The organism is Noviherbaspirillum sp., assembly GCF_035627455.1.
Taxonomy (GTDB): Bacteria; Pseudomonadota; Gammaproteobacteria; order Burkholderiales; family Burkholderiaceae_D; genus Noviherbaspirillum.
In genome coordinates, this window is sequence record NZ_DASPLS010000042.1 from 1 (window position 1) to 57,671 (window position 57,671).

48 protein-coding genes and 1 tRNA gene (1 of these 49 running past the window's edge) are annotated in these 57,671 nt (G+C 60.6%); 26 read left to right on the forward strand and 23 right to left on the reverse strand.

Translation table 11 applies throughout. From position 1 onward, the window contains the following. Nucleotides 1-263 precede the first annotated feature (263 nt). Together VEC01_RS07895 and VEC01_RS07900 are read left to right on the forward strand one after the other, a co-directional pair. The gene (locus tag VEC01_RS07895) at nt 264-1,994 is read left to right on the forward strand and encodes a histidine kinase (protein WP_324900263.1); all 1,731 of its coding nucleotides are present in this window, start codon (nt 264-266) and stop codon (nt 1,992-1,994) included. 2 nt (nt 1,995-1,996) lie between these two features. Further along, nucleotides 1,997-2,653: a response regulator transcription factor gene (locus tag VEC01_RS07900; RefSeq protein WP_324900264.1), complete on the forward strand. Its 657-nt coding sequence runs from the start codon at nt 1,997-1,999 to the stop codon at nt 2,651-2,653. A 12-nt stretch (nt 2,654-2,665) separates the two neighbouring features. Here VEC01_RS07900 and rng read toward each other — a convergent pair whose 3' ends face one another. The 8 genes from rng to VEC01_RS07940 all read right to left on the reverse strand — a co-directional run bounded on the left by rng (nt 2,666) and on the right by VEC01_RS07940 (nt 10,036). Beyond that, nucleotides 2,666-4,132 carry a ribonuclease G gene (gene rng, locus VEC01_RS07905; protein ID WP_324900265.1) on the reverse strand — a complete coding sequence of 489 codons (1,467 nt, stop codon included), beginning with the start codon at nt 4,130-4,132 and terminating at the stop codon, nt 2,666-2,668. Continuing rightward, the gene (locus VEC01_RS07910) at nt 4,129-4,749 is read right to left on the reverse strand and encodes a Maf family protein (RefSeq protein ID WP_324900266.1); all 621 of its coding nucleotides are present in this window, start codon (nt 4,747-4,749) and stop codon (nt 4,129-4,131) included. Before VEC01_RS07910 ends, rng begins: the two co-directional genes overlap by 4 nt. Before the next feature lie 7 nt (nt 4,750-4,756). Further along, nucleotides 4,757-5,227, reverse strand: coding sequence for a 23S rRNA (pseudouridine(1915)-N(3))-methyltransferase RlmH (gene rlmH, locus VEC01_RS07915; RefSeq protein WP_324900267.1), 471 nt, complete (start codon nt 5,225-5,227; stop codon nt 4,757-4,759). 18 nt (nt 5,228-5,245) lie between these two features. Further along, on the reverse strand, nt 5,246-5,911 hold the full coding sequence (gene rsfS, locus VEC01_RS07920) for a ribosome silencing factor (protein ID WP_324900268.1): 666 nt from the start codon (nt 5,909-5,911) through the stop codon (nt 5,246-5,248). Next, nucleotides 5,911-6,567, reverse strand: a complete 657-nt coding sequence (locus VEC01_RS07925; RefSeq protein ID WP_414691425.1) for a nicotinate-nucleotide adenylyltransferase — start codon at nt 6,565-6,567, stop codon at nt 5,911-5,913. Before VEC01_RS07925 ends, rsfS begins: the two co-directional genes overlap by 1 nt. Next, a complete protein-coding gene (gene hemF, locus VEC01_RS07930; RefSeq protein ID WP_324900269.1) occupies nt 6,564-7,484 on the reverse strand; it encodes an oxygen-dependent coproporphyrinogen oxidase in 921 nt (306 codons plus the stop codon). Before hemF ends, VEC01_RS07925 begins: the two co-directional genes overlap by 4 nt. A gap of 465 nt (nt 7,485-7,949) precedes the next feature. Next, nucleotides 7,950-9,224, reverse strand: a complete 1,275-nt coding sequence (purD, locus tag VEC01_RS07935) for a phosphoribosylamine--glycine ligase (RefSeq protein WP_324900270.1) — start codon at nt 9,222-9,224, stop codon at nt 7,950-7,952. An 86-nt stretch (nt 9,225-9,310) separates the two neighbouring features. Continuing rightward, nucleotides 9,311-10,036 carry a YebC/PmpR family DNA-binding transcriptional regulator gene (locus VEC01_RS07940; protein ID WP_324900271.1) on the reverse strand — a complete coding sequence of 242 codons (726 nt, stop codon included), beginning with the start codon at nt 10,034-10,036 and terminating at the stop codon, nt 9,311-9,313. Between the two features lie 152 nt (nt 10,037-10,188). Here VEC01_RS07940 and VEC01_RS07945 point away from each other — a divergent pair, with 152 nt between their 5' ends. The 6 genes from VEC01_RS07945 to VEC01_RS07970 all read left to right on the forward strand — a co-directional run bounded on the left by VEC01_RS07945 (nt 10,189) and on the right by VEC01_RS07970 (nt 15,136). Continuing rightward, on the forward strand, nt 10,189-11,724 hold the full coding sequence (locus VEC01_RS07945) for a DUF853 domain-containing protein (RefSeq protein WP_324900272.1): 1,536 nt from the start codon (nt 10,189-10,191) through the stop codon (nt 11,722-11,724). Between the two features lie 133 nt (nt 11,725-11,857). Next, nucleotides 11,858-12,769, forward strand: coding sequence for a DMT family transporter (locus tag VEC01_RS07950; protein ID WP_324900273.1), 912 nt, complete (start codon nt 11,858-11,860; stop codon nt 12,767-12,769). A gap of 8 nt (nt 12,770-12,777) precedes the next feature. Further along, nucleotides 12,778-13,557, forward strand: coding sequence for an SDR family oxidoreductase (locus tag VEC01_RS07955; RefSeq protein WP_324900274.1), 780 nt, complete (start codon nt 12,778-12,780; stop codon nt 13,555-13,557). A 27-nt stretch (nt 13,558-13,584) separates the two neighbouring features. Further along, complete coding sequence (locus tag VEC01_RS07960; RefSeq protein WP_324900275.1) at nt 13,585-13,980, forward strand: methylglyoxal synthase; 396 nt, start codon at nt 13,585-13,587, stop codon at nt 13,978-13,980. A gap of 15 nt (nt 13,981-13,995) precedes the next feature. Continuing rightward, nucleotides 13,996-14,970 (forward strand): quinone oxidoreductase, encoded by a 975-nt coding sequence (locus VEC01_RS07965; RefSeq protein WP_324900276.1) that lies wholly within the window; start codon nt 13,996-13,998, stop codon nt 14,968-14,970. 10 nt (nt 14,971-14,980) lie between these two features. Then, nucleotides 14,981-15,136, forward strand: coding sequence for a hypothetical protein (locus VEC01_RS07970; RefSeq protein WP_324900277.1), 156 nt, complete (start codon nt 14,981-14,983; stop codon nt 15,134-15,136). Between the two features lie 255 nt (nt 15,137-15,391). Here the strand turns inward: VEC01_RS07970 and VEC01_RS07975 are convergent, their stop codons facing one another. Both VEC01_RS07975 and VEC01_RS07980 read right to left on the reverse strand, forming a co-directional pair. Further along, the gene (locus VEC01_RS07975) at nt 15,392-16,030 is read right to left on the reverse strand and encodes a DUF4136 domain-containing protein (protein WP_324900278.1); all 639 of its coding nucleotides are present in this window, start codon (nt 16,028-16,030) and stop codon (nt 15,392-15,394) included. 96 nt (nt 16,031-16,126) lie between these two features. Further along, the gene (locus tag VEC01_RS07980; RefSeq protein WP_324900279.1) at nt 16,127-16,468 is read right to left on the reverse strand and encodes a hypothetical protein; all 342 of its coding nucleotides are present in this window, start codon (nt 16,466-16,468) and stop codon (nt 16,127-16,129) included. A gap of 71 nt (nt 16,469-16,539) precedes the next feature. Between VEC01_RS07980 and pepN the strand changes: the two genes are divergently transcribed. The 6 genes from pepN to VEC01_RS08010 all read left to right on the forward strand — a co-directional run bounded on the left by pepN (nt 16,540) and on the right by VEC01_RS08010 (nt 27,324). Then, nucleotides 16,540-19,206, forward strand: a complete 2,667-nt coding sequence (gene pepN / locus VEC01_RS07985; RefSeq protein ID WP_324900280.1) for an aminopeptidase N — start codon at nt 16,540-16,542, stop codon at nt 19,204-19,206. Nucleotides 19,207-19,232: 26 nt separating this feature from the next. Continuing rightward, the gene (locus VEC01_RS07990) at nt 19,233-20,234 is read left to right on the forward strand and encodes a class 1 fructose-bisphosphatase (RefSeq protein ID WP_324900281.1); all 1,002 of its coding nucleotides are present in this window, start codon (nt 19,233-19,235) and stop codon (nt 20,232-20,234) included. A gap of 153 nt (nt 20,235-20,387) precedes the next feature. Continuing rightward, nucleotides 20,388-20,463 (forward strand) — tRNA-Thr (locus VEC01_RS07995). 362 nt (nt 20,464-20,825) lie between these two features. After that, the gene (locus tag VEC01_RS08000) at nt 20,826-22,571 is read left to right on the forward strand and encodes an ATP-dependent endonuclease (protein WP_324900282.1); all 1,746 of its coding nucleotides are present in this window, start codon (nt 20,826-20,828) and stop codon (nt 22,569-22,571) included. Then, on the forward strand, nt 22,571-24,358 hold the full coding sequence (locus tag VEC01_RS08005; RefSeq protein WP_324900283.1) for an ATP-dependent helicase: 1,788 nt from the start codon (nt 22,571-22,573) through the stop codon (nt 24,356-24,358). Before VEC01_RS08000 ends, VEC01_RS08005 begins: the two co-directional genes overlap by 1 nt. A gap of 707 nt (nt 24,359-25,065) precedes the next feature. Then, entirely contained in the window at nt 25,066-27,324 is a 2,259-nt protein-coding gene (locus VEC01_RS08010) for an FG-GAP-like repeat-containing protein (RefSeq protein WP_324900284.1), read from the forward strand. A 992-nt stretch (nt 27,325-28,316) separates the two neighbouring features. Here the strand turns inward: VEC01_RS08010 and VEC01_RS08015 are convergent. From VEC01_RS08015 to VEC01_RS08045, 7 genes are all read right to left on the reverse strand, one after another. Further along, a complete protein-coding gene (locus VEC01_RS08015) occupies nt 28,317-29,237 on the reverse strand; it encodes a hypothetical protein (protein WP_324900285.1) in 921 nt (306 codons plus the stop codon). 448 nt (nt 29,238-29,685) lie between these two features. After that, nucleotides 29,686-30,735 (reverse strand): hypothetical protein, encoded by a 1,050-nt coding sequence (locus VEC01_RS08020; protein ID WP_324900286.1) that lies wholly within the window; start codon nt 30,733-30,735, stop codon nt 29,686-29,688. Between the two features lie 81 nt (nt 30,736-30,816). Next, nucleotides 30,817-31,005, reverse strand: coding sequence for a hypothetical protein (locus tag VEC01_RS08025; protein WP_324900287.1), 189 nt, complete (start codon nt 31,003-31,005; stop codon nt 30,817-30,819). 7 nt (nt 31,006-31,012) lie between these two features. Continuing rightward, nucleotides 31,013-31,405 (reverse strand): helix-turn-helix domain-containing protein, encoded by a 393-nt coding sequence (locus tag VEC01_RS08030; protein ID WP_324900288.1) that lies wholly within the window; start codon nt 31,403-31,405, stop codon nt 31,013-31,015. A 119-nt stretch (nt 31,406-31,524) separates the two neighbouring features. Next, entirely contained in the window at nt 31,525-32,073 is a 549-nt protein-coding gene (locus VEC01_RS08035; RefSeq protein WP_324900289.1) for a hypothetical protein, read from the reverse strand. 56 nt (nt 32,074-32,129) lie between these two features. Continuing rightward, a complete protein-coding gene (locus tag VEC01_RS08040) occupies nt 32,130-33,422 on the reverse strand; it encodes a tyrosine-type recombinase/integrase (protein ID WP_324900290.1) in 1,293 nt (430 codons plus the stop codon). A gap of 468 nt (nt 33,423-33,890) precedes the next feature. Then, nucleotides 33,891-34,385, reverse strand: a complete 495-nt coding sequence (locus tag VEC01_RS08045; RefSeq protein ID WP_324900291.1) for a VOC family protein — start codon at nt 34,383-34,385, stop codon at nt 33,891-33,893. 288 nt (nt 34,386-34,673) lie between these two features. Between VEC01_RS08045 and VEC01_RS08050 the strand changes: the two genes are divergently transcribed. From VEC01_RS08050 to VEC01_RS08065, 4 genes are read left to right on the forward strand one after another with little or no spacing between them, the layout of a single operon-like run. Further along, on the forward strand, nt 34,674-35,966 hold the full coding sequence (locus VEC01_RS08050) for an extracellular solute-binding protein (RefSeq protein ID WP_324900292.1): 1,293 nt from the start codon (nt 34,674-34,676) through the stop codon (nt 35,964-35,966). Nucleotides 35,967-35,986: 20 nt separating this feature from the next. Further along, nucleotides 35,987-36,898, forward strand: coding sequence for a sugar ABC transporter permease (locus tag VEC01_RS08055; protein WP_324900293.1), 912 nt, complete (start codon nt 35,987-35,989; stop codon nt 36,896-36,898). A 35-nt stretch (nt 36,899-36,933) separates the two neighbouring features. Beyond that, a complete protein-coding gene (locus VEC01_RS08060; protein ID WP_324900294.1) occupies nt 36,934-37,728 on the forward strand; it encodes a carbohydrate ABC transporter permease in 795 nt (264 codons plus the stop codon). Nucleotides 37,729-37,746: 18 nt separating this feature from the next. Next, nucleotides 37,747-38,856 (forward strand): ABC transporter ATP-binding protein, encoded by a 1,110-nt coding sequence (locus VEC01_RS08065; protein ID WP_324900295.1) that lies wholly within the window; start codon nt 37,747-37,749, stop codon nt 38,854-38,856. A 227-nt stretch (nt 38,857-39,083) separates the two neighbouring features. On the opposite strand, the gene VEC01_RS08070 is transcribed toward VEC01_RS08065, so the two are convergent. Next, nucleotides 39,084-40,010: a LysR family transcriptional regulator gene (locus VEC01_RS08070; protein WP_324900296.1), complete on the reverse strand. Its 927-nt coding sequence runs from the start codon at nt 40,008-40,010 to the stop codon at nt 39,084-39,086. A gap of 84 nt (nt 40,011-40,094) precedes the next feature. On the opposite strand from VEC01_RS08070, the gene VEC01_RS08075 reads away from it, so the two are divergent. Further along, a complete protein-coding gene (locus tag VEC01_RS08075; RefSeq protein WP_324900297.1) occupies nt 40,095-40,712 on the forward strand; it encodes a LysE family translocator in 618 nt (205 codons plus the stop codon). A gap of 425 nt (nt 40,713-41,137) precedes the next feature. On the opposite strand, the gene VEC01_RS08080 is transcribed toward VEC01_RS08075, so the two are convergent. Next, nucleotides 41,138-42,169, reverse strand: coding sequence for a GlxA family transcriptional regulator (locus tag VEC01_RS08080; RefSeq protein ID WP_324900298.1), 1,032 nt, complete (start codon nt 42,167-42,169; stop codon nt 41,138-41,140). 147 nt (nt 42,170-42,316) lie between these two features. Here VEC01_RS08080 and VEC01_RS08085 point away from each other — a divergent pair, with 147 nt between their 5' ends. From VEC01_RS08085 to VEC01_RS08095, 3 genes are all read left to right on the forward strand, one after another. Beyond that, nucleotides 42,317-43,384: a class I SAM-dependent methyltransferase gene (locus tag VEC01_RS08085; protein WP_324900299.1), complete on the forward strand. Its 1,068-nt coding sequence runs from the start codon at nt 42,317-42,319 to the stop codon at nt 43,382-43,384. A gap of 162 nt (nt 43,385-43,546) precedes the next feature. Beyond that, nucleotides 43,547-43,837 carry a DUF4148 domain-containing protein gene (locus VEC01_RS08090; protein ID WP_324900300.1) on the forward strand — a complete coding sequence of 97 codons (291 nt, stop codon included), beginning with the start codon at nt 43,547-43,549 and terminating at the stop codon, nt 43,835-43,837. Nucleotides 43,838-44,312: 475 nt separating this feature from the next. Next, nucleotides 44,313-45,404 (forward strand): dienelactone hydrolase, encoded by a 1,092-nt coding sequence (locus tag VEC01_RS08095; protein ID WP_324900301.1) that lies wholly within the window; start codon nt 44,313-44,315, stop codon nt 45,402-45,404. A 411-nt stretch (nt 45,405-45,815) separates the two neighbouring features. Here VEC01_RS08095 and blaOXA read toward each other — a convergent pair whose 3' ends face one another. Then, a complete protein-coding gene (gene blaOXA, locus VEC01_RS08100) occupies nt 45,816-46,613 on the reverse strand; it encodes a class D beta-lactamase (RefSeq protein WP_324900302.1) in 798 nt (265 codons plus the stop codon). Nucleotides 46,614-46,929: 316 nt separating this feature from the next. On the opposite strand from blaOXA, the gene VEC01_RS08105 reads away from it, so the two are divergent. The 4 genes from VEC01_RS08105 to VEC01_RS08120 all read left to right on the forward strand — a co-directional run bounded on the left by VEC01_RS08105 (nt 46,930) and on the right by VEC01_RS08120 (nt 51,420). Next, complete coding sequence (locus tag VEC01_RS08105; protein WP_324900303.1) at nt 46,930-47,175, forward strand: hypothetical protein; 246 nt, start codon at nt 46,930-46,932, stop codon at nt 47,173-47,175. 182 nt (nt 47,176-47,357) lie between these two features. Continuing rightward, the gene (locus tag VEC01_RS08110) at nt 47,358-48,122 is read left to right on the forward strand and encodes an alpha/beta hydrolase (RefSeq protein WP_324900304.1); all 765 of its coding nucleotides are present in this window, start codon (nt 47,358-47,360) and stop codon (nt 48,120-48,122) included. Between the two features lie 253 nt (nt 48,123-48,375). Then, nucleotides 48,376-50,979 (forward strand): sensor domain-containing protein, encoded by a 2,604-nt coding sequence (locus tag VEC01_RS08115; protein WP_324900305.1) that lies wholly within the window; start codon nt 48,376-48,378, stop codon nt 50,977-50,979. A gap of 147 nt (nt 50,980-51,126) precedes the next feature. Next, nucleotides 51,127-51,420, forward strand: a complete 294-nt coding sequence (locus VEC01_RS08120; protein WP_324900306.1) for a hypothetical protein — start codon at nt 51,127-51,129, stop codon at nt 51,418-51,420. Nucleotides 51,421-51,535: 115 nt separating this feature from the next. Here the strand turns inward: VEC01_RS08120 and VEC01_RS08125 are convergent, their stop codons facing one another. The 3 genes from VEC01_RS08125 to VEC01_RS08135 form a co-directional block, all read right to left on the reverse strand. Then, on the reverse strand, nt 51,536-52,174 hold the full coding sequence (locus VEC01_RS08125) for an SOS response-associated peptidase (protein WP_324900307.1): 639 nt from the start codon (nt 52,172-52,174) through the stop codon (nt 51,536-51,538). 87 nt (nt 52,175-52,261) lie between these two features. Then, a complete protein-coding gene (locus tag VEC01_RS08130; protein WP_324900308.1) occupies nt 52,262-54,970 on the reverse strand; it encodes a bifunctional diguanylate cyclase/phosphodiesterase in 2,709 nt (902 codons plus the stop codon). Nucleotides 54,971-55,202: 232 nt separating this feature from the next. Next, a protein-coding gene (locus VEC01_RS08135) for a sensor domain-containing phosphodiesterase (RefSeq protein ID WP_324900309.1) crosses the window boundary here: on the reverse strand, nt 55,203-57,671 show its 3' portion. 93 nt of this gene lie beyond the right edge of the window; only the last 2,469 of its 2,562 coding nucleotides appear in the window; the start codon falls outside the window, past its right edge — the gene reads right to left on this strand; the stop codon is at nt 55,203-55,205.

Genomic DNA, 57,671 nt, shown 5'->3' on the forward strand with positions numbered 1-57,671 from the left:
ACATCGCCGCACCATCGGCGATTTCAAAGGCAAGTTGCGTGACACGATCAGACATCAACATCTCCTAGTGACCAATTGTTTTCTTGTCTATTAATTGTGATTATTGCAATATGAAGATTCCTAGTCCGCGGGTGGAGCATACCGCCGACGAAGGGGCGCGCATATCGTGTGTAAATTGCGACGGGCATCGTTCAAAGCACGATAGCAAGTGGCTGGTTCCCGCAGGATTCCGGTGACATCAACTTTGACGATAGAGGCTGCCGATGCGTCGGCTGTTCAAACATTCGCACTGGTTCATTCTCATCGCAGGCATTGCGGTGACCTTTTGGGCTGCCCGCTACGTCGACCAGCAGATCGAAAGAAAAGCACGCGACAGCTTCGTGCTGAGAGTGCAGGACGTGGAAGCGGCGGTTTTCAGGCGCCTGCGCAGCTACGAAGATCTATTGTTCGGGGTGGCGGGGCTCTACCGCGCATCGCGGGAAGTTCCACCGGAAGCCTTTCATGTGTACGGCGATAGCCTGAACATCGGCGAACGCTTTCCTGCGCTTCAAACCATCAATTTCGCGCAGTACGTCCCGCGCAGTGAACTGGACAGGTTTCTGCGGGACGGTGCGGGCGACATGCAAAAGCAGCAGGATGGCGATAGCCCGTCCTTGCCGAACGATCGCGACGAGTACATGGTGATCACGCGCGCATTTCCACCTGAAATGGCTTCAACGCTTGGTGTCGACGTCTTCCAGAACCTGGCTCGCCGCCTTCCAAACGCACGCGACGGCAAGAGCATTCTGCGTCGCGACGACTACCTCCGGAACAGGGTGCTGAGTTCCGGCATTCCGTTGACCATCCCAGGCGCGAGCTTTTCAGCACTCGCGGCGAGACTGGGCGTGTTCAAGCCTGACAAAGACAACCGTATCATGTTTCTGGGAACCGCCGGGATCGGCTTCTACCTGCACAATTTTTTCAGGGAGGCCATTCCGGACAAACTCGCTAACACGCTCCATTACAGGATGACAAACATCGGGCGAGAAAACGGCACGAGGTACGAGCGGCCAATCCCGATTTTCGACAGCCGCTCGATTCACACCGGTATCGATCCGGATCATATGGCGCCTGAAGAACTGCTTACGCGTCATTTCGACATCCCATTCGGCGGTGCGCTGTTCCGGTTCGACGTCACCGAGCGTCGCGACGTCTCGATGGAAGGCTATGAAAAGCTTTTGCCGGGGACAATTCTGCTTGGAGGGTTATTGTTCTTCGGAGGCATTGCCCTGACCACGCGTCGCATATCGACCCATAATGCGTTACTCGATGAGGCGGTGAACAAGCGCACGATCGAATTGCAATGTGAAATCAACCGCACGAAGAGCCTGGAACAGGAGCTTGCCGCTGTCACAAAGTCCGAACGTGTCCGCATCGGAAGAGAGCTTCACGATGACCTGGGGCAGCGTCTCACCGGGATCAGTGTTTCCGCCGAGATTCTCGCGACGGAACTTCGTTCGATCGACCAGAAGCTGGCGGCACAGGCCGACGCCCTCGGGCGCGCCACGAGCGAGGCGATGGTGCAAGTGAGGTCATTGGCGCACGGCCTGATGCCAGTGGCAGCGGTGCCGGAAGGATTGCGCGACGCGCTGGGTCATCTGGCAGCGACGATTTCGAGGCTCTCCGGCATCCGCTGCGCCTTCGACTTCGACGACCCTGTCGACGTCACGGATGAAAATGTCTCCGCCCATCTTTACCGCATCACTCAGGAGGCGGTCAATAACGCTCTCCGTCATGCAAATGCGCGAACCATCGATATCCGCCTCGATGAGCGGAACGGAAAAGTCTCGCTGAGCATTCGTGATGACGGCTGCGGTTTCGACAATAAGCACCCGGCGTTTCGTAGCGGGCTGGGGTTGAACACGATTACTTACCGCGCATCGATCATCAACTACGACCTGGAAATCCTCTCATTGCCAGAAAGAGGAACGGAGATCAGGGTGACCGAGTCATGAGAATGAACGGATATGATCATCAGGAACTGCATGTGTTGCTGGTTGACGACCATCCGGTAGTGCGGGTCGGGTTCGCCGCGCTCCTCGGCCAACTCGGGCCGCCATTACGAATCCACGAGGCGGATAACGCGGGCCAGGCTGTTTCAATTTGTCTTGAACGGTCGCCCCGATTTGCGCTGATTGATTTGTCGCTGAACGGCGAACTGTGCCTTGACTTGATAAAACGCATCCGGTTTGTCAGTCCGGCCACCGCAATTCTCGTCGTATCCATGCACGACGAAAGGATCTATGCGGAACGCGCGCTGCATGCAGGCGCGTCCGGCTACGTGATGAAGCACAACGCGGCGAAGTCAATCGTGCAGGCGGTGCGGATGATACTCGAAGGCCAGGTCTGGCTTTCGGAAGAGATGCGGAACATGGTCGTGAAGCGATTTGCCGAACGCGTCAGCCCGTGCAGCAGCAAGCTTGAATCCTTGTCCAACCGGGAGCTTGAGGTGTTCCAGATGATCGGGAAAGGACTGAAGAAATCCGACATTGCCCAGGAACTCCGCATTTCTTCGAGCACCATCGAAACGTACCGCGCCAATATCAAACGCAAGCTGGGAATCGATTCAGGCGCCGAGCTATACCGGAGGGCTTTCCTCCACTTCCAAGGCTAGGGGGGCGACACGTTACATCAGGATAATGTCGTACTGCTCCTGGTGATACAAGGTCTCCACCTGCAGCGAAATCGGCTTGCCGATGAAATCCCCCAGCATCGCCAGATGCTGGGATTCCTCTTCCAGGAACATGTCGACCACCACCTGCGCGGCGAGGATGCGGAATTCGCGCGGGTTGAACTGCTTTGCCTCGCGCAGCAGTTCGCGCAGGATTTCATAGCAGACGGTGCGCGCGGTCTTGACCTGGCCCTTGCCGGCGCAGGCCGGGCAGACTTCGCACAGGATGTGCGCCAGCGATTCCCTGGTGCGCTTGCGCGTCATCTCGACCAGGCCGAGCTGCGAGAAGCCCGACACCGATACCTTGGTGCGGTCGCGCGACAACGCCTTGTTCAGTTCCGCCAGCACCGCGCCGCGGTGCTCGGCATTTTCCATGTCGATGAAATCGAGGATGATGATGCCGCCCAGGTTGCGCAGCCGCAGCTGGCGCGCGATCGCATGCGCCGCTTCGAGATTGGTCTTGAAAATCGTGTCGTCGAAGTTGCGGCCGGTGACGTAGCTGCCGGTGTTGACGTCGATCGTGGTCATCGCCTCTGTCTGGTCGATGATCAGGTAGCCGCCCGATTTCAGGTCGACGCGGCGCCCGAGCGCGCGCTGGATTTCCTCTTCCACGCCGTACAGGTCGAACAGCGGGCGCTCGCCGGTGTAGTGCACCAGCTTGGACAGCACCGACGGCGTATATGCATTGCCGAACTGCTGCAGCTTCTGGAAGTTTTCGCGCGAGTCGACCTGGATGGTCGAGGTTTCGTCATTGACGAAGTCGCGCAGCACCCGCTGCGCCAGGTTCAGGTCCTGGTAGAGCAGGGTCGGCGCCGGCTTCGACTTCGCCGCCTGCGTGATGCTCGCCCAGGTCTTGCGCAGGTAGGCGATATCGCCGTCGAGATCGGCGTCGGATGCATCTTCCGCCATGGTGCGGATGATGAAGCCGCCTTTTTCTTCCGGCGGCAGGAGTTTCTGCACCTTGGCCTTCAACGCCTCGCGGTCGACTTCGTTCTCGATCCGCTGAGAAATGCCGATGTGCGAGTCCTGCGGCAGGTAGACCAGCATGCGGCCGGCGATCGAGATCTGCGTCGACAGGCGCGCTCCCTTGGTGCCGATCGGGTCCTTGATCACCTGCACCATCACCGACTGGCCGTCGTAGAGCAGTTTCTCGATCGGCATCGGCATCGCGTTCTGCGTGTTGTCGTGCGGCCGCGCTTCCCAGATGTCGGCCACATGCAGGAAGGCCGCTCGTTCCAGGCCGATGTCGATGAACGCGGACTGCATGCCGGGCAGCACGCGCACCACCTTGCCGAGGTAGACGTTGCCCGCGAGTCCGCGCGACAGCGTGCGTTCGATGTGGAGTTCCTGTACTGCTCCCTGGAGGATCAATGCAACCCGCGTCTCCTGCGGAGTGATATTGATGAGGATGTCTTCGCTCATAAAGTCGGGATGCCGGCTTGATTTAGTATTTGTGCGGTCTCGTGCAGCGGCAGGCCCATGATGCCGGTGTAGCTGCCGGCGATGTGCTTGACGAAGACGGCAGCCATGCCCTGGATGCCGTAGCCGCCGGCCTTGTCATAGGGCTCGGGCGACGCGCAATAGGCGCGCATCATGTCTTCGGTGAGTTCGGACAGGGTGACGTCGGAACTCTGGGTGAGCTGCCAGGTATCCTGGTCGCGGTGCAGCGCGACGCTGGTGATCACCTGGTGCGTGCGGCCGGACAGCGCGCGCAGCATGTCCATCGCTTCGGCCTGGTCGGCGGGCTTGCCGAGGATGCGGCCGTCGATGACCACGGTGGTGTCGGCGGCAAGCACCGGGCGCAGCGGCAGCCGGCGCGCGATCATGATCTCCCACGCCTTTTCGGCTTTTTCGCGGGTCACGCGCACCACGTAGTCCTGCGCCTTCTCCCCCGGCAGCACAGCCTCGCTCACGTCCGGGCCGCGCGGCATCTGGTCGCGCAGCAGCAGCAGTTCGAACTCGACGCCGATCTGGCGCAGCAGCTCGCGCCGGCGCGGGCTCTTGGAGGCGAGGTAGATCTTGTGGTCTGCCGGTTTCATGAATTCTTCAAATCCTGTGGTACGGGTGGTTCTGCGTGATCGACCAGGCCCGGTACAGCTGCTCGGCGAGCAGCACGCGCACCATCCCGTGCGGCAGGGTCAGGCTCGAGATCCTGACCAGCATGTCGGCCGATGCCTTGAAGCCGGCATCCAGGCCGTCCGCGCCGCCTATCACGAATGTAACATCCCGCCCGTCTTGTTGCCACTGCGTCAGCAGTTGCGACAATTGCATCGTCGTCAGGTCCTTGCCCCGTTCATCCAGCGCGACGATCCGCGAGCCCTTGGGGATCGCGGCTTCGATCTTGGCGCGCTCCAGCGCCATCACGGTGTCGGCGGTCTTGCTGCCGGAGCGTTCGACAGGCTTGATTTCCTTGAGGAGGATGCGGCATTCCGGCGGCATGCGCTTGGCATACTCGCCGAACCCGTCTTCGATCCAGGCAGGCATCTTGTGGCCTACCGCAGCGATGATGAGCTGCATGAGGGGGGCGTGCGGCGCTTACGCAGTCTTCTTCGCGGTCTTCTTGGCAGCGGCCTTTCTCGGCGCGGCGGTCTTGGCGGCGGTGACCTTCACGGTCTTGCCGGCGGGCGCCTTGGCAGCAGTCTTGCGCGCAGTCGTGGCCTTGGCGGCGGTCGACTTGACGGCAGTCGATTTCGCCGCCGGCGTCCTGGCCGCGGTCTTCTTCGCGGCGGTCTTGCGCGCCGGCTTCTTCGGCTCGTCGTCGTCGAGCGGTGCCTGCACCGCGGCGATGTGGGTCGAGCGCTTGCGCGGCGCCGGGGCTTCGCCGTCGGCGGCCGCCGCGGTCTTCTTCGCGGTGCGCTTGGCGGCGCCGAACTTCACTTCCTTTTCGCCCCAGATCTCTTCCAGGCGGTAGTAGTCGCGGATCGCGGGCTGCATGATGTGCACCACCATGTCGCCGAGGTCGACCAGCACCCATTCGCCGGTGTCTTCGCCCTCGATGCTGACGATGTTGCCGCCTTTTTCCTTGACCTTGTCGCGCACCGATGCGGCGAGCGCCTTGGTCTGGCGGTTGGAGGTGCCGGAAGCGATGGCCAGGCGGTCGAACATGCTGGTCAGATGGACAGTGTCGAAGACGCGGATGTCCTGTGCTTTGACGTCTTCCAGAGCGTCGACGACGGTGGCTTGCAGTTTTTTGATGTCCATTAGTTTCCGTAAAGATGATGTTGTTTTATATAGTCTAGCACCCCGGCCGGGATCAGCGCCCCCGCATCCGCGCCCCTTTCCAGGGCGGCGCGGATTTGTGTGGCCGAAATATCGACGGCAAGGTTGGTTGCAAGGTACGCCAGTCCGGCGGGCGTGCCGCGGATCTGGGCAGGCGTTGCCGCGCGGCGCGCGAATTCCTGCGCCACTTCCGGCGCCACATGCGCGGCATCCATCGAAAAGCCGGGCCGTGACGCGGCGCAGATATTGGCATAGTTGAACAAGGCCCGCCAGTCTTTCCAGGTTTGCAACTGTTGCAGCTGGTCCGCGCCGATCAGGAGTGTGATCGATGCCCGCGGGCCGAGTTCGTCGCGCAGCGCGCGCAGGGTGTCGATCGTGTAGGTCGCGCCTTCGCGCCGGATTTCCTGTTCGTCGATGACCACCGGCACCGCCATCTGGCCGAACGCGAGGCGCGCCATTTCCGCCCGGTGCGCGGGCGCGGTCTGCAGGCCCTGTTTCTGCCAGGGCTGGCCGGCGGGGATCACGCGCAGCTCGTCCGGCACCAGCAGCTTGCCGAAATAGCTGCCCAGCGCCAGGTGGCCGTTATGCACCGGGTCGAAGCTTCCGCCCAGCAGCGCGATGCAGCGCGCCTCGCTCACACCCAGTCCTTCGGCTGCAGGAAGTCGGTGTACAGCTTCGCCTCCGGCGTGCCCGGTTCCGGCTTCCAGTCGTAGCGCCATTTCACCACCGGCGGCATCGACATCATGATCGATTCGGTGCGGCCGCCGGACTGCAGGCCGAAGAGCGTGCCGCGGTCGAACACCAGATTGAATTCGACGTAGCGGCCGCGGCGGTAGGCCTGGAAGTCGCGTTCGCGCTCGCCGTAGGGCGTGTCCTTGCGTTTTTGCAGCAGCGGCAGGTAGGCATCGACGAAGCGGTCGCCGACGCTCTGGATCATCGCGAAGCTCTGCGCGAAGCCGAGTTCATGGAAGTCGTCGAAGAAAATCCCGCCCACGCCGCGCGGCTCCTTGCGGTGCTTCAGGTAAAAGTAGTCGTCGCACCATTTCTTGAAGCGCGGATGCAGCGTGTCGCCGAACGGCGCGAGCGCATCCTTGCAGACCTGGTGGAAATGCTTCGCGTCTTCCTCGAAGCCGTAGTAGGGCGTGAGATCCATGCCGCCGCCGAACCACCAGACCGGCTCTTCGCCTTCCCTGGTGGCGGTGAAGAAGCGCACGTTCATGTGCGAGGTCGGGGCGTAGGGGTTGCGCGGATGCAGCACGAGCGACACGCCCATGGCTTCCCAGCTGCGGCCGGCGATTTCCGGGCGGTTCGCCGCGGCCGTCGGCGGCAGGCTGCTGCCGCTCACGTGCGAAAAGCCGATGCCGCCGCGTTCCAGCACATTGCCTTCTTCCAGGATGCGCGAAATGCCGCCGCCGTTGATCGGGCCGGCGCCGTGCGGGCGCTCCCACTGGTCGGTCAGGAATTGCTTGCCGTCTACCTGCTCAAGGGCGGCGACGATGCGCTGTTGCAGGCCGAGCAGGTAGGTTTTGACGGAGTCTGCGGAGGTGGTGGTCACGGTGTGGTCTGGTGCGGTTGTGGGGATGGGGATAATGGTACGGCGAAATGGTGTTCTTGGTTTTTCCTTGTGCGCCGGCTGCAGCCTTGAGTTCCCTCCCCTTCAAGGGGAGGGGCAGGGTGGGGATGGGTTTGCCTTTCCCCCTTGTACGCAGCCGAAAAAATCTGGCGTCGGGCGGATTAAGAAGCGAAATTTGTCTGAGCACCGAGCGCAGCGAGGGCGAGTTATTTCGCTTCCCGCTCGGCGCCGGATTTTTTCGGGAACCCCCGAAGGGGGCTGCGGATTAGGGTCGCCTTTCTTTGCTTACTTTCTTTGGCGAAGCAAAGAAAGTAAGTGGCCCGCCGGGGCCAGTCCCGGCAAGTCTCTACGGAGACACTATCGGGTTGAATCACCGGAGAGAGTTCCAGATACTCCGTGCGGTGGGTATCGCTGCGCTCAACCCACCCTACAAATTGGGCCTCCGTATTACCCCGGCCGCTTCAGCGCCCGCCAGCCGATATCCCTCCGGAACTGCGCACCGTCGAAACGGATCTGGTCCACCGCGTCATACGCATGCTTCTGCGCGATGCGCACGCTGTCGCCCAAGCCGACCACGCACAGCACGCGCCCGCCGGAAGTGATCAGCTTGCCGCCGGCCATCGTGGTGCCGGCATGGAAGGTCACGCAGTCGGGCGTCTCTGCCGGGATGCCGGAAATCGCGTCGCCCTTGCGCGGTGCGTCCGGGTAGCCGGCGGCGGCCATCACCACGCCGAGCGCGGTGCGGCGGTCCCATTCGAGCTCGATTTCGTCCAGCGTGCCGTCGACCGCATGCTCCATCACGCTGACGAAGTCGGTCTTCAGGCGCGCCATGATCGGCTGCGTCTCCGGATCGCCCATGCGGCAGTTGAATTCCAGCGTCTTCGGATTGCCCTTGGCGTCGACCATGATGCCGGCGTACAGGAAGCCGGTGTACGGGATGCCATCCTTCTGCATGCCGAGCACGGTCGGATTGATGATCTCGCGCATGATGCGCGCATGCAGCGAAGGCGTCACGATCGGGGCTGGCGAATACGCGCCCATGCCGCCGGTGTTCGGGCCTTCGTCGTTGTCCTTCAGGCGCTTGTGGTCCTGGCTGGTCGCCAGCGGCAGCACATGCTTGCCGTCGACCATCACGATGAAGCTGGCTTCCTCGCCGGCCAGGAATTCCTCGATCACCACGCGTGCGCCGGCATCGCCCAGCTTGTTGTCGGACAACATCATGTCCACCGCCGCATGCGCCTCGTCGACCGTCATCGCGACCACCACGCCCTTGCCGGCCGCCAGGCCGTCAGCCTTGATGACGATCGGCGCGCCTTTCTGGTTGATGTAGCGGTGCGCGGCGGCGACGTCGGAAAAGGTCTGGTAATCGGCGGTCGGGATGCGGTGGCGCTTCATGAAGGCCTTCGCGAAATCCTTGGAGCTTTCCAGCTGCGCCGCTTCCCTGGTCGGACCGAAGACCTTCAGGCCCTGGTCGCGGAAGATGTTGACGATGCCGGCCGCCAGCGGCGCTTCCGGGCCGACGACGGTGAAGGCGATGTTTTCCTTGATCGCGAATTGCGCCAGCCAGCCCGGATCGGAAATGTCGACATTCTGCAGGCGCGGGTCGAGGGCGGTGCCGCCGTTGCCCGGCGCCACATAGACCATTTGAATCCGCTCGGATTGCGCGAGCTTCCAAGCCAGGGCATGTTCGCGGCCGCCTGAACCGACTACCAGAATTTTCATGGGGGTATCGAAACGTTAGGGGGAGTGCGGGTTTCATCCCTGCACTCCCCAATTTACTTGTGAAACCGGTAAAGCGAAAGACAGACTTATTCTTCGATGACGGCGTTGGTATAGACCTCCTGCACATCGTCCAGATTCTCCAGCGCGTCGAGCAGTTTCTGCATCTTCACGGCGTCGTCGCCGGTAAACACCGTTTCGGTCGCGGGCTTCATCACGATCTCGGCCATTTCCGCCTTGAAGCCGGCCTTTTCCAGCGCATCCTTGACGGCGGAGAAGTCGTTCGGCGCGGTCAGCACTTCGATGCCGCCTTCTTCATCGGTCACCACATCCTCGGCGCCGGCTTCCAGCGCGGCTTCCATCAGCTTGTCCTCGTCGGTGCCGGGCACGAAGAACAGCTGGCCGCAGTGCTTGAACAGGAAGGCCACCGAACCTTCGGTGCCCATGTTGCCGCCGAACTTGGAAAACGCATGGCGGACTTCGGCCACGGTGCGCACCCGGTTGTCGGTCATGCAATCGACGATGATCGCGGCGCCGTTGATGCCGTAACCCTCGTAGCGGATTTCTTCGTAGTTCGCGCCTTCCAAGCCGCCGGTGCCGCGCTGGATCGCGCGCTGCACGTTGTCCTTCGGCATGTTGGCATCGGCCGCCTTTTCCACCGCCAGGCGCAGGCGCGGGTTGCTTTCGATGTCGCCGCCGCCCAGGCGGGCCGCGACCGTGATTTCCTTGATCAGACGCGTCCAGATCTTGCCGCGCTTCGCATCCGCGGCAGCTTTTTTGTGCTTAATATTGGCCCATTTACTGTGTCCAGCCATGGTGTTTCTTTCTTGGAAGTGAACGAGAGAGGGCTGTGGTGCCCGCTTTGGCGCAAAAACTGATCCAAAATAAGGCGGTACCAAGCCGAAAACCAATCTACAATTTTACCATATCGCCCCTTGTCAAAACTTGCCTGAAAGCTCATTCCAACATGCCGAAAAACCTGCTGATCGCGAAGAACCAGGAGCTGGAACTCGCTCTTCTTTCCAATCTTGCAAACCGGCACGGCTGCATCACCGGCGCCACCGGCACCGGCAAGACGGTGACCCTGCAGACCCTGGCCGAGTCCCTGTCCAATATCGGGGTGCCGGTGTTCATGGCCGACGTCAAGGGCGACCTGTCGGGTCTTGCCAAGCCCGGCAGCGCGACGCCGCGCATCCAGGAGCGGCTGGACCTGCTGAAACTGGAGGCGCCGGCATGGTCGGGCTGTCCGGTCACGTTCTGGGACGTGTTCGGCGAGAAAGGCCATCCGGTGCGCGCGACCGTGTCCGACCTCGGCCCGCTCCTGCTGTCGCGCATGCTCAATCTGAACGAGGTGCAGGAAGGCGTACTGCAGCTGGTGTTCAAGGTGGCCGACGACAACGGCCTGCTGCTGCTCGACCTGAAGGACTTGCGCGCGATGCTGCAGAACGTGGCGGAAAACGCGGGCGAGCTGCAGGCCGAGTACGGCAACATTTCCCCGGCCAGCGTCGGCGCGATCCAGCGCGGCCTGGTGGCGATCGAGGAGCAGGGCGGCGACCGCTTCTTCGGCGAGCCGATGCTCAACATCGACGATTTCATGCAGACCGACGCCAAGGGCCGCGGCGTGGTCAACATCCTCGCCGCCGACAAGCTGCTCAATGCGCCGCGCCTGTACGCGATCTTCCTGCTGTGGATGCTGTCGGAGCTGTTCGAGCACCTGCCGGAAGTGGGCGACCTCGACAAGCCGAAGCTGGTGTTCTTCTTCGACGAGGCGCACCTGCTGTTCGACGAGGCGCCCAAGGCGCTGCTGCAGAAGATCGAGCAAGTGGTGCGCCTGATCCGCTCCAAGGGGGTGGGCGTGTACTTCGTCACGCAGAACCCGCTCGACATTCCCGACACCGTGCTCGGCCAGCTCGGCAACCGCGTGCAGCATGCGCTGCGCGCGTACACGCCGCGCGACCAGAAGGCGGTGCAGGCGGCGGCGCAGACCTTCCGGCCGAATCCCAGGCTCGATACCGCGCAGGCAATCACCGAACTCGGCGTCGGCGAGGCGCTGGTGTCCTTCCTCGACGAGAAGGGGCGGCCGAACGTGGTGGAGCGCGCGCTCATCGTGCCTCCGGCCTCGCAGATCGGACCGCTTACCGATGCCGAACGCGGCGAGGTGATCGCCAGTTCCGTCGTTGCCGGCGTGTATGAAAAGACGGTCGACCGCGAATCCGCGTATGAAACGCTGAAGGGGCGGGTGGCCAAGGAAATGCCGAAGGCGGAAGAAGTGAAGCAGGCCAGGGGCGGCGCGCGGGCGCAGGCGCCCGACGACGCGCAGGATGCGTCGGGCGGCGGCGGCTTCAGGGATGCGCTGGGCGGCCTGTTCGGCGGCGGCAGCGGCGTCGGCCGGCGCAGGGACACGATGGTGGAGGCGATGGTGAAGTCGGCCGCGCGCAGCATCGGCTCCCAGGTCGGACGGGAAATCATCCGCGGGGTGCTGGGGTCGATCCTGAAGAAGTGATGCCTGGGGGCGCCCGGCCGGGCCACGCGCTTGATGCGCCGGTTTACAAGCGGACCGGCGGCGTGGCGTCCGGGCAAAGACCCCCTCCGCACAGTCGAATGTAAGAAAATCCTCCCCGGCGTACAATCGCCGCATGCCTTCCACCAGCGTTCCGCTCTCCGCCCGTCAAACCTTTCTCGCCGGCCTGGCGCTTGCCATCGCCGGCGCCGTGCTGTTTTCCGCGAAGGCGATCGTCGCCAAGCTGATTTACCGCTACGGCGTCGATGCGGTCACGCTGATCGCGTTCCGCATGCTGTTCGCGCTGCCGTTCTTCGCCGCCGTCGCGCTGTGGAAGGCGAAGGGCGCGGCGCCGCTGACCAACCGCGAGCGCGCGCAGATCGTGGTGCTCGGCCTGCTCGGCTACTACCTGTCGAGTTTCCTCGATTTTCTCGGGCTGCAGTACATCTCCGCCGGCCTGGAGCGCCTGATCCTGTTCCTGACGCCGTCCTTCGTGCTGCTGATCTCGGTGTTTTTCCTCAGGAAGAAAATCAGCGCCACCGAATGGATGGCGCTCGGCACCGCCTACCTCGGCACCGTGCTGGTCTTCCTGCACGACGTGCGCCTGGGCGGTGCCGGCGTGTGGCTGGGCGGCGCGTTCGTCCTCGGCAGCGCGGTGTCGTACGCGTCCTACCTGTTGCTGTCGGGAGAGCTGGTGCAGCGCGTCGGCTCGCTGCGGCTGGTGGCGTACGCAATGTGCGTGTCCAGCGTGGCATGCATCGTGCAGTTCTTCCTGCTTCGTCCGGCATCGATGCTGGTGCAGCCGGGCGCGGTATACGGGCTGTCGCTGTTCAATGCCGTGTTTTGCACGGTTTTCCCGGTATTTTTGACAATGGAGGCGGTGTCGCGCATCGGCGCGCCGACCGCATCGCAGGCGGGAATGATCGGGCCGGTGTCGACCCTGTTCCTGGGGGCGCTGATCCTCGGCGAACCCGTGACCGGCATTCAGCTGGCCGGCACCGCGCTGGTGCTGGCCGGGATTTATTTGTTGACCAGAAAAAGAGCCTAGGGGGGAGCATGGATCTTGGAATTGCCGGCAAACAGGCGCTGGTCTGCGGCGCCAGCAAGGGACTGGGCCGCGGCTGCGCGGAAGCACTGGCGGCGGAAGGCGTGCATGTGACGCTGGTCGCGCGCGGCGCGGACGCGCTGGAGGCGACCGCGGAGGAAATCCGCCGCCGTACCGGCGTGAGCGTCATCGCGGCGGCCTGCGACATCACCACCGCGCAGGGCCGGCAGCAGGCGCTCGCCGCCTGTCCGCAGCCCGACATCCTCGTCACCAATGCCGGCGGTCCGCCGACCGGGGATTTCCGCGACTGGACGCGCGAGGACTGGATCGCGGCGCTCGACGCCAACATGCTCACGCCGATCGAACTGATCAAGGCCACGGTGGACGGGATGATGGCGCGCCGCTTCGGCCGCATCATCAATATCACGTCCAGCGCGGTGAAGGCGCCGATTGACATCCTCGGCCTGTCCAACGGCGCGCGCTCCGGCCTGACCGGCTTCGTCGCCGGCATCGCCCGCAAGACGGTGGCCAGCAACGTAACAATCAACAACCTGTTGCCGGGGCAGTTCGATACCGACCGGCTGAAGAAAACCCTGGGCGCCGCCGCCGGAGCGGCCGGAAAGCCGCTCGAGGAAGTCGTCGAGGCGCGCCGCCGGCAGATCCCGGCGCAGCGTTTCGGCAACCCGGCGGAATTCGGCGCGGTTTGTGCATTCCTGTGCAGCGTGCATGCCGGCTACATGACCGGGCAAAATATCCTGCTGGACGGCGGCAACTATCCGGGCACGTTCTGAACCTGAAACAGTATTGACGGAGGCGATGTGAAGAAGCGAATTGCATTGATCGCGCACGACAAGAAAAAGGACGACATGGTGGAGCTGGCGTCCGAGTATGCGGACCTGCTGCGCCAGTGCATCCTGGTGGCGACCGGCACCACCGGCAAGCGGCTGCGCGACGAAGTCGGCCTGACGGTGGAGCGCAAGCTGTCCGGGCCCGTCGGCGGCGACCTGCAGATCGGCGCGGAACTGGTCGAAGGCAAGATCGACGCGGTGATCTTCCTGCGCGACCCGATGACGCCGCAGCCGCATGAGCCCGACATCAACGCGCTGGTGCGCGCCTGCGACGTGCACAACGTGCCGTGCGCGACCAACGTGACGTCGGCCAGGATGCTGCTGGCGCAGATCGTTCCCCATCATCACCATAACCACAATCATTAAGCGCAAGGAGAAAGCATGGCAAAGGCAATCCGCATCAATGCGGTCGGCGGCCCGGAAGTAATGGAATACGTTGACGTCGAGGTCGGCGAGCCGGGCCCCGGCGAGGCGCGCGTGCGCCAGATGGCGTGCGGCCTGAATTACATCGATGTGTATTTCCGCACCGGCGCCTATCCGCAGCCGCTGCCCGCCGGCCTCGGCATGGAAGGCGCGGGCGTGGTCGAGGCGGTCGGCGCTGGCGTCACCCACGTCAGGCCGGGCGACCGCGTCGCCTATGCCGGCCGCCCGCCCGGCGCCTATGCGGAACTGCGGGTGATGCCGGCGTCCGTGCTGGTCAAGCTGCCGGAGGCGATCGATTTCGACACCGGCGCCGCGATGATGCTGCAGGGGCTGACGGTGCAATACCTGTTCCGCCGCACCTTCCCGCTGAAAGGCGGCGAAACCATCCTGTTCCACGCGGCGGCCGGCGGCGTCGGCCTGATCGCGTGCCAGTGGGCGCGCGCGCTCGGCGTGACCATGATCGGCACCGTCGGCTCGGATGAAAAGGCGGCGCTGGCGAAGGCGCACGGCTGCACCCATACCATCAACTACAACACGGAAAACTTCGTCGAACGGGTGAAGGAGCTGACCGGCGGCAAGGGCGTGCCGGTGGTGTACGACTCCATCGGCAAGGATACCTTCACGGGTTCGCTCGATTGCCTGGCGCCGCTCGGCATGCTGGTCAGTTTCGGCAGCGCGTCCGGCGCGGTGCCGCCGTTCGGGCTGCAGGAGCTTGCGTCGCGCGGTTCGCTGTTCGTCACCCGGCCGACGCTGTTCACCTACACCGCCAAACGCGAGGACCTGGACAGCATGGCGGCGGAACTGTTCGAGATGGTAGAGAGCGGGAAGATCAGGATCGAGATCAACCAGCGCTATGCGCTCAAGGATGTCGCGCAGGCGCACCGCGACCTGGAAGCGCGCAAAACCACCGGCTCGACGATCCTGATTCCCTGAGGCATCTTAGATGGATAGGGATCAGGATAACCCGATGCAGCATCCGGAGGAACAGCCGACGGGCACGGACGATGCGCCGCGTTTCGGCCGGCTGCTGCTGGTGCTGGGCGCCGCAGTGCTGCTGGTGGTGGCGCTGACGTTCGTGTCGGAGGCGATGTATTCGTAGGACCTGCTGTGCTTTCCGCTGATGTGCGACTGCCGCTGTCTGCGTGCGGGCGGGACTCGCCCGCGCGCCTGGTTCTACCTCCCCGTCGTTCCCGCGCAGGCGGAAACCCATACGCATCCGCCAGGCGTGCTGACCATGGGTTCCCGCGGGGCGGCCTCCCGCCTTTGCGGGAACGACAAGGAAGGCGGTGCGTGGCGCAGAGACAGGAAAGACAGCAGGTTTTGGCTCCGGCGGGCGCCAGCCGCGTCGGCGTCCTTACTGCTCCATCCGCAACTCGACCACGCGCGGCACGCCGCTCGGGCCGGGGAACTCGGCGAACGCGCTGCGCACCATGTAAGGCATCACCGCCGCGAGCGAGCCATTGGTGCCGTCGCTGACCACCGTCGTCTCGAACAGCTTCTTGTTGTCCGCCATGCGCGCCAGCGACACCCGCAATTGCCGGGTGAACAACTGGTACTGCGACACCCGGTGCTGCACCACCGGCGGCCCGTACCAGAACGGGTCGTAGAACGGGCCATAGTAGCCGCGCCATGCCGGCCCGTGCCAGAAGGGATAGGGATACGGGAAGGGGGAGGCATTGACCACCACCGGATACACTTCGCGCACGTCGCGCGCGCCGCTGATCTGGTAGGCGAACGATGCTTTCAGGGTCGGTTTGGTGGCCGCCGGCGCCTCGACGAATCCCAGCCGGCTCAGCTCGTTGCGCACCAGGTTCTCGTAGCTGCGGTATTCGAGGCTGTCGTTCTGTTCCCTGGTGCGCTCGAACACGTAGGACCTGTCCGCCAACGCGTCCGGCCACTCGTGGAAGGTGGTCACATTGCTCTTGATGACGGTGCCGCAACCGCCCAGCAATGCACTGACCGCGACAATGCAGGCGCCCAGCCAGGATTTCATGATTCGCTCTCCAGCGTGGTCAAAAATGCCAGTATAGAAATTTGGTTTGGACGGCTGGAAAAAATTCCGTAAATATTTGTAACCACGGCGTCCGTCTCAGCGCGGGTTTTCGAAGAAGATGTAATTCGACGCATAATCGCTGATCTCGAAATACACCTTCTTCTCGCCGGCGTCGACGACCATGTTGAAATTCTCGTCGAGCACGCCGTAGCCGTAGCGGTAGGAGCGCGGCACGTTGTCGTCGGTGCCGAGCGCGGTTGAAATCTTGTCGATGCGGATGAAGCGCCGCATCAGTTTGTCGCCGGCGTAGAATTCCAGCACACCGTTGGTGCCGGTCCAGTTCTGTACGCTGCGGCTGATCTGGTTCTGCTGCTCCTGCGTACACGATGCCAGCAATGCAGAAATGGCAACTACGAAAAGCGCAAAGGATGGTTTCATTCCGGTAGGCTCCGACTGGCTGCGATTGGTAAAATATCACTTTGCGTCATTATCCCTCCGACAGCAGCATTATGCGCACCGATACTCACCATACGATTTACCGCAAGGATTACACGCCGCCGAATTTTTGGGTCGATACCGTGGAAATGGGCTTCGACCTCGATCCGCAAGCCACCCACGTCGCCACCCGCATGACGCTGCGCCGCAACCCGGACGCGCGCGGCAAGAACATCGTGCTCTACGGCGAGTCGCTGTCGCTGGTGCAGCTGCGCATGAACGGCCGCGCGCTGACCAAGCGCGGCTACACGCTCGGCAAGGGCACGCTGGAAATCCTGAATCCGCCGGATGAAGTCACCCTCGAGATCGAGACCGTGACCCGGCCGAACCTGAACACCTCGCTGATGGGCTTGTATGTGTCCAACGGCAATTTCTTCACGCAATGCGAAGCGGAAGGCTTCCGCAAGATCACCTACTTCCCGGACCGGCCCGACGTAATGGCGAAGTACACCGTGATGCTGCGCGCGGACAAGGAAAAATACCCGGTCCTTTTGTCCAACGGCAATCTGATCGAGCAGGGCGATCTCGGCGACGGCCGTCATTACGCGCTGTGGGAAGACCCGTTCAGGAAGCCGTCCTACCTGTTCGCGCTGGTCGCCGGCAAGCTGGTGTGCCAGGAAGAAAGATACGCGCTCGGCTCCGGGCGCGAAGTGCTGCTGCAGGTCTGGGTCGAGGAAGGCAATCTCGACAAGACCCAGCATGCGATGGATTCGCTGAAGAACAGCATCCGCTGGGATGAGGAGCGCTTCGGCCTGGAACTCGACCTCGACCGCTTCATGATCGTCGCCGTCGGCGACTTCAACATGGGCGCGATGGAAAACAAGGGCCTGAACATCTTCAACACCAAGTTCGTGCTCGCCAATCCGCGCATCGCAACCGACGCCGACTACGCCGGCATCGAATCCGTGGTCGGCCACGAATACTTCCACAACTGGACCGGCAACCGCGTCACCTGCCGCGACTGGTTCCAGCTGTCGCTGAAGGAAGGCCTGACGGTGTTCCGCGACCAGGAATTCTCGGCCGACCTGATCGGCACCGACAGCGGGCGCGCGGTCAAGCGCATCGAGGACGTGCGCGTGCTGCGCCAGGCGCAGTTCCCCGAAGACGCCGGCCCGATGGCGCATCCGGTGCGCCCCGATTCCTACGTCGAGATCAACAACTTCTACACCGTCACCATCTACGAAAAAGGCGCGGAAGTGGTGCGCATGTACCAGACCCTGCTCGGCCGCGACGGCTTCCGCAAGGGCATGGACCTGTACTTCCAGCGGCATGACGGGCAGGCGGTCGAGTGCGACGACTTCCGGCGCGCGATGGCCGATGCCAGCGGCCGCGACCTGACGCAGTTCGAACTCTGGTACAGCCAGGCCGGCACGCCGCGGGTGAAGGTGGAAACCGCGTATGACGAGGCGGCGCGCACCTACGACGTCACGCTCACCCAATCCTGCCCGCCGACGCCCGGCCAGGCGGTCAAGCAGCCTTTCCACATCCCGGTCGCGATCGGCCTGCTCGACGGCGCCGGCCGCGACATGCCGCTGCGCCTGGAAGGCGCGGGCGCCGGCGAGGCGCCGACCACGCTGGTGCTGGAGCTGACGCAGGCGAGCCAGACCTTCCGCTTTACCGACGTCGCCGAAAAGCCGGTGCCGTCCGTGCTGCGCGGCTTCTCGGCGCCGGTGATCCTGGAGATCGAGTACAGCGACGAGGAACTCGCGTTCCTGATGGCCAGCGACAGCGATGCGTTCAACCGCTGGGAAGCCGGCCAGCGCCTGGCATTGCGCCGCATGCTGGCGCTCACCGTGGCGGTGCAGAACAACCATGCGCTGTCCGACGCGGAACTGGATGAGGGCGTGCTCAGCCGCGCGTTCCGCGCGACGCTGAACGAGGACGGGCTCGATGCGGCATTCCGCGAAATGGCGCTGACGCTGCCTTCCGAAACCGTGGTGGCCGAGCAGATGCAGGTGGTCGACCCGCATGCGATCCATGCGGTGCGCCGCTTCCTGCGCCGTTCGCTGGCGTCGGCGCTGCGCGTGGACTGGATGGTCGCCTACCAGGACAACCGCACGCTCGGCGACTACAGCCCGGACCCGGCCTCGGCCGGCAAACGCGCGCTGAAGAACCTCGCGCTGTCCTACATCGTCGAGAACGACGATGCCGACGCCCACCACCTCGCGCAGACGCAGTACGACAATGCCAACAACATGACCGACCGCATCGCGGCGCTGAGCGCGCTGGCCAACAGCAGCGCGCCGGGGCGTGAAGAGGCGCTGGCGCGCTTCTATGACGAGTTCGAGCAGGAAGCGCTGGTGATCGACAAGTGGTTCGCGCTGCAGGCCACCGCCCGCAGCACCGACGTGGCGACGGTACGCGCGCTGATGAAGCATCCGGCGTTCACGGCGAAAAACCCGAATCGCGCACGCAGCCTGATCTTCAGCTTCTGCAACGGCAATCCCTCGCAATTCCATGCGGTGGACGGCAGCGGCTACGAGTTCTGGGCCGAGCAGGTGATCGCGCTCAATGCGATCAACCCGCAGGTTGCGGCCCGCCTCGCGCGCAGCCTCGACCGCTGGCGCAAGTATGCGCCCGCCTTGCAGGAAAAGATGCAAGCCGCGCTCAGGAAGGTCGCTGCCGCCAAGGACTTGTCGAAAGACGTGCTCGAAGTCGTCACCAAATCCCTATCCAACTAACCAAGCACTGATACCGGAACCCATACATGAAAAGAGTCAGTCTCACGCAATACCTTGTGGAAGAGCAGCGCCTCCACAACAGCATTCCCGCCGAACTGCGCCTGTTGATCGAAGTCGTCGCGCGTTCCTGCAAAGCGATCAGCCATGCGGTCGGCAAGGGCGCGCTCGGCGAAGTGCTCGGCAGCGCCGGCAGCGAGAACGTGCAGGGCGAAGTGCAGAAGAAGCTGGACGTGCTGTCCAATGAAATGCTGCTCGAAGCCAACGAGTGGGGCGGTCACCTGGCGGCGATGGCATCCGAGGAAATGGAAACCATCCACCCGATCCCGAACCGCTATCCGATGGGCGAATACCTGCTGCTGTTCGATCCGCTCGACGGCTCGTCCAACATCGACGTCAACGTGTCTATCGGCACCATCTTCTCGGTGCTGAAGGCGCCGGAAGGCATGGGCACGCCGACCGAAAAGGACTTCCTGCAGCAGGGCTGCAAGCAGGTCGCCGCCGGCTACGCGGTGTACGGCCCGCAGACGGTGCTGGTGCTCACCACCGGCAACGGCGTGAACTGCTTCACGCTGGACCGCGAGATGGGCGCGTGGAAGCTGACCCAGCGCAACATGAAGATTCCGTCCGAGACCAAGGAATTCGCGATCAACGCGTCCAATGCGCGCCACTGGTATCCCCCGGTCAAGCGCTATGTCGACGAGTTGCTGGCCGGCGAAACCGGCCCGCGCCAGAAGAACTTCAACATGCGCTGGATCGCCTCGATGGTGGCCGACGTGCACCGCATCCTGAACCGCGGCGGCATCTTCATGTACCCGGCCGACGCGCGCGAACCGGACAAGCCCGGCAAGCTGCGCCTGATGTACGAAGCCAACCCGATGGCCTTCATCGTCGAACAGGCGGGCGGCGCGGCGACCAACGGCCGCGAGCGCATCCTTGACCTGGAGCCGAAGAAGCTGCATGAGCGGGTAGCGGTGTTCCTCGGCTCCAAGAGCGAAGTGGAGCGGGTGACGAGTTACCACTACGAATAAGGGCGGACGCCGCCGCAACCGGGATATTGACGGGTTTTCTCGTGTTTTTACGCGAAATTGACCGTAAAAATGGTCGAAAAGCAAGTTTCCGGGGCCCGGGGTCAAGGTTGCACTAGCGGAGCAGTAACTTTATTTGGTAGAATGCGCGCTTTCGCTGATGTAGCTCAGTTGGTAGAGCAACTGATTCGTAATCAGTAGGTCGGAGGTTCGACTCCTCTCATCAGCACCAAGAAAATCAAAGGGTTAGCACCGCAAGGGGCTAGCCCTTTTTGTTTGGTGCTACCACGGTGCTACCGTGGCCGCAATTGGCACGCTGAAAAACGTCGCATTAAGTCCCAACGACACGGATGAACATGTCGATTTGAAATATTACGTTTTTGCAACAAAGGTAGTAAGATCGGCGAATAGTTCCCCTTAGCAAGTTCGCTGTGCAATCTACCTCACTCTCAACTATCCCCACACCACCCGCTGGAGCTGCCGGCAAGGACTGCTCATCGCTCAACCAGAGCCACCAGTATCACCTCCATCCTGCGCTAAGAGCCACCCGCGTTGCTCGGTATGTCGACCTTTCGAAAACAAAAGGGACCGGCAATGCACTTGGCTAAGTTGAGCATCGTAAATTTTCGTAAGCTTCGGGACGTCCAGCTACGCTTTGGAGCGGGACTTAACGTGCTTGTGGGTGCGAATAACGTTGGCAAGAGCGCCGTAGTCGACGCGTTGAGAGCGTTGCTGGCTGGTCAGGATGATCCGTATCCACGTTTTAGTGTGGATGATCGCCACCGACCACGTGAAGAGCCGCCCGAGGGTGATATTGCCTTCCACTATGTTTTTCGGGACCTCAGCCTAGATGACGAGGCCGATTTTCTCGCTGCGCTAAAACCAGGCGCTGACGGCAGCATGGAGGCTCATTTTCACGTTCATTACTCAGATCCAGACAAGGCGGGGCGATTCCGTGTCAAGCGCTGGTGCGGTGACCATGGAGACGTCCCACTTACGTCTGACATAATGGAGAACTTGCACGGCGTTTACTTGCAGCCGCTACGCGATGCCTCGCAAGGCTTGCGACCCGGTCGAAACAGCCAGCTCTCTCGCCTGATGCATTTGCTCGCAGACGATCGCGGACGCGAAGGGATCAACGCAGCACTGCGTCGCCTCGACGACGATCTTAAGGCGCAAGCCCCGATCCTAAATACACAGGCAGCTATTGCCACACGACACAACGCTATGTTGGGCCGCCAGCTAGCCCAAGTGCTGGAGGTTGGACTCAGTGCAAGCGACTTTCAGCGATTGAGCGCGCGCCTTTCGTTGTCAGTGAATGCCTTGGAAATCGAACAGAACGGCCTCGGTTTCAACAACTTAATCTTCATGGCAGTAGTGTTGAGCGAGCTGGCCCAGAATCCTGATGCCACTTATCGAGGACTCATTGTGGAGGAGCCGGAGGCCCACCTCCACCCCCAGTTGCAAGCCGTTCTGCTGCGGTATTTGGCCAGTATCCAGGCCGCCGAGGGGGAAAAGCCGGTTCAGCTCTTCGTCACTAGCCATTCGCCCAACTTCGCAAGTAATGCCAACCTTGACTGCTTGGTCTGCCTAATCGAGACAGAGGGGCGGGTTGAAACCTTCTTTCCGCGAGACGTCGAGTTTGAGCGTGGGAAGCGCGAAAAATTGGAGCGTTACCTAGATGTAACGCGGGCAGAGCTTTTTTTTGCGCGCCGGCTGATCCTTGTGGAAGGGGCAGCGGAAATGATGCTCGTGGACGTCCTCGCCGCCCGAGCGGGCTTCGACTTACGTAGCCACGGCGTCAGTCTGATCAGTGTTGAGGGGCTGAATTTTGACTCGTTTCTGCCCCTGTTTGGGGAAAATGCATTAAAGATTCCCGTCGCCGTCATCACCGACGCGGACCCGCAGTCCCAGCCTGCAGCAGGCGGGGAACCTGAACCGTTATATCCGGCACTCGGCAACGCCGTCGTCGTTTCTGCAAATACGGCGAAGATGAAGGAACGGGAGGATCGATACGTCAAGGTGTACCACGGGGTGAAAACCCTGGAATATGACCTAGCCCTGCATGCGGATAACCGCGAGGCGATGCTCTTGGCGCTGGCCGAGATGCATCCAAGGATAGCCGCAGACTTGCGGGCGGCCGTCGACCGCGCCGCCGACGGTGCGACGAAGGCCCATGTACTATTTTCAGGCATGTTCGAGCGGGGGCATAGCAATGTGCAGAAGGGACGCTTCGGCCAGGCATTGGCTCAGGTGTTATCGGACGGCCGAGTGCCTTGTGTTATCCCCCCGTACATTCAAATGGCGATGGAGCATGTCTGCCAGATGGATGCAACGTAATGGAGTTGTCACCTGAACAGCAGGCCGTCGTCGATGCTCCTCTGGTGCCTCTCGCCGTTATCGCATGCGCCGGAAGCGGCAAGACGGCCACAGCCATTCATCGTCTCATCGCAGTTCGCAAGCTGCTAGGGCCTGCCCGTAGTCGAGTGGCCTTACTGTCGTTCTCCAACGTCGCCGTAGACACTTTCCGGAATGGCTATCAGGCGCTCGCACATTTCCTGCCGCAAGGTATGGGGCGAACCCGCGTTGATATCGACACGTTGGACGGCTTTATTACCGCTCACATCTTGCGGCCGCATGCACACCGCACTATGGGGGCCGGGCAGTCCGCGTATCTGGTGACGGGCAATGAAGACTTTTTGGCCAATTACACGATCCGAACGGCAAATTACCCAATACCAGTAACCCAAATCCGGGCTGGTTTTACAGAGGGACATCTCTCTTTCTACTACGACTACTTCGGTCAGAGAGTGCGCCTGGATCAGAATCTCGCGGTGCAGGTCATCAACCGGCTTGGCCGAATCGGCGCCTACACGCATGACCTCGGGCGGTACTGGTGCTACCGGACACTGCATGACCAACCCTACATCCTCCAAGCATTGGCGAGGTGCTACTCGCAGGTAATCGTTGACGAGTCACAGGACATCGGGTCACTTCATCAAGCTATCTTGGAGATGCTAGCGGCGGCGGGCGTTCAGATTTCATTGATCGGTGACCCCTGTCAGAGTATCTACGAATTTGCCGGTGCTGATGGCGAATTCTTGCGCAATTACCGCGACCGCCCGAGCGTTCTCGCATTCTCCCTGACCCGCAACTTCCGATCGCTACCTTCTATTCTGGTACCAGCAAATCATATTTCCGACCGAAATGACGAAGCACATCGTGCCGCCGCAGCTGAACCAAATGGCGCCTATTTCATCGGCTACTCGGAGGCCGAGCTTCCGCAGCTGCTCGACGCATTCCACGCCGAGGTCGGCAATGTCGGTCTGACGGCGAACAAGTGCGCCATTCTATGTCGTGCCAATGCGCTAGCGGCTCGGCTGGCGGGTGTTCACGAACCTGGCGGGCGCGGGGTAGTCAAGATTTTCGCTGAAGCAGCTCTCCTTAGGGATAGGCAACGAGACTTCATGTCCGCCTACAAGAATGTGGTCCGTGCGATTGTTACGCTCTTGGATAGTCCTCCTCATGATTTGATGGCGAAGCTCAGCAATCGAGCGCTCCAACCGGAAATTCGCAAGATGAAGCACATTCTCTGGGGTTTTACCAGAAACCCGGAAGTCGGCCTTCCTCATTCGCATCTGCCGGCTGACGGGCAGTGGCATGAGCATCTGCTTGAGCGCGTGCGTGGGGTGCTCGAAAGGATAGAGCAGGACTTTGGTCTGGCGCCAGTAGAAAACTTGGGACGCAAGCTGGCCCGCAATGCCTTAGGGAGGGAGCCGCTCGACGCAGGCGCCGACCTGGCTGCCGATCGAGGCCCGCGAATTCGCGTGCAGACTGTTCACCAGGTCAAAGGCGAAAGTATTGACGCTGTCCTCTATGTTGCAACTCGACAGCATGTTGAGGCGTTGCTGCAGGGTGTGGATACGGAACTCGGTCGTATTGGCTACGTTGCCGTTACACGGGCGCGCAATCTTCTGTGGTTGGGCGTTCCTTCAGCAGCCTTAGGAGCACTGCGCCCAGCATTGTTAGCGGCAGGTTTCAGGGAGGCGGGCACCCGAGTGTTGGAGCAAGGTGACACTGAACCTGCAGAGAACCAACTTGCGCCAGCCGCCCACCTTGGCAATTAGCCCAAACAGTCGGTCTTGCTCCCAATCCTCTAGGACGGGGCAACAGGTGGGGCAAACGGGATTAATGCGAAGGCCTTATCTCACAAGTCTGGCAGCACGAATCGTGCGACGTGACGCGTGGCCATTCCTGACCTGACGGGCAACCCGTTTGATTTCTCCGTGGAGTTGGACGAGCTGCTTGTGTAGGGATTCCGGCTTGGCCGCGTTCCTGCTACTGATTGCTTTACCTGCTACAGTGCGCGGACCAGTAGACTTGGTCCACGGCTTCCATCTGTGAATTGACTCGGCCTGCCGCGCACGACGCTCGTCGGTCCAACCCCATTGTTGTCGTGTACCCTCGGACTTTTTCACGTGACGAACCAATACTTTGATTAGATGAAAATTACGCCAGTGCATGGCCTTGTTCGTCATGTTAGCCGTTTTTGCTTGCTTCACCCTTGTTCGATTTATTACGCGGAATGCCCGCTATCGGGGCCAGAAGCGGACGCCCATCTAACTCTTCTAATTTAACAGTCAGGGGCAATACCATATATATGGTATTGCTATATAGAAATTGGTTAGACTAGCGTACTCGGCTGCCGAGACGGAACGACCACCTCGATAAACTGCAACCCCACGGAACGTTCTCAGAAGGGACTGTTCAGCCGGCGAAAGCAAAATAGGGCCGGCAAACATTAACTATAAAAGATAGGCTAGGGAAGATAGAAATGCAAATCCAGGGTACAAGCGTCCATTCCACAATCAATGTAACCCTGCCGGCAAGACTAGGCGGCACTGGTAACTATGACCCGTTTACTACGGATCTTCGTTCGATAACCACAGTTGACCTCAACAGCGACGGCTATGCGGACATCTTTATCCACCCCGGTTATTTCAATGCTGCCCCGGCATTGCCTGCTGTAGCGTTGCTTAACGATGGCAAGGGCGGATTTTACGATGCTACGTCGAAGCTGTTTGCAACCGCCCCGGTTATTGAACAATCCAATGGCGTGTTTATCGGCAGGTTTACAGCAGATGGTCGTTTGGGAATGTTTGTTGCCGATCAAGGCCTCGAACTTGGCAACAATACGGAAGGCACCAACACAACGGGCTTCCAAGGCGGTAAAAACCACTTTTACCTGCAAGATGCAAATGGCGTGTTTCAAGACCTATCGGCGAATATCCCCAACAACAACGGTTTCAATCACGTGTCCACAATGGCCGACATCAATGGCGACGGCAATCTCGATATGGCAATGGTTGACCTCGGGGGCAAGAACCTGATAGGTAGTGGCGTGTTCCTCTACTTGGGCGACGGCAAGGGCGGTTTCCAATATTCGGTCGCCGGACTGCCAGATGAAATCAAATACATGGCCACAACAAGCCGTGACTGGGCGGGTCGTTCCGTTGACTATCAATTTGCTGGTGCAGTTGGCGCCGCAGATATCAACAACGATGGCCGAACGGATCTGATCACCGGCAGCTACACTTCCCCGGACCTGAAGAGCGGTAAGACCACAGTGCAGATGTTCACGCAAGATGCAACTGGTAAGTTCACGAACGTTTTCGACGTCTTGCGTCCTCAAGTGCTTGACGCTGGCAAGTATGGTGTCGCGGGTGTGACAACCGGTGACATCAACGGTGACAGCTTGGCTGACGTGGTTATTCAATGGGAAAAATGGGGTGGTACCGCAGTACAAATTCTGCAAAACCAAGGCAATCAGCAATTTGCGGATGTGACGGTTGCAAAGCTAGGCAGCTACTTGCTTCGTGAAGATAGCAATATCAAATCGAAGATGATCATGAAGATCGATTTGACTGACGTCGATCACAACGGAAGCCAAGATCTAGTGATGAAGCAATTCTTCTCTGAAGCACCACAAATCCAAAGTGGCGATGAATATGGCGCATTCCTGTACTTGAACGACGGTCAAGGCCACTTCAAGGCTGCAACGTTGGCATTGAATGACGCTACGATTCCGGCATCCCAACTTGCAACCCTGACCGGTAACCCCGAATGGTCGCTTGGTATCCCGTTGGTGTTCGATGCCAATAACGATGGCAAGAACGACGTTGTGTTCATCGGCAACAAGACAACCGCAACTGATGCAGCAACAACGACAATTGCGCTTGATATTGCAACGGTCTTCGGCAACGAGACGCACAATGTTTATCAGGCGGCGGCGACAGGTAGCGCAATCAAGGCGTCTGCTGCAAATGACGTGATTGTCGCCAACAAGGGAAGTGATGTTATCGACGGTGGTGCAGGGGTGGATACCGTCAGGATTGCCGGTAACCGTGCAAATTTCTCGCTCCTGCGCGCTGGCAACACCATCAAAGTGAGTGGCGCAGAGGGCGCTGATACGCTCTCGAATGTTGAGCGCATCCAGTTTAATGACGCTACTGTGAACCTTACAATCGGCGACACGGCTAAGGCGATTGCGACTGCTGATCTGAAGATGCTGATGGAACTTTATGTTGCGTTCTTCAATCGCGTCCCGGATGCGGACGGCCTTGCATACTGGATCGATCAGTTAAAGGGCGGGCAAGGCGTTTCCAGCATCGCCGACAACTTCTACAGCGCTGCCGTTCAATACACGTCGTTGACTGGTTATTCGACAACGATGAGCAACGACGACTTCGTCAAGGTGATCTACAAGAACGTGCTCGGGCGAACAGGCGACACCGCTCCCAGCGCTACCGAAGTGGGCTACTGGAGCAATGAACTTGCGACTGGTCATGTCACCAAGGGTGGTCTCGTCAGCACGATGCTCAGTTCTGCGCACAGCTTCAAGGGTAATCAACAATGGGGCTGGGTTGCCGATTTGCTGGACAATAAGGTCACAGTGGCAGACTTCTTCGCCGTTCAGCACGGCTTGAACTACAACACGCCTGAAGACTCGATTGAAAATGGAATGGCTATCGCAGCGGCGATTACTCCCACCGATACCTTGGCAGCGATTAATTTGATCGGCATTGCTCCCTGAGTTGGAGACAAATAAACGATCAGTGTATTTCAACTGCCAGCTCGGTAGGCTTGGATGAAATCCCAGCTTTCGGTGGAATGGTGAAACTGCAACGGTGCTGGGATTGCATCCCAGCCTACGGCACTCCTTGGAACGGCGTTGCAGGGCAATGCGCCGCAAGCCTTGGAAAAGTTGAATACGCGGAGCGTGCCGACCGCCACATTGACAGTCTTGGGCGGCGTAACTGCCTTCTGCGTGCTGATCAAGGGTTGGCTTCGACCGACTTGTTGCCCCTAGAGAGCGATACCGGCTACCACTGCACGCATATACCTGCCACTGGAACTCCAACAACTCCAACGTCGGGTTTGGCGCGATCTCCGACACTCAACAAATTTCTGGAATGACTGGCTAGAATCGTATTCCTGCCGGTATTCGTGGGCACTCAGCTGAATACGGTTGCTGTTCGAGAAACTGCCGACAATTACCGAGATACGCAGTCGGCAGCGGCCGGACTTGTCTACAACGAGCCGCTCCAATTCTGACATGGGCACGCTCGAGAAAGCCACTGATCCGTCACGCTTGCTGCCGCTTCGCGCACTTGTAACGCCGTGATTGCAGGATGAAGTTCCCCAGTGGCACCAAGGCTGGTTTCGTTGCTCTTGGCAGTACACATTCCATCGCTACAAGTTATTGGGATGGCAGAAGGTGTCTGGCCTGAAAAAATAAAGTCAGCCCGGTAATGCACCGGCGCTGCGCGCCACCGATGCACTTACGCACGACATTGCTTCGGGTGGGCGCAATGCCGAGGGAGCGGGCCTGACTGCCCCGATGCCACCGGAGCCGGCTACACCGGCGCTACGCGTTCAGCCGCTACGACTGCCCACGACCGGACGGGAGCGAGGCATGATCATTATGCACCCGTAAAGGGGTTACGCAATCCTTCGTCTTCATTTTCGTTACGTAGTTCGTCAGTGCGCGTCCAATGAGGGGTACGTAGCCATTCGCAAATGCCCTTACATTAGGTCGGCGAAGTGATGGGCATGCGTTGGTATGCCTCGGTACAAGTTTCCAGGCAGACATTCGGCGCCAAGGTCGATGACGGTCGGATCGAGGTCGGACGATATGCCCGTGGCACTGAGCGAGAATACGGGGAAGGCGAGATCAGCGGCGAGTACAGTGATGAAGGGGGCGTAGTGGCTGGAAGCAGCAACGCGCAAATTGTTTTGCTCATTCGTGGCTTCGGTGTTGTGGCTGTCAATCAAAGGCATCCTTGAGCATGAATAGACCTGACCCTCCGCTGGTTTGCTGCGGCGCTTGAACAAGTAAGAAACCCAACACTTTGCGTCCGCAATCTTCGCCGGCTTGGTTTTCGGAAGCGTTGCGTAATCTAGGCCACGGTGCATCTGGTTGCGTGGCGGATTGATATAGACCCGCACACCGGCTTTAGCTGCTGCCTTCGCCAGCCATCTATCTGGCTTTCGGTTCAGAATCGCATTGGGCCGCTTGAAGGCTGCCTCGACACAAAGGAAAATGTGCAGGTGCTCGCCCTTGTCGTCATCGAGTTCGCGGGCAGCGTAGAAGCTTGCTTCGATACCATTCCGGCGCAGATGCTGCATCAGGCGCTTGAGCAGGCCCTTGTGTATATGGGCAACGTTCATGAATCGGAATTCTTGATCAGCCATTACGAACGACAGGTGATAGAGGCGAGCACTTTTGTAGACCATCGAGCAGGTGTCGATCCATGACCATGCCCGGCGCGTCTGCTGCGGGTCATGGTTGCCGCCGTTGGCGCGCGTGACTCGCGTCTCGTACTTGCCAGCCAGCTTTCGCTCTGTCGACGGCTTTCGCCGTGTCTTTTCCATGGCCTTGAGGTGCGGGGCAACGGCAGCATCGTCTTCAGGTGAAGCGGGCGCATCCCTACTACTTCTATCCAAATTTTCCTCCTATGAAATTGCGGCCATGTAGAACGATGGAAAACACTGTTGATGCGACACGTCCCGCTCTGAAGCCTTACGTGGGCCAGCCCTTTTGCAGAAGTGTGTCTAAGTCGGGTTTTTGATGCAGAGATTTGAGCCGCTACTTTCGCGTCTACATAGCTTCGCCAATCGGCAAATGCGGGATGCTGTCACTATCGCCAGTGGATCTCAGCGTGGTCGAATGCCCCAGCCCTGGACAACTCCTTACGCAACTCGAAAAGGGTGGCGCAAGCCCACAGCGTTGCTACTTCTTTTTTTCCAGCGTTTGGACGAGCAAGTGCATTGTCAGTACTACCCTGCGCGAGCTAGTGAGACTCATGACCAACTGGCAGCACGGCCTGGCTAGGACGTTTTCACGCAGCTTTTGCTTGGCGCCGACCTGAAAGGGGCGTGGTTCAGAAACCCCTCAAGCTGCATGCGCCTGGCTCCCGCTGTTTTTCTCGAACCCCTTGAGGCGGCGCTCCAGGCGCTCGGCCGCAGACTTGTGCTTCTTCGACAGACGCAGGTACTCGTTTTTCTCGTTGAGCAAGCCGTTATTGCGCGATTCCATCACGCGTACCAACTCCTGTAGCTTCTGGATTTCGGCGCGCGCCGCTGCCAAGTGGTCGTCGTTGCCAACAATTTTCACCCACACCTGACTTTCTTCGTGCAGGCCTTCCATCAGCGCGGCCTGCTCGGCCAAGTCGGCTCGCAGCGCATCATTTTCGGCCCGCAGCGCATCGCTTTCGGCGCGCAGGCGGGCGTTTTCCGCGCGCAATTGCCCCAACTCGCTGGGCTGCCTGATCAGTTGGGCCGGCGCCGGCGCGGCCGATTCTTTCGCCGCCTTCTTCGCCGGCTTAGTGTCGATCTGCCTGGCGGCTTCCTTCATGGCCTGCTCGCCGCCGGCGGCAATTGCCTGCTGCTGCTCGGGCGGCAGCGCGGCCAGCTTGGCAGCGGCGTTGATCGAAATGTCGCCGGCATTGGCGGCGGCGCGGATCGGCGGTACTGCGTTGACTTGGATCTTCTCGACCTTGGCGACGGTATCTTCAGACACGCACGCGATTGCGGCGATTTCCTTCCGGGTATTGACCGGTGCCTTTGACGAATTCATCAAAGGCACTTTGCCGTTGGCCAGATTAACCTTGGCACGGGCGGCTATGATGTCTTTCTTCTTCAGCCCGAGCGCCGTGCGTTGGTAGTCGCTCAGGTTGCGGCGCGCCAGTTGGTTGTCGATCATCCACGCCATTACCGATTCGCGGCTATCAAGGCGCGGGCACTCGACAGTGCGAAAAGATTTGTCGTGCTGTTTGCAAATCTTATACCGGTGGTGCCCATCGATCAGAATGCCACGCCAGGTCACCAACGGGTGGCGGCAACCTTCTGCCAGAATGCTTTGCTCCAAGGCATTGTATTCGTCGTCTGCCAGCGGAGTGATCAGCGACTCAAACTCGGGGTCGATGTTGATACGTTTCGCCATCTTCGTTCCTTTTTCTTAAAATGAAGGATGGGGCTAGCAATTGAACGTTGCTGTTCATGCCAACCCCAATTGGGAAGAGCGCTATTCCGTGCGGAGTGTTTCGGCGCGTCGACGCAGCGACAGATACACGGCCCACAGATCAGCCAGCACCATGTTGCTCAGATCGGGGGCAACATTGAGGTCGGAGAAGCGGGCGACGAGTTGCATCAGCTCATCGAGCCAAGGTGCCTGCGGCCCATCCATATCGTTGAAGTGGTAGTTCGTTTTCATGGCCGGCCTAATCGTCGAAAGTGACGGTGCGCGCGGCCATGAATTTGTCGAGCGCCGCCTTGGTGTAGAAGATGCGGCGCCCGACCTTGACGTAATCGAGGCGATAGCGCCTGGTCGAGCGCCAGGTGGCGAGCGTGGCTTCCTTTACGCCGAGGTAGACGGCTGCCTCTGCCGGCGTCATGGTTGCAGAGCGTTTCGTACCGCCGGCGGACGACACGAAGTAACCATCGTTACCGGCGACGGCGTTGTGCTGTACCGGGGATGCCGGTGCGGTACCCGTGCCAGCAACGGAGGAGAGGAAATTAGCCAAGGCCGTCGTCGAGGGCAAGCCAACACCGAGCGCGTTGGACCCGGCCAAATGGTCGACGGTGGCCGGCGTAACAAGGATTTTGTTGTGCATGAATCACTCCAATTTGCTCGACCCCGATGCACCATGCACCGAATCGATTGAAGCGATCGTAGCGCGTATCTTTCAATAAATCGTCCATGGTTTCTTCAAAAACCATGTACTCGATTTCGTCACTCGCCGCTATCTCTCACAATCGGCCGACCGTGGCGCTTTGGCATTATCGGCAACTGCCCGATAATCAGGCACTTGATGTCAGTCGCCGGCTCATCTTTGCTTAAGTCGATAAGAAATGGATGCGCCTCATATACTTCCACCACATGATTTCTCGGCACCTGCAGCTCCTCGGCAATCCGGTCAAAATCCAACGTCGTGAATGCACCGCCCTTAAGCCGGTGCTGTGCGAGCGCATTCAGGATGCTGAGTCTTTTGTTCTCAAGCGCATGCGCGCGCTTGCGCGTTGCCTTGCTTACCAGCTTTACGCCGAATGCCTCGTCGAAGGTACGCAACGCACCGCTGCGCAGTCCGTGCGTGATGGCGGACACGGCATCACGCAACCAGTCTGGCATCACCAGTTGGGCGTGGCCGCAGAAGTCGATCGCTGCCCAGACCGCGGTTTTGTCTCCGGCCAGGTACAACTGTTCCAAGTGTTCGAGTTGCGCGAGCAGGGCGTCATCACCCCACATCGCTTCTTGCACTCGCTTCGATAGATTGACTGTCATCCTGTACTCCCTGGATCGGGCTGATAAGAACCTTTTGTTGTTGTCGCTGGCGGCTGTTACGTCTTCCGCCGAAGGTTGACCACCTTGGCAGGTAACGCAACGCCGGCGGCTTCGAGAATGGCCGTATTGGCTGTCTCCATCGCGCGCCGGATCGGATCGAGGTCCATCTGTTGATAAATGAGGCTGGCCGCAGCGGTCTTGTGCCCGAGCGCCTGCATTGACGTCGCCATATTGGCGCCGGTCGCCGCCAGCGCGCTGCCGACGGTATGGCGCAGGTCGTGGAAGCGCAGGTCAGTGATGCCGGCGCGTTGCAGCACCCGTCGCCACGCACCTTTCGGTTCGGTCAGGTGCCCTGATTTACCGCTGCCGGGGAATACGTAAACCGCGGCGTCCGCCGGCCGCCGGCGCTGCAGGATACCGACTGCCTCTTTGGTCAGGATGACAGCGAGGGGTTCACCGTTCTTGGTACGCGGGATTTCCCAGATGCCGCGCGCCAGATGGACGTGCGCCCATTGCATCGCCAGGACGTCCGCGCGGCGCGCGCCAGTCAATAGCGCCAGCAGGAACACGTCGCGGAAGTTGGACGGTTCTGCCGCAAGTGCCTGGAAGAACGCCGGCATTTCGTCCGGCTGGATGAATCGCTTGCGGTGCGGCTCCGGGAACAACTTGACGCCCGCGGCCGGATTCTGGCCGCGGTACAGCCCGCCGTCGATGGCGAAGTTGTACAGGCTCGACAGGACGGCGATCGCGCGGTTGGCGGCGTAGCGGTGTTCCTTGCCAATCGCGGCATGCAGGTCCTTGGCCATCTTCGCGGTGACGTCGGCCAGCGGGCGCGGCTGCAGGCGCTTGAGGTGGGTGTCGAACAACGCCTGGTATTCCCGACGGGTCTTGGCGGCGAGGTGGTCTCCACGCTTATTGCGGCGCTCATCCAGGAAGCGCGGGAACAGGGTGCCCAGGGTCAGGATAGCGCCGTCGGCACGCCGGATGTCGTCGACCGTGGTGCCGTCGTGCAGCGCGGTGCGCACTGCATCAGCCAGTGCCCGCGCCTTGCGTACATTGAGCGGGTACTGGTGCCGGACGCGCTCGAGCAGGGTGCGTTCGCGCGAAAACTCCTGTGATTCGGGCATGTCGGGGTCGAACGGGCCGAGTGTGATGCGCTCCGGCTTGCCGCCCACCTTGCGGTAAAACTGGAAGGTTTTGTGGCCGGATGCGGTGACTTGCAGGACCAGGCCGCGCGTCTCCGGGTCGCGGTAATACGTGCGTTTGCCGGCCGGGGCGGGCGGTAGCTTGGTGATAGCGGTGCGCGTGAAGCGCAGCTCGGTTGCGGGGCGCTCGGAAGAGGGCGGCATACGGTCCTTGCGGTGGTTCGGTGCTACCGCGGTGCTACCGTGGTGCTACCGGAGTCATGCAATTTTGTTGAAAACCGGATAACGTCATCGAGGTGGAGTATGCCGCGTATAGAGGGAAATCGCAACTGCGCAAACTCGCGCAAACATGGTCGAGGTCGGCGCTTGCTGATTCGTAATCAGTAGGTCGGAGGTTCGACTCCTCTCATCAGCACCAGAAAAGCAAAGGGTTAGCACCGCAAGGCGCTAACCCTTTTTTCTTGGTGTTCCCAATGCGCTGTCTGCCGACACCCCCGGCGGCGACTGCGCTTCGCATCCGGCACCGCTTTGCGTCGCCTGGTGTAGCTCCTGGCGGCTGGCCGCCGGCTCTGACGACAAACATTTCAGCAGGAACGGCCAGAACCGGCCGGTCAGCAATTCCCCTCAGATATGAGCAGGGGAACAGGGAGGGGGCATGCGGGACACGCTCCATTAACCGGACAGGTTCCGGCCCAGCCGCGCCGCCTCTATCGCGGCGATGTCGATCTTCTTCATGGTCATCATCGCGTCGAATGCGCGCTTGGCCGCGGCCCGGTCGGGGTCGGATATTGCCGCGATGAGGGCGCGCGGGGTGATCTGCCACGACAATCCCCACCGGTCCTTGCACCAGCCGCATTCGCTTTCCTGGCCGCCATTGCTGACGATGGCGTTCCACAAGCGGTCGGTTTCAGCCTGGTCGTCGGTCGCGATCTGAAAAGAGAAGGCCTCGTTGTGCTTGAAATGCGGGCCGCCGTTCAGCCCGATGCAGGGGATGCCGGCGACGGTGAACTCGACCGTCAGGACATCGCCGTGCTTGCCGTCGGGATAGTCGCCCGGCGCGTAAAAGACTTTGCCGACTGCGCTGTCGGGAAATGTTTCGGCATAAAAGTTTGCGGCATCGACCGCGCCGCCTTCGTACCACAGACAAATCGTGTTCTTGCTGGTCATTTCGTGTCTCCTGAAGAATTGAACACTGGCGTTTGCCTCCGTCAAAAAATCTCCAATCGTCCACCTTGCGGCGCCTTGGTCGGTCAGATGACACTAATGCCGTTGCAGGCATCCGTCAATGTCGCACATTCCCGCAGCGGGCGCGCGCTCAAAGCATGCGTATGGCCGGCGGGCACTCTGAGCCCGCCGTACCAGTCCAAATCCAATTGCGGTGGCGCTCGGCAGGATCGGGCACGCGCCTGCTCTCATCCAGTGCTGCCGGCAAGGTGGCGACAATTCCAAAGGGACATGATGCACCCTGGACGACTACTAATCATTCTTGCGCTGGCGTTGACGTCCAGCGCACCGGCGCTGGCGCAGGTCGAGGTCAGGCTATGGTCTTTGCTCAACGGCGGCGATGGCGAGCGCATGCGCGAGATGATCGACGACTTCAATGCCAGCCAGCGGGAAGTCAAGGTCATCAGCACCACGCTCAAGTGGGGCGAGCCTTTTTATACCAAGCTCATTACCGCCTCGGTCGTGGGGGCCGGCCCCGATGTGGCCACGGTTCACCTGTCGCGCATCGGCAACCTTGCAGGCGGGGGCGTGCTGCGCCCCGTTAGCGCCGGCGAGCTGCAGCGTTCCGGCCTCAGACAGGACGAGTTCTACCCGCGGCAATGGAACAAGGCAAGCTATCAAGGCCAGGCCTATGCCGTTCCGCTCGATCTCCACACGCTGGTGCTGTACTACAACAAGGCGCTGGCAGGCCGGGCGGGCCTGCTCGATGCGGAAGGCGAGCTCACGCGGATCGAAGGCATTGCCGCATTGACGCAAGCGTTCAAGAGCATCAAGGAACGCACCGGTGCGCAAGGCATGACGATGGAGAGCAGCGCGCAAAGCTCCTATGCCATCTGGCGCCTCTGGTTATCGATGCTGGCGCAGCGGCACACGCCGCTGATCACAGGCACGCGCTTTACCTTTGGCAAGGAAGGCGAGGATGCGCTGGCCACGGTCAGTGACTGGTTCGCCAAAGGCTATGCGAGCCGTGGCCTCGATTATGCTGCATCAACCAGCCAGTTCATTGGCGGGAAGGCGGGATTCATGATCAATGGTGTCTGGGAAGTGCCTGCGCTGGTCGCCGCCAGGAAGAAGGGCGTATTGGGCTTTGAGTACGGCATCGTGCCCTTGCCGCGCATGTACGGCGACGCCAGTGCATGGGGCGATTCGCACGGTTTTGCGATTCCAGCCAACGGGAGGCGGCCGCCACCGCAGGAAAAAGTAGATGCGGTCATGAAGTTTATTGCGTATGTCAGCAGACATTCGATTGGTTGGGCCGAGGGCGGTCATATTCCAGCCTACCGGCCGGTGGCGGAATCCCCCAGGATGCGCGCACTGCAGCCAAACGCAATGTACGCCGCTTCCGTGCAGAACGTCATTTACGATCCGGACGGCTGGTATGCCGGAGCGGCAGGCCCTTTGCAGACGAACGCTGCGAAATACCTGCCCGCTGCCCTGTCCGGGCAACTGACCCCGGCGCAGGCGCTGCGCATGTTCGAGACTGAATCCGCCCGGCTGCTGGTAAAGCCGGCGCCCAAATACTGACCGCACAACGCTTGCGCCTGATGAAAACCTTATCCATGACCGGGAAAGCTGCACCGGGACAGGCAAGCAGGCGCGGCGCTTCCGGGGCCGGCGCAGCATTTCTCATGCTGGCGCCATTCCTCTTTGTGTTCGTGCTGTTTTTCCTGGCGCCGGCGCTGCAGACGTTCATCATGAGCCTGACTGAAAGCAGTCTGACACGCACTAACGCCTTCATTGGCCTGGCGAACTATGCCACGCTCATGCACGACCCGGCGTTCTGGAACTCCCTGCGCCATACGCTGTATTTTGCCGTGCTGACCGTTATGCCCCTCGCGGTGCTTGGGCTGGTCATGGCAATGCTTGTCGATCATTTTCAGCGCGGCCGCAGCCTGTTGCAGGCATCGTTTTTCCTGCCGTTTGTGCTGCCGGTCTCCGTGATGACATTGATTGTCGACTGGATGCTGCATCCGGCGTTCGGGCTGGTCAACCATATCGTCGGCGGGGAACGTGCCTGGCTCGCGGATCGCGACTGGGCGATGCCTGCGGTCGCGCTCGGCACAATCTGGTGGACCGTCGGTTTTAATATGCTCCTGTTTCTGGCCGCGCTGCGCAACATTCCGGCAGATCTGTACGAAGCCGCCACGCTCGACGGCGCCAACCGTCTTCAGTTGTTCCGCCACATCACCTGGCCGGCGTTGCGACCGACGTTCGGCATGGCGCTGATTCTGCAACTGATCGCCTCATTCAAGATTTTCGGTCAGACCTATATTCTTACCGGAGGCGGCCCGTTCAATACGACGCGCGTGACCTTGCACTACATGTATGAAACCGCATTCGTCCAAAGCGACGCGGGTTATGCCGCCGCCATTGCGATGGCTTTCGTTGTCGTTGTCACCTGCCTCTCATTGTCCCAGATCGGCATCATGAACTGGCTGGGCAGGAGGGGCGGATGAGGTCGACCGCTGCCTTGCCCTGGACTCTGGTTGCATTGACGGCTTCGGCAGCCCTGGCGCTGCTGTGGCTTGCGCCGCTGCTGTGGGCAGCCAGTACCGCGCTTCGTCCCGAGCACGAGACGGTGTCTGCGGTATTTCACTGGCTGCCGCAGACATGGACGCTCGATGCCTTCGCCAAGGTGTTCGCTGCCGGCAGCCTGCCGCGCTGGCTGTTCAACAGCGCCCTTGTGGCGCTATTGGTGACCATGTTGACCATGGCCGTGAGCATCACCGCCGCGTATGCCTTCTCGCAGATGACATTCCGGGGCAAGCGATGGCTGTTCGCGCTGTCGATGATCGCGTTCATGCTGCCGTTCGAGTCGCTGATCGTTCCGCTCTTTCGCTTGATGAACCAGCTCCGGCTGATCGATACCTATGCCGGCATCGTTCTTCCGCAACTCGTTTCGCCCGTGACCATCTATGTCTTCAAGCAGTTCTTCGATGCCGTTCCAGGCGACTTCCGGGATGCGGCCGTCATGGATGGTGCGTCGCCGTGGCAGGTGCTTCGTTACGTCTATCTTCCGGTAAGCGGCAACATCGTCTGGGCGATGTCCATCGTCGTCTTCATCGGTGCCTGGAACAACTTTTTGTGGCCCTTCATCGTCATTACGTCATCCGAGATGATGACAATTCCGCTCGGCTTGACGCAAACCCAGGATGCGTTTGGCGTCCGGTACGCGCAAATGATGGCAGCTGCTTTGTTGGGCGGCACGCCGGTGGCGCTCGCCTATGTGCTGTTTCAGCGGCGCGTGACCGAAGGCATGCTGGCCGCGACCGGCCTCAAGGGTTAATTCTTATCGGAGCACACGATGGCATCGGTTCGTCTGCGCGGGATCGGCAAGTCATTCGGCGATCAGGAGGTGATCAAGGGGATCGATCTCGACATTGCAGACGGCGAGTTTGTTGTCCTCGTCGGGCCGTCAGGCTGCGGAAAAACCACGCTCCTGCGCATCATTGCCGGACTGGAGAGCCCGACAAAGGGGGAAATCGATATCGACGGCCGCCGCAGCAACGACATCGCCGCCGCCAGGCGGGGAATGGCGATGGTCTTTCAGAGCTATGCGCTGTATCCTCACATGACGGTAGCGGAAAACATGGGCTTTGCACTCAAGCTTGCGGGTGTCGCAAAGGAAGAGATTGCTGCATCCGTGTCCAGGGCGGCGGACATTTTGCAGATCGGACATCTGCTTGACCGCAGGCCTAAAGCACTATCGGGAGGACAGCGCCAGCGCGTGGCGATCGGGCGCGCGATCGTGCGCAGGCCTGGCGTGTTTCTGTTTGACGAGCCATTGTCGAATCTGGATGCGGCGCTGCGGGCACAGACGCGTGTCGAAATCGCGCGGCTGCACAAGGAACTGAAAACGACCACGATCTATGTCACGCATGACCAGGCGGAGGCAATGACGCTGGGCGAAAAAATCGTCGTGCTCAATGCAGGAATCATTGAGCAGGCCGGCACGCCGCTCGACCTGTACGCGCGTCCTGCAAACCGGTTCGTGGCCGGGTTTCTCGGATCGCCGCGAATGAACTTCCTCGATGCCCAACTCGAGTCCATTGCCGAGAGCGACACCCTGCTCGTTTCTGTCCGGCTGACCGACGGCACGCTCGTGCATGTAGCGGCAAATACGAACCGCGCCGAGTCGGGGACCTCCGTCACGCTGGGCGTGCGGCCGGAGCAATTCACGGTAATGCCGCGGGACCCGGCTCCCGGCGCCATCGCGGCGAAGGTTGCAGTGATCGAGCATCTGGGGGATAGCATGATCGTATATGCGCAGGTAGAAGGCATGCCGGACCTGATGGCGGTCAAGTGCGGCGCGGATGCGCCTGTCCCGCCCGTCGGATCCGGTATTTCACTGGCTTTCCGGCCCACCCATGCGCACTTGTTTGATCCGCATGGTGTGGCGTTCGCGCCGGACTGAATGCGTGACTGCGTGAAGTTGGCTAAATGATCACCAGCAAGTAGAACTTAAAGACCGTTCCGCGACGCCCGCTTAGTTATTTTCGTTTCCCCATTTTCACGCCGGACTGTCCAGTGAAAGGCCTCGCCGAAATGGCTGGCCAAGGGAACAGCCGCACGCACGTCACTCGGCGCACCTGCACTCGACATTAGCCTTTTTCCGGTCGCTGGCGGCGCTCTCATGTTTGCCTATGTCTTGTCGGCTGCCAGGGATTTGAGCCATTCCTGCAAAAAGAAATGGGCGCTGCCCGGAGCCGCCTCTTGGGGCGCAAGCAGATGGTAGCTGGTGCCATCCTCCGAGAAACCGAGCGGCGCGACGAGCAGGCCCGCCTCCAAGTCGTCCTGTACCATTTTGCAGGGGCCGATCGCTACTCCCAGGCCTGCTAGCGCTGCCTGGAGGCTGAAGTAGAAATGTTCAAAGAACTGGTCCGGCCCACCGTAGCCTTCAAGCGGGACATGACCCGAGACTGAGAGCCACTCCTGCCATGCGGTGGGCCGGGTGCGGCTCTGAAGGCGGGGGGCGCCAGGCCGCAGGACCGGCACCTCCCCGGACGTATCGAAAAACGTATTGACTTTATCGGGACGGCACACTGGCCCCGTTTTCTCCGCAAACAGGTAAGTCACGTTCAGAGCCTCGGGCCATTTGAAGTCGTTCCGGCGGATGGCGAGGTCGATGCCGCTTTCAAACTTGAACGGCCCGCCGCCGGCGACCAGGTGCACGTCGTGCTCAGGATACTGCTTCCTGAATTCCGGCCAGCGCGGAATAAGCCAGCGCATCAACAGTGTTGGCTCGCACGAAACAACGAGTGGCGATGTCTGTGCTGCCTTCCGCAATTCCTGAGTCACCCTTCGAATGACTCCCAATCCTTCGCTCACGCCTTGAAACAGCTTCTGTCCCTGGTCGGTCAGGAATACGCGTCTGTTTCGCCGTTCGAAAAGGGTTACGCCGAGGTCCTCCTCCAGCAGGCGGACAGCGCGGCTGATTGCGCCATGGGTGAGGTGCAATTCTTTCGCGGCACTCGTGAAGCTCTCCGCACGCGCAGCAGCCTCAAAGCAGCGCAATGCCAGGAGGGAGGGCAGGTGTGAAGCACCGATCTGTGAGTTCGAGTCACGCATACTGTTAGTACAAATCGTTAGACGAATAGAGGCTGTAAGAATAAGATTTTAGCTACATTTTTTTAGTTCCAGGGGGATATCGCCATGACTGAACTGTTAGCTGTAGTCACAATCACCGTGCTGGCTGTCATCAGCCCGGGCGCCGACTTTGCAATGGTTACCCGCAACAGCCTCGTGCTATCCCGGCGCGCTGGAATCTTGACTGCGATGGGAATCGGGCTGGGGGTACTGGTCCATATTGCGTACACCATGCTCGGCGTGGGCCTGCTGATCAAGCAATCGTTATGGATGTTCCAGGCGATCAAACTCGCGGGCGCTGTCTATCTGGTCTACCTGGGGATGAGGTTGCTGTTATCGCGTCCGGGCAGCGTCGCAAACTCACCTGACGGGCCGCCATTGACGGATTTTGGGGCGCTGCGCGCCGGCTTCTTCACCAATGTATTGAACCCGAAGACAACGGTTTTCATTGTTAGTCTTTTCATCCAGGTCGTTGATCCTGCTACCGCCATGCATGTGCAATTCGCCTACGGCGCATTTATCTCGCTTGCACATGTAACCTGGTTTGTTCTGGTCGCGCTTTTCTTTTCGGCAGATACGATACGCGAACGACTTGTCGCAGTACGCCACTGGATCGACCGCGCCTTTGGCTGCCTCCTCGCTGGATTTGGTGTTCTCCTTGCGACAAGCACACCTTCCCGCTGAGGCTCCTGTCCGGCAATCATTCAAACGCGCAGGCGCCGGCGCCTGACAGTGGCGAGCCCGTGGATAGCCCGCATTTCCGTTATCGCCATGGCGGCCCGGTGCAGCGGCGCGGGACAGGAAGAGGGTGGGGAAGATTCCCGGATGGGTAACCCCTTCGGACAGCCGCGGGAACCGGGCCCGCGCCGGTGGGCCCGGCCGTGATGCACGCTTGGACGGGGCCCGACCCTGTGCGGCGCGCCGCGCCTTGCGCCGCATCCCTTCTGGGTCGAGTGCCGCCCCCTGCATTAATTTGAAAGCCGCTCTAGGCTGTGTTTGACAAGCTACTGCGCGAACCGGATTGACGCCTGCGTTGCTCTGCGTACCTCGCGTACGCGTGCGCTACTCGACGCCAATCCGGCCCGCTCGCTACGCTTGTTAAACACAGCCTAAGCGCGCGCGAAATCCGGAATCCGAAAGCGCTTGCGGTAGTCCCCCGGGGCCAGCCCGGTCGTGCGCTTGAACAGCCGGCGGAAGAAGGCCGGGTCTTCATAGCCGACCTGCCAGCTGATTTCGTCGATGGATACCTCGGTGCGCTCCAGCCGGCGCTTGGCATCCTCTATCCGCAGGCGCTGCACGTAGCTCAGTGGAGTGAGGCCGGTGGCGTCGGTGAAGCGGCGCTTGAAGGTGCGCTCGGCAAGGCGCGATCGCTTGATCATTTCCTCGACGGGATTCGCGACCGGGAAGTGCGTGTCCAGCCATTGCTGGGCGCTCTGGATGTCGCTGTCCGCGTGGTCGCGCCGGCCCTCGAAAACGATGTAGGGGGTGAGCCCGTCCTGGTGCCACTGCAGCGCAAACATGCGCGCGACTTCCTGGGCGCCGGTGGCGCCGACATAACGGGCGATCAGGTAGAGCACGAGGTCATGCCAGCTCATCGACGCGCCCGAGCTCACCAGTTCTTCGCGTACGCCCGACACGACCAGCACGCGCTCCGGATGAATCGGGACGGCAGGGAATGCGGCGCTGAACTGCCTGGCGTACCCGAAATGGACCGTCGCATCCCGGCGGTCGAACAGGCCGGTTTCGGCCAGCAGGAAAATCCCCGAGCAGGCTGAACACAGCAAGGCGCCCCGCCGATGCATCCTCTCCAGCCATGCGACCAGGCGCGGGTAGCGCCCGGGCTCCCAGCCGTGCGGCCCGAGCAGGATGGACGGGACGATCACGATGTCGGTGGAGTCGATGTCGGCGACCGCGCGCTGCACCTTGACCGGGACGCCGCTTGCCAACTCCAGCGGCCCCGTCGCCTCGCCCACGATCTGGATCTGGAAGGGCGGCCGCGCAGCCGTGCCCGGCAGGCCCATCAGCGCAAACGCGTTCATGACGTCGAAGATGCCGGTCAGCGTGGAAACCACCGCGTCCGGCAGCGCGACGAGGCTGACGTGACGCGGGTCCGGGCCCGCATGCGCGGAGGGCGCATTCATGAGTGTCCCTCCGTGCCAAGAGGAAAGCGCCTCGCTGGCATAAATGAACCGGTTTCGGGTGAATCCGGCTCTGCCCCGCATGCGGCCGACGTGCGATTCTGTGCTCGCAGTCTCAACACGACGACAACCCACCTGGAGGTAATAAGCATGGACGCATCCGTGATAGATCAAACCAAGCTCGAATCCTTTGTCATGCGCGCCATCGGCGACCTGTCCGCCGGCTACGGCGGCGTGATGGTCAGTCTCGGCAGCAAGCTCGGTCTTTACAAGGCGCTTGCCGGCGCCGGACCGCTGACTTCCGCCGAGCTTGCACAACGCGCCGCATGCGCCGAACGCTACGTGCGCGAATGGCTCAATTCGCAGGCCGCAGGCGGCTACGTCAACTACCACGCCGTCAGCGACACCTATGAGCTTGCGCCTGAGCAAGCGATGGTCCTGGCCGATGAGGACAGTCCAGTATACATCCCAAATGCGTGGAATGTGCCGGCATCCATGTGGTTCGACGAAGACAAGGCGCTCGAGGCGTTCCGCACCGGCAAGGGCATCGCATGGGGCGATCATCACGGCCGGCTCTTTTGCGGCGTCTCGGCGTTCTACCGCAACGCCTACCGCGGCAGCCTGCTGTCGGAGTGGCTGCCAGCGCTCGACGGCGTCGTGGAGAAACTCCATGCCGGCATCAGCGTCGCCGATATCGGCTGCGGCTACGGCCATTCGACCATGCTGATGGCGCAGGCATTTCCGCGCTCGCGCTTTCACGGGTTCGACGCCCATGCGGATTCTATCGAGGAGGCAAGAGGCATCGCCGCCAACGCCGGCCTGTCGCCGCGACTCGGCTTCGATGTTGCGCGTGCCGTGGACTACCCCGGCAACAACTATGGGCTGATCTGCTTCTTCGATTGCCTGCACGACCTGGGAGACCCGGTGGCCGCCGCGCACCACGCGGCCGAAGTGCTGGCGCCTGACGGCACGATCATGCTGGTCGAGCCGTTCGCCAACGATCGCACCGAAGACAATATTTCGCCGGTCGCACGTCTCTACTATGCGGCGTCGACCACGATCTGTTGCGCACACGCCGTCGCCGAGGGCGGACACATGGTGCTGGGCGCGCAGGCCGGCGAGGCGCGCCTGGCGGCAGTGTTCCGCAAGGCAGGATTCACGCACATCCGACGTGCCGCGCAGACCCCGTTCAACCTCATCCTCGAAGTGCGCAGGTGAGCGCGCACGGAGTGCGGATGCGAATAGCGACAGTGCGCCTTCCAAGCAGGGGTGCACACAGGGACAGAGGCGCGATGGGCATCGGCCGGTCGCGCTGCACCACTCAGGAAATCCGTTGCGGCCTGCACGACCGCACAACACTTAACCGAACAGGAGTTGAAAATGAACATCAAGACCATCTTTGCTGCCATTGCCGTCACCGCCGCCGGTTCCGCTGCCGCGGAGGCCGTTTATCCCTACGTCGACCACAGCAAGTTCACGAGTACCAAGACCCGCGCCGAGGTTCGCGCCGAACTTGAGCGTGACTATGCAGCGGGAATTCGCACCGCGGACCGCAGCCCGGAGTTTTTCGACTTCACCTACGCCGTCTCCACCCGCAGCCGCGAGGAGGTGCAGAGGGAAGCCATCGAGGCAGCGCGGGCACCCGAGAGCAACGCGAGCGCCGGCGGCTGAGTGCGCGGGTGTCCGGATTGCGCCGTCGCGCATCCATTTCGGATGGACGCGACGGCGCTTTCAGGAAGCGTTGCTGCATTTCGTGAAGACGCCGGTTGAAATGTTGACGTTCTTGCCGACAAGACCAGCCAGGTACTAACCAGGTCTCTCGCATCTTGCCGTTGGACCGGACTCAATAACATCGACCCTGCCAAGCGCCATTCGGCACCTGATCCTGTTTTTACGCCCCATGAGCGTTGACTCCTCTCTGCGTGAGTGGCTGCCTCGGGTCGACCGAAGCAGCTCCTCGGAAAAGGAAGAAGGTCCGACACCAGCTAGGAAGCGTCCGGCGACATCCAGTCACTGAACCTGAAATTCCGTGCCGAAAAGATAGGAGCTGGTTCAGGCCGTTCTAGCCAGTGCCCCATGTACCTGGTATTGCAACATCCGGCTCCCGTTGGCACTATCCGGGATTTGGTGTCCAAGTACAGCTCCAATGCACAACAAAATGCGGCTTCGCCTGGCGGGCTTCTTCGGCGTCGTATTTTCCCTCGTGGTCGCAAGCGCCCATGGAGAAGCGCCGAGCACGGGATTCATGCAATTGCCTCAGGCTGATGGCGGATCGGTAACGGTCTTCTATCCCTCGTCTGATCCTGAGAACGTTTTTTCCCAAGGACCTTTTCGTCTCTCGCTCGCGTCCAAGGGCAATCCGGTGAAGGGTAATGCCCGCTTGATTGTCATATCGCATGGATCCGGCGGGTCGCCGTGGGTACACGCCGACTTAGCCCGCACTCTTGTGAAGCGCGGCTTCACCGTAGCCTTGCCGCAACATCATGGCGACAATTACCTCGATTCTTCTGGGCCCGGACCCAGTAGCTGGAGCAAGAGACCTCAGGAGGTCTCGATGGCTATCGATGTCGTCGCAGGCTATCCACCGCTTGCCGCCCATCTCTCGCTTGACGCCGTCGGCGTGTTCGGCGGCTCTGCAGGCGGGCACACGGCGCTATCTCTGGCGGGAGGGATATGGTCCAACCCGCGCTTTAGAGAGCATTGTGACAAAAACATTGCGCAGGATTTCTCCTCGTGCGTCGGCTTCATCACCTCGCTTGACGGGAGCTGGCTGGACGGACTGAAGATGTGGTTCGCCAAGCAAGTGATCGCCGCTCGCTTCAGCGACGACAGCGTCCATCAGTATGAGGACTCACGCATAAAGGCGGCTATAGCCATGGTTCCTTACGCCGCCGATTTCGTTCCGGAATCTCTGTCTAATCCTAAGATCCCGCTGGGTCTGGTGATTGCGGATAAGGACGTCAACCAGGTACCGAAATTTCACGTCGAAGCAATACTGAACGCGTGCGCTCCGCGGTGTGAGGTGGTAATGCGAATGCCTGATGCCGGACACGGAGCGATGCTTTCACCAATGCCGCCCCTGGAGCCGGGCAGCATTGGCAGCACCTTGTTGAGCGATCCGCCGTCATTTGATCGAACCCAGGAAATTCCGGAGCTTAATCAGCGGATTACTGACTTCTTCATCCGGAATTTATTGCACCAGCCGAAGCTGGATCAACAGGATTTTGTGCGCCAATAAGATAAGCATTGCCGCAAAGCGGGCGCGGCATACGTGGCAAGCTCGAGGGAGATGACTGACAAGGAAAGATCGCTTCGGGTCGTTTTCCGCCTTTCAACTGCACTTCTGAAACGTCCGTTTGAGGTCAATTTACTGGCGCTGTTTGCGACCACCGATCAACCGGCGGCCGTCCTGAATCAATGCTCGCCAACACCGAATTCGCAGTTCATGGGAGCGGCGCGCCATCTACAGGTCGGGCACGATGCGCTTGCCGTAAAGAGAGACGACCAGATGGCGCACCTTCAGGCGCGGCGCGCTGACTCCTTTCATTGGCGCTGCTCGGCGGCCGCCGCTGGCCGCCGGCGTGCGTCTGCAATTACCCGGGACGCACCCGGCAAACAGCGGCTGCGCCGAGCCTCGACGCGGCAAGCTTCACTCGGGCGGCAGCGCCTTGATGGAACGCAGAATCGCGCGGGCAATCTCCTGGCGTTTCGCGAGGTCGCCCATGCGGTTCGGCGTGTCGATGTTCAATGCGAAAAACACGGGACCGGCGGGCCACTCGACCCAGCCTATCCACCAGCCGATTTTTCCGCTCCAGCCCGTTTTCGCTCTCAGTATCCAGTCCCGGCCGGCCTCGTTGATCATGACATCCTTCACGAGGCGCTGGTGCTCGGTACGGAACGGCAGCTTGTTGTGGTAGAGGCGGCGCAAGAACGCGATCTGCTCATGCGCCGAGATCGCCAGGTCTCCTTCGACCCAGAAGGGGGCGCGTCCGCCGGTGCTGGCGTTGCCATATCCCAGCCTTTTCAGGTAATCGGCTTCACGCTTGTCGCCAAGCTGCCGCGCGAATCGTTCATAGACCCAGACGGTCGAGTTGCGCATTGCGGCGCGCAGGTCCTGGTCTTCGTTCCATGCTTCCATGCCGCGCATGACGCCATCCCAGGGGATGACCTGGAATTCGTCGCGCAGCAGTCCGGCGTCCAGTGCAAAAAGGCTGTGCGGGATCTTGAAGGTCGACGCCGGCGAGTAGCGTCGCTTCGCACGCTCCTGGTCGTGGACAAGCATGGCGTCGCGGTTTGCGCGGGCGTCGGCGACGACGATGGTGCCGCGCGCGTCCGCGTCGGAAAAAAACCTGGACCAGTCCGCTCGTTCCTGCGGCACCGGCGCGGCAAAAGCGCGGAGCGTGAGGGCGATGGAAAAGCCGGCAACAAGAAAATGACGTCGATTCATCGCACGGAATATATCAACAAACCGGATTTTCTTCCGGCCGGGACCTCGTCTCCCCGGACGGGTCCGCCGCCTCGTTTTCTGCCAGCGCCGATGAATACGGCTTCAAGCGGGCATAATGTGAAGCGGGAATTCATCCGTTCGCTGGCTGTTGACGCAGGGCCGCTTTGAACTGTCCAACCCGGTTTCGGCATCTGCACTGTTTCGCCATGACATGCTTTCGTTCCAGTGCACCGCCCGCCGCGGCTGGACCGTCTGGCAGGCCGGTTACGGGTAGAGCGGGCGCGCACGGCTAAACGAGCTTACCGAAGGAGTTTTCATGAGCGTATTCATCAAGCCCGTATTCGAGGGTACCGTGGTTTTCGAAGGCAAGGAGCTGTTCAAGGGGCAAGGCGCGGCAAAGCAATGGGCGCAGCAGGTCGGAAACGAGTTGGGCGTCCCGGTCGAGGCACGCAAGATCGGCACCGGCTGGGCGCTGGTCGGCAACCTGGACGGCGTCGAGACCGTATGGGGCATCTACGGCCAGCGGCTCAAGCGCATCTCGCCTTCTTCAAGCGAAGGCTGACCGCTGGCGGTTGGCGTGACAACGCCAGGCCGCAGTCAGCGATGTGAAACAGGCGTTTTGTGATGCAGGTGAAGCCCCAAAGGAGGTGCCGATGTTCCCGCTGGACAAGCCGAACGCTGCCGTCAGCACCGGGCGCTTGATAGAGCAGTCTTTACTCGCGAGTGAATAAACCCGGGCGTTAAATGCAGAAGACACTGAGCCTCTTTCTGTTTGCCGGCGTTGTTGCCTATCTGGCCGCATGTCTTGCGCTGTTTCTCTTTCAGCGCGCGCTTATTTATTTTCCTCCATATAAAGCGGCATACCCCGCTCCCAGGATCTCCACGCTTGCAGTGTCCGGCGCCGAGATCAAGGTTTCCGAAAGGCCGCTTCAAGGGACAAAAGCAGCACTTTATTTGGGGGGGAATGCGGAAGATGTTTCAGCGAGTCTGCCGATACTGGAAGCCGCGTTTCCAGACCACGCCTTATACCTGCTGCACTACCGCGGCTATGCGGGAAGCTCGGGAAAACCGACTGAACAGGCGCTGGTGTCCGATGCGTTGGTTCTTTTGGATCGAATCGCGGCCGAGCACAGTGAAATCGTGGTTGTCGGCCGCAGTCTCGGAACCGGCGTGGCGGTTCATGTGGCAAGCGTTCGCGACGTCAGGAAACTGGTTCTTGTCACCCCCTTCGACAGCCTGCAGGAGCTTGCGGTCCGGCAGTTCCCATTTTTCCCGGTGCGATGGCTGCTCAGGGATAAATACGAATCGTGGCGCTATGCGCCCCGAGTGAAGGCTCCCACCCTGATCCTTGCCGCTCAACACGATGAAGTCATCCCGGCGTGGAGCACGTCGCTGCTATTGTCCCGCTTTTCAGAAGGAGTCGCGTCAATGAAAGTGATCAGTGGCACGGGCCATAATTCAATCTCGGAAAGCGCGTCCTATATACCCATGCTCCAATGGGCGAGGTGATCAACTTGTTTGTTCCTGGAATAACAAAGTCGACGGAGTCGTCTTTGTTTTGTGATCCCCGTCGAAGTAATGCGGGATCGCCGCGCGTTGGACCGGATCATGGGGCGGTGCGAATGCTTAACACGCCGCATCGATGCCTTTTGGTGACGGTTGTGTGAACTCCGGTTTGAAACTTCCTTGCGAACAAAACAAGATGTACACGTGTCTTACCTCCTCGAACGATTCCCTACGGAAGATGTTGACAGGAGAGAGGATGGCCGAGCCAATTGATTTTTTTTCGTATCTGCAAGCGTCTCCAACGCCTTATCTCATTCTCGCGCCGGACCTCACGATCACCGACGTCAATGCGGCATACGAAAAAACGGTGAAGCGGCCGCGGCATACGCTGGTCGGCCGTAATGTATTTGACGTCTTCCCGGCCAGCCCGGGCGACCCGGATGACAATGCCGTATTTCTCTTGCAGCAGTCCTTTCAGCGGGTACTTACCTTCCGAAAGCCCGACGTCCTGACCATGCATCGTTACCCGATCCCGGTGCCGGTGGAACAAGGACTCCAGTTCGAAGAGCGGTACTGGACCGCACTCAACACACCGTTGCTGGACCATCACGGCAACATGGTTGGGATATGTCATCACGCGATGGATATGACGGAAATCCACGCCCTCAAGAACACGATGCGGGCAGCAAGGATCGTGGAGCAGGAAGTGAGTCAACAAGATGATTCACGCTCCGCAGCCATTCGCGCAACAGTCAATGTGCTCGATGCAGAACGGCAACTGCTGCGGCAACTGTTTGAGCAAACCCCAAGCTTCACCGCTTTCATGCGCAGCCCGGAACACGTGTTCGAACTGGTCAATCCGGCGTTTTCCGAATTGATCGGCCATAGAAACGTCATCGGGAAGATGTTCAAGGATGCCTTTCCCGAATTCGCCCACGATGACTTCATCGAACGGCTCGACGCCGCATACAAGTCCGGCGAAGCGTATACGACCAAGAGCAAACGTATCGTGCTCAACCTGGAAAACGGCGCAAAGCGGGAAGCGTTCGTGGACCTGGTGTACCAGCCGATCACCGAAATCGAAGGCAGCGTCTCGGGTATCTTCTTGCAGGGCAATGACGTAACAGAGCAAAAACTGGCGGAAGACGAACGCAATGCGGCGCTGGAAGAAAGCGCACGGCTTGCGCTGGTCGCGCAGAAAATCACCAGTGCGGTCACGATCACCGATAACAAAGGCATCATCGAATGGGTCAATCCGGCATTCACGACGCTGACCGGCTATACCGCGGAGGAAGCAACGGGAAAACCGCTGGTGGCGTTGCTGTGCGGTCCGGATACGAGTTCACAGACCGTGGGGGTGATGGAAAACGGGATCCGGTCCAGGACGTCGTTCGAAGTCGATGTGCTGCACTACCAGAAGTCCGGGCAGCCATTCTGGCAAAACATCAAGGCCGATCCGGTCCTTGACGGGGACCATTCACTACGTCATTTCATTGCCGTGCAGACCGACATCAGCGAAAAGAAAAAGTCAGACGATCTGATCTGGCAGCAGGCAAATTACGACCCGTTGACCAGCCTGCCGAATCGCCGCCTGTTCCGTAACCGGCTGGATCAGGAAATGAGGAAAGCATATCGCAGCGGTCAGCAGATCGGCTTGCTTCTCATTGACCTCGACCGCTTCAAGGAAGCCAACGATCTGCTCGGCCATGACGCCGGCGACGTGCTGCTCGAGGAAGCCGCCAGGCGCATCTGCGCTTGCGTTCGTGATTCGGACACCGTCGCGCGGCTGGGGGGTGATGAGTTTACTGTCATCATGACTGCGCTTGACGATGAAGCGCATGTCGAGCGTACCGCGGAAAGAATTACCGACGCGCTGGTGCAACCGTATCGCCTCGGTAGCGAGGTCGTCTATCTCTCTGCCAGTACCGGCATCACGCTTTATCCGGAAGATGCGACCAGCCTGGAAGCACTGATCCGCAATGCCGACCAGGCCATGTACGCAGCAAAGAACGCCGGCAGAAACCAGTTCAGCTACTTCACGCGGTCCATGCAGGACCGTGCGCACGCAAGAATCCGGTTGGGCGGGGATTTGCGATCCGCGCTGGATGGGGGGCAACTGCATGTGTATTACCAGCCGGTCATCGATCTTTCAACCGGCCGCATCGCCAAGGCGGAAGCGCTGCTGCGATGGCGTCATCCGACGCTCGGTCCCGTTGAGCCTTCACGCTTCATCCCCATTGCCGAAGAGCTGGGGATGATTAACCAGATCGGCGATTGGGTGTTCAAGGAAGCAGCGTCCTGCTCCAAGCGATGGAGCGAGGATATCGGCGCGCCGTTTCAGGTGAGCGTCAACAAGTCGCCGATTCAATTCCTGTCCGATGGTGAAGCCGTCGACTGGCTGGATCACTTGCGGCATCTCGGCCTGCCAGGAAACAGCCTCACCGTCGAGATTACGGAAGGCTTGCTGCTCAAAGCGTCGCCTCAGGTAACGGAGCGGCTGCTGCATTATCGGGATGCGGGGATTCAAGTCGCGCTGGACGATTTCGGCACCGGCTATTCTTCGATGTCATACCTGAAAAAATTTGATATCGACTATCTGAAAATCGACCAATCGTTTATCCGGGACATGGAAGTTGACCGCGACAACCGGGCGATTGCCGAGTCCATCATCGCGATGGCGCATAAATTAGGCATAAAGGTGATCGCCGAAGGGATCGAAACGAATGCGCAGGAAGCCTTGCTCCGTTCCGCCGGGTGCGATTACGGGCAGGGGTATCTCTTTTCGCAGCCGCTTACCTCGGCTGAATTTGAACAATTGCTGTCGACGCGGCCGCGCGGGAGCTCGGCCTCTCTTCACTGATGCGGTACGGGCTGCCGCGCCGGCCGGCCCGGAGCCGACGAATAGACAACGGGCGCGGCAGGCAAGACTCCCATGTCTATGTGATGTGTCGAAAAGTAAATGGTCATACACTAGAATTCACTATTAGTTACGGGATCGAAAGACCGAATGACCTTTGGTTCATGTGATGAGTGTGGTGAACGGCCCTCTTACACCTCCGAAAAGTGTGAAGCATGCGGGTACAGATTTTCCCGTGTGCTGGCGGACTCGGAAGTCGAAGATGCATTGTCCCGTATAGACAGCTCGCCGGTATATCGGTATGCCCGTCTGCTCGGGCTGGGCCTGGCCTTCGCCGCTATCGCGGCTGCGACACTGCACAAGACGGGCGCGGCGATCGGCCTGGCAGCGGCGGGAACACTGCTGTTTCTGACCGGCACAGTCGGTGCATGGTGGAATGACTAGCTGCATTGAGAATGATCAAAGGAAATATTTCCTTTTCAGTCAACGACTTGCAGAAAAGCCCACTGGTTATCCACAGTCTTTCCCACAGATTTTGTGGGTAAGTGTCACTGCCGTATCAGCGTGGTGCCGGCTTCGCCGACAGGCGTTCCGCCGGGTAGGGTTTGAAGAAGTGCGGCGCATCGGCAAGCGGCGCGTGCAGCCATTCATCGTATTGCTCCGGGCTCAGGAGCACCAGCATGCGCTTTTCGTCGTCCGGCTTGTGGAAACGCTGCATCACCGGATGCGCGTCCGCGTTAATGGTCAGCATGGACATCGATAGCAGCGGCAGTCCGTTCGGACCATCCTGCTTGTATTCCCAGATCCCGGCAATACCGAGCGGCGCGCCGTCGGCGTCACCGATTTCCCAGCGCACCGCTTTCCCGGTTTCGTAGTTCGGCTCGAAGAAGGAAGCGGCCGGCACGATGCAGAACTGTCGACGCTTCCAGGCGTTGCGGAAACTCGGCTTCGCCGCCACCGTTTCGGAGCGCGCATTGTAGGTCTGGCGCGCAAGCTTCACATCGGCCCAATGCGGAACGATGCCGAACATCGCCAGCGCGCAGGCGCGATCGCCGGGGACGGCATCCGCGCGAGGCGGCCTGATCATCGGCGCCATGTAGCCGGGGAAGGTTTCGCTCTTGAATTCCGAGTCGGGCGGCGCAACGCCGAAGTGTTGCTGCAACTGCTCGGAGCGGGAGGGGAGATAGTTCGCGCACATGGAGGGATTGTAGCGCCGGCGGCGCCGGGCGCCGCATGCGCGGCGTCAGGATTTCGCCGTTCCCGTGGTGGCGGAAGCGGAAATGCGTCAGACCGGCCGCAGGCGGTCCGGCCCTACCGGCGGCGAAAGCAGGACATGCTTCAGCATCATCTTGCCCATTTCCCCTGCTGCAACCGCCCTGGAGATGAAATACCCCTGGATCTCGTCGCAAGAGAGCTTGTGCAGGATGTTCACCTGGTCGATTGTCTCGACCCCTTCCGCCACCACAGCCATGTCCAGCGCTTCCGCCATCGACATGATGGCCCGGAACAGTTTCTGCGCCTCGGAGCCTTCACATAGCGCCCGGGTGAATTCGGAGTCCACCTTCAGCACGTCGACGTCCAGCCTGTGCAACTGGGAAATCGAGGAATAGCCGGTGCCGAAGTCGTCGATCATGAGCGTGATTCCCAGCTGGCGAAGCGCTGTGAGTTCGCCGGACACGACCTTGCTCCGGTCGATTACCGCCGACTCAACCAGTTCCGCTTCGATGCCGCCTGGCGCAACCCCGTACTGCTTCATGCAGCGGTCGAGGAAGCCGCTGAGCGTCCCGGTCTTGAGCTGCTGCGCCGATACGTTGACCGAAACAGGCACCATCGGCAAACCCTGCTGTTTCCACTGCGCGATCTGCCGGCACACCTTTTCAATGACGATCTCCCCGATCTGGACAACCAGACCCATGTCCTCCGCGACATCGATGAACTCGCTGGGATACACCAAGCCGTGCTGGGGCCGCTCCCAGCGCACCAGCGCTTCCATGCTGGTCAACTTGCCGGACGCGAGTCCGACGCGCGGTTGGTAGTGCACCACAAATTCATCGTTGGCAATGGCTTCCCGCAATGCGCGCTCCTTGTTGAGCCGCAGGATCAGGGAATCCGAAAGATGCGCATGGTAGAACGCAAAGCGGCCCTTGCCGGCGGCTTTCGCCGCGTACATCGCAATGTCGGCATTCTTCAACAGCGTGTCCGCATCTTCGCCGTCCTGCGGGTACACGCTGATGCCGATCGATGCGCTCACATGATTTCCGGTGCCGGCGTCGAGTTCGAACGGCTTGCCTATCGCGTTCACAAGAGCCCTGGCCACCCGCGTCACATCCTCTTCCACATCCAGGTCATTGAGGATGACGACGAACTCATCGCCGCCGAGCCGCGCCACGTAGTCGCTCGCGCGCACCGTGTCGCGCAAGCGCTGCGCCGCCTGTATCAGCAAATCGTCGCCGGCGTCGTGGCCCAGCGAGTCATTGATGTTCTTGAAGTTGTCCAGGTCGATGAACAACAGCGCAAACTGTCCGGCGCGCCTGGCGGCAGTGCTGACCGCGTTGGGCAGGTAGCTCGTGAGCGAGTTCCGGTTCGGCAGACGGGTAAGCAGGTCATTGTTGGCCAGGTCCGCCAGTGCCTCTTCCTGTTTCTTCGCCTGCGATATATCCCTGATCGTCACTGCCAGTCCCACATCCGAGCGGACAATGCGGCGGTAAACCCACTGCGCTTTCATCGGACTGGAGGAGGGCACGCGCTGTTCTTCTTCCAGCATGCCCCTTTCCAATGCCAGCTTGCAGCGTGCCATGGCTTCATCCCTGAAGGACTCCGGCTGGAACTGCGACACGTTTTTGCCGACAAGCTGTGCCCGTGTCGTGCCCAGGAGTTCGGCGCCCTTGTTGTTGCAATCCTCCAGCCTGAAGTCGACCGCCTCGCCATCGCGGTTATGGATCGGCCGGAACATGTAGAAGCCCTCGTTGGCCGAGTCGGTAGCCATGCGGTACGTCTCTTGTGTTTCTTCGACCTGCCTGCGGCGGCGTCCCAACTTGTGGGCGACGTAGGCGGCCATTAACGAGCTCGCCAGGATGACGGCGCTCTCCAGGAAGGCCATCCGGCGGTCATGCTCCGCCTGCGCGCTGTACGGCGCCATCGCATCCTGATACGACAGGCCCGCGACGACAACCAGCGGATAATTGTCCAGTTTTTTCCAGGCCACGTGGCGGGCCCGCCCGTCCGCGAATATCTCTGCCGGTTCCAGTGCGACACCGGCAGGCGTCCTGAATACAGGCTCCTGACGGTAAAGCATCTGGAGTCCGTCAGTGCTGTCCGCGATTTTGCTGGCCAGCAAGGTTCCAGTGTCAAGGAAAACTGACGCGAAGCCGTGCATCCCGGGAATGGCCGCTTCCTGAAAAGTCATGAGGTAGGGAGGTTCGACCGCGACGACCGCAACGCCAGCGAAAGAGCCGTCGCGCCGATCCAGTCGGCGCGAGAAACGGACAATCTGGCGTCCGGTAGCGGTGCTGGGGCCGGGCCGCGAGATGTGCAGCCCGCCGCAGCAGTCGCTTTGATGAAACAGGAAATAGGGTTGTTCGGCGATACTGCCCGGCCTCTGCCCGGTGATTGTCGTCGTCACGACATCTCCGTTCTGGTCGAAAATGTTCGCATACAGCAGTTGGCCGGCAGGAAAAAGACCGAAAGTGCTTTCGTCTTCCAGATTCACGCCCGACGCATGGTTCTCCCATTGATATTTCAGGCGTAACGTGACCTGGTCGATGTGCTCCACCATGTGGCGCATCTGCTGTGCGTAGGAAGCGGCGGATGCGATCGCCGCCTGCCTCGCGTCGGCTTCCGCTTCTTCCCGCGCTGCCGCGCTGCGTGACAAGGTATAAGTCCAAAGCAACGCCACCAGGGAAAGACCGATCAGCGGCCATGCCAGCACTTTCAGCCAGTCACGTCGCTTCTGACTCGGTAATCCTCGCTTCTCAGGCGCGCGCCAACTTCGCATGGGATCGATTCTCCGCGGGAGGGTACTTCATTGTAGATCCTCCATGCATATACGCTGCAGAATCGGAAAGAGGGCTTTTGCTCTTTTGCATGGCTCGTGGAAGGGGACTTTCGCACTGCTGCAAGTCTTGCCCCGGCAGGCATTGCATATATCGGACCTGGCAGATAACTTCCCCGTTGCAACAGCGATCTGACATCGCGAACCCCGGGTAGCCGGTGCATCTGCTGCGCTGTCACAAATACGTCGCGGGCAATGGACGGCCGATCAAATATCCTTGAAACGTGTGGCAACCGTGTTCCGCAAGAAAAGTGCGCTGCTCTTCTGTCTCAACGCCTTCGGCCACCACTGAAAAGCCGAGTATCTCGCAGAGCGACACGATCGTCTGCGTTATTGCGGCGTCGCCCGGGTTTGTCAGCACGTGCCGGACAAACGCCTGGTCAATCTTGATTTCGTCCAGCGGCAGTTTATTCAGATATGACAGGGAAGAATACCCGGTGCCGAAGTCGTCCAGCGAAAACCTGATTCCGCGCCGTCGCAATTCGGCCATTTTTTCGATGGTGTCCTCAAAGTGCTCGATCAGCGTGCTTTCAGTCAGCTCCAGCTTGAGATTGTCCGGGTTGATCCCGCTCTGTTCCACCACAGTGAGCGTCTGGGACAGGAAGTCCGGATGGTGGAACTGCCGCGCACTGACGTTAACCGCCACCCGCGGCACCTTGCCGGCGGATTGTTTTTCCCAGGCAGCAATTTGTGCGCATGCCGCCTCGAGCACCCATCTCCCCAGGCGAACAATCAGGCCGCTTTCCTCGGCCCAGGAAATAAACTCGCTCGGGAAAAGCATTCCGCGTTTCGGATGGAGCCATCGCACCAGCGCTTCCATGCCAACCAGACGGCCGGTGTCGTCGGCCTGCGGCTGGTAATGCAGCACGAATTCCTGCCGGTGGAGGCTCTCCCTGAATTCCCGGTCCAGCGCCACGCGGGTGTTCACCACCGCCTGCATGTCCTGGTCGAAAAACCGGATCGCGTTTTTCCCCGCCGATTTGGCCTGATACATTGCCACGTCGGCACGCTTCAACACCTCATCCGGATCGTATTGGCTGCAAAACAGGGTGACACCGATACTTGTACTGCAGTAGTGCTCATATTTGCCAAGCCGGAAAGGCGCAGCAAAGGTCGAGAGCACCTTCTCTGCGACGATTTCTGCCTGCGCTGCCGCCTCTTCCACGTCCCCGTCCAGGTCTTCCAGCAGAACCACGAATTCGTCCCCGCCCAGGCGCGCGATCGTATTACTCTTCCGGACGGCGTTTTCGAGCCGTCGGGCAACCTGCACCAGCAGGCGATCGCCGATATCGTGCCCTGAGGTGTCATTCAAGCTCTTGAAGTTGTCGAGGTCGAGATACATGAGCGCGCCGCAATTGGCCTTCCGGTCCGCCGTCTGCAGTGCGTGGTGAAGACGGTCCAGCAGGAGGCGCCGGTTCGGCAGGCGGGTCAATGGATCATAAAAGGCAAGCCGTTCAATTTCCGCTTCGGCGGCCTTGCGCTGGGTAATATCGCGCTGTATGGAAACAAAATGACTGATGGCGGCGCCCGTCGCCGCCACCGGTGCGATATCTATTTCCATCCAAAACTTTTCCCCGGACTTGCTGTAATTAATCAGTTCGACCGATACCGCTTCCTTGCGCCGCAACGCACGCCGCACCTTGTCGAGCTCCGCGCGCTGTGTCTCCGGCCCCTGCAATAGCCGCGGCGATTTCCCCAGGACTTCGGAAAGCTTGTAACCGGTGCGCTGCTCGAAGGCGCGATTTGCAAAGACAATTCTCGGCCCGGGCTCGTCCAGGGGGGCGGCTTCGGTAATCATCACGATGTCGCCGACCCGGGCAATACTGGTGTGCAGCAGTTCGAGCTCATACTGGGCTTTACGCTGCCCGGTGATGTCCTGTACCGTCCCTGCCAGAGCAACATCCCCTCCTGGCCTGGAAAGGAGCTGTCCCCTTTCATGCACATGACGCGTCTCCCCGCCGGGAATGACGATCCGGTGAACGACATCGAGCGGTTGATCGCCTCTCATGGCGGACTCGACTGCGTCGACCAACTGCTCCCTGTCCGCCGCATGCACCGACGCGAGAAAGGCATCAAACTCTTCCATATCCTGGCGCGGCGCGAGGCCGAAGATCCGATAGGTCTCCTCCGATAAGCGCAGCGTCCTGCTTCTGACATCCAGCTCCCAGCTTCCCAGTCGCGCGATGCGCTGTGCCTCGATGAGATGCTCGGCCTGGCGGGCGAGGCGGGAATGGAGTGCTTCTGCCAAAATGCGCTGGCGCCGCAATTCCAGCTCTGTCATCACATGCTCGGCGAGAAGCCGCAGTGCATCCAGCTTCGCGCGATTCAGCCGCCGCGGTCTGCGGTCCATCACGGTCAACGTGCCGACGGCGTGGCCCTCACGGGTCACCAATGGTATGCCAGCGTAGAAGCGCAGGAATGGAGGGGCGGTAACCAGGGGGTTGTCCCGGAACAAGCGCGAGCGGTACGTATCCGCGACGACCGACGTCTGAGCGCGCTGGATAGTGTGACTGCAAAAGGAAATCGCGCGCGCCGTTTCGGCGATATCCAGGCCCACTGCGGATTTGAACCATTGCCGGTCCTTGTCGATCAGGGAAATCGTCGCGATCGGTGTGTTGCAGATCGCCGCGGCAAGCTGCGTCAA

Excerpts from the sequence above, each read along its gene's own strand:
- VEC01_RS07895 (WP_324900263.1), top strand. The coding sequence starts at position 264 with ATGCGTCGGCTGTTCAAACATTCGCACTGGTTCATTCTCATCGCAGGC.
- VEC01_RS07900 (WP_324900264.1), top strand. The coding sequence starts at position 1,997 with ATGAACGGATATGATCATCAGGAACTGCATGTGTTGCTGGTTGACGAC.
- rng (WP_324900265.1), bottom strand. The coding sequence starts at position 4,132 with ATGAGCGAAGACATCCTCATCAATATCACTCCGCAGGAGACGCGGGTT.
- VEC01_RS07910 (WP_324900266.1), bottom strand. The coding sequence starts at position 4,749 with ATGAAACCGGCAGACCACAAGATCTACCTCGCCTCCAAGAGCCCGCGC.
- rlmH (WP_324900267.1), bottom strand. The coding sequence starts at position 5,227 with ATGCAGCTCATCATCGCTGCGGTAGGCCACAAGATGCCTGCCTGGATC.
- rsfS (WP_324900268.1), bottom strand. The coding sequence starts at position 5,911 with ATGGACATCAAAAAACTGCAAGCCACCGTCGTCGACGCTCTGGAAGAC.
- purD (WP_324900270.1), bottom strand. The coding sequence starts at position 9,224 with ATGAAAATTCTGGTAGTCGGTTCAGGCGGCCGCGAACATGCCCTGGCT.
- VEC01_RS07940 (WP_324900271.1), bottom strand. The coding sequence starts at position 10,036 with ATGGCTGGACACAGTAAATGGGCCAATATTAAGCACAAAAAAGCTGCC.
- VEC01_RS07945 (WP_324900272.1), top strand. The coding sequence starts at position 10,189 with ATGCCGAAAAACCTGCTGATCGCGAAGAACCAGGAGCTGGAACTCGCT.
- VEC01_RS07950 (WP_324900273.1), top strand. The coding sequence starts at position 11,858 with ATGCCTTCCACCAGCGTTCCGCTCTCCGCCCGTCAAACCTTTCTCGCC.
- VEC01_RS07955 (WP_324900274.1), top strand. The coding sequence starts at position 12,778 with ATGGATCTTGGAATTGCCGGCAAACAGGCGCTGGTCTGCGGCGCCAGC.
- VEC01_RS07965 (WP_324900276.1), top strand. The coding sequence starts at position 13,996 with ATGGCAAAGGCAATCCGCATCAATGCGGTCGGCGGCCCGGAAGTAATG.
- VEC01_RS07970 (WP_324900277.1), top strand. The coding sequence starts at position 14,981 with ATGGATAGGGATCAGGATAACCCGATGCAGCATCCGGAGGAACAGCCG.
- VEC01_RS07975 (WP_324900278.1), bottom strand. The coding sequence starts at position 16,030 with ATGAAATCCTGGCTGGGCGCCTGCATTGTCGCGGTCAGTGCATTGCTG.
- VEC01_RS07980 (WP_324900279.1), bottom strand. The coding sequence starts at position 16,468 with ATGAAACCATCCTTTGCGCTTTTCGTAGTTGCCATTTCTGCATTGCTG.
- pepN (WP_324900280.1), top strand. The coding sequence starts at position 16,540 with ATGCGCACCGATACTCACCATACGATTTACCGCAAGGATTACACGCCG.
- VEC01_RS07990 (WP_324900281.1), top strand. The coding sequence starts at position 19,233 with ATGAAAAGAGTCAGTCTCACGCAATACCTTGTGGAAGAGCAGCGCCTC.
- VEC01_RS08000 (WP_324900282.1), top strand. The coding sequence starts at position 20,826 with ATGCACTTGGCTAAGTTGAGCATCGTAAATTTTCGTAAGCTTCGGGAC.
- VEC01_RS08005 (WP_324900283.1), top strand. The coding sequence starts at position 22,571 with ATGGAGTTGTCACCTGAACAGCAGGCCGTCGTCGATGCTCCTCTGGTG.
- VEC01_RS08010 (WP_324900284.1), top strand. The coding sequence starts at position 25,066 with ATGCAAATCCAGGGTACAAGCGTCCATTCCACAATCAATGTAACCCTG.
- VEC01_RS08020 (WP_324900286.1), bottom strand. The coding sequence starts at position 30,735 with ATGGCGAAACGTATCAACATCGACCCCGAGTTTGAGTCGCTGATCACT.
- VEC01_RS08025 (WP_324900287.1), bottom strand. The coding sequence starts at position 31,005 with ATGAAAACGAACTACCACTTCAACGATATGGATGGGCCGCAGGCACCT.
- VEC01_RS08030 (WP_324900288.1), bottom strand. The coding sequence starts at position 31,405 with ATGCACAACAAAATCCTTGTTACGCCGGCCACCGTCGACCATTTGGCC.
- VEC01_RS08035 (WP_324900289.1), bottom strand. The coding sequence starts at position 32,073 with ATGACAGTCAATCTATCGAAGCGAGTGCAAGAAGCGATGTGGGGTGAT.
- VEC01_RS08040 (WP_324900290.1), bottom strand. The coding sequence starts at position 33,422 with ATGCCGCCCTCTTCCGAGCGCCCCGCAACCGAGCTGCGCTTCACGCGC.
- VEC01_RS08045 (WP_324900291.1), bottom strand. The coding sequence starts at position 34,385 with ATGACCAGCAAGAACACGATTTGTCTGTGGTACGAAGGCGGCGCGGTC.
- VEC01_RS08050 (WP_324900292.1), top strand. The coding sequence starts at position 34,674 with ATGATGCACCCTGGACGACTACTAATCATTCTTGCGCTGGCGTTGACG.
- VEC01_RS08055 (WP_324900293.1), top strand. The coding sequence starts at position 35,987 with ATGAAAACCTTATCCATGACCGGGAAAGCTGCACCGGGACAGGCAAGC.
- VEC01_RS08065 (WP_324900295.1), top strand. The coding sequence starts at position 37,747 with ATGGCATCGGTTCGTCTGCGCGGGATCGGCAAGTCATTCGGCGATCAG.
- VEC01_RS08070 (WP_324900296.1), bottom strand. The coding sequence starts at position 40,010 with ATGCGTGACTCGAACTCACAGATCGGTGCTTCACACCTGCCCTCCCTC.
- VEC01_RS08075 (WP_324900297.1), top strand. The coding sequence starts at position 40,095 with ATGACTGAACTGTTAGCTGTAGTCACAATCACCGTGCTGGCTGTCATC.
- VEC01_RS08080 (WP_324900298.1), bottom strand. The coding sequence starts at position 42,169 with ATGAATGCGCCCTCCGCGCATGCGGGCCCGGACCCGCGTCACGTCAGC.
- VEC01_RS08085 (WP_324900299.1), top strand. The coding sequence starts at position 42,317 with ATGGACGCATCCGTGATAGATCAAACCAAGCTCGAATCCTTTGTCATG.
- VEC01_RS08090 (WP_324900300.1), top strand. The coding sequence starts at position 43,547 with ATGAACATCAAGACCATCTTTGCTGCCATTGCCGTCACCGCCGCCGGT.
- VEC01_RS08095 (WP_324900301.1), top strand. The coding sequence starts at position 44,313 with ATGCACAACAAAATGCGGCTTCGCCTGGCGGGCTTCTTCGGCGTCGTA.
- blaOXA (WP_324900302.1), bottom strand. The coding sequence starts at position 46,613 with ATGAATCGACGTCATTTTCTTGTTGCCGGCTTTTCCATCGCCCTCACG.
- VEC01_RS08105 (WP_324900303.1), top strand. The coding sequence starts at position 46,930 with ATGAGCGTATTCATCAAGCCCGTATTCGAGGGTACCGTGGTTTTCGAA.
- VEC01_RS08110 (WP_324900304.1), top strand. The coding sequence starts at position 47,358 with ATGCAGAAGACACTGAGCCTCTTTCTGTTTGCCGGCGTTGTTGCCTAT.
- VEC01_RS08115 (WP_324900305.1), top strand. The coding sequence starts at position 48,376 with ATGGCCGAGCCAATTGATTTTTTTTCGTATCTGCAAGCGTCTCCAACG.
- VEC01_RS08120 (WP_324900306.1), top strand. The coding sequence starts at position 51,127 with ATGACCTTTGGTTCATGTGATGAGTGTGGTGAACGGCCCTCTTACACC.
- VEC01_RS08125 (WP_324900307.1), bottom strand. The coding sequence starts at position 52,174 with ATGTGCGCGAACTATCTCCCCTCCCGCTCCGAGCAGTTGCAGCAACAC.
- VEC01_RS08130 (WP_324900308.1), bottom strand. The coding sequence starts at position 54,970 with ATGCGAAGTTGGCGCGCGCCTGAGAAGCGAGGATTACCGAGTCAGAAG.